44 protein-coding genes (1 of these 44 running past the window's edge) are annotated in these 57,671 nt (G+C 40.7%); 11 read left to right on the top strand and 33 right to left on the bottom strand.

Translation table 11 applies throughout. The annotated features are described in order from the left end of the window. Window positions 1-2,934: the 5' portion of an S-layer homology domain-containing protein gene (locus MKY44_RS30875; protein ID WP_341010365.1), read on the bottom strand. It extends 525 nt beyond the left edge of the window; only the first 2,934 of its 3,459 coding nucleotides appear in the window; the start codon lies at window positions 2,932-2,934; its stop codon lies beyond the left edge, outside the window. 1,967 nt (window positions 2,935-4,901) lie between these two features. Beyond that, window positions 4,902-5,159, bottom strand: a complete 258-nt coding sequence (locus tag MKY44_RS30870; RefSeq protein ID WP_341010363.1) for a hypothetical protein — start codon at window positions 5,157-5,159, stop codon at window positions 4,902-4,904. 749 nt (window positions 5,160-5,908) lie between these two features. On the opposite strand from MKY44_RS30870, the gene MKY44_RS30865 reads away from it, so the two are divergent. The 4 genes from MKY44_RS30865 to MKY44_RS30850 all read left to right on the top strand — a co-directional run bounded on the left by MKY44_RS30865 (window position 5,909) and on the right by MKY44_RS30850 (window position 9,028). Beyond that, complete coding sequence (locus MKY44_RS30865; protein WP_249913387.1) at window positions 5,909-6,385, top strand: hypothetical protein; 477 nt, start codon at window positions 5,909-5,911, stop codon at window positions 6,383-6,385. 16 nt (window positions 6,386-6,401) lie between these two features. After that, window positions 6,402-6,758: a hypothetical protein gene (locus tag MKY44_RS30860; RefSeq protein WP_341010362.1), complete on the top strand. Its 357-nt coding sequence runs from the start codon at window positions 6,402-6,404 to the stop codon at window positions 6,756-6,758. A gap of 97 nt (window positions 6,759-6,855) precedes the next feature. Next, window positions 6,856-7,899: a COG1470 family protein gene (locus MKY44_RS30855; protein WP_341010361.1), complete on the top strand. Its 1,044-nt coding sequence runs from the start codon at window positions 6,856-6,858 to the stop codon at window positions 7,897-7,899. Beyond that, a complete protein-coding gene (locus MKY44_RS30850; protein ID WP_341010359.1) occupies window positions 7,865-9,028 on the top strand; it encodes a WxL domain-containing protein in 1,164 nt (387 codons plus the stop codon). Before MKY44_RS30855 ends, MKY44_RS30850 begins: the two co-directional genes overlap by 35 nt. Before the next feature lie 299 nt (window positions 9,029-9,327). Here MKY44_RS30850 and MKY44_RS30845 read toward each other — a convergent pair whose 3' ends face one another. From MKY44_RS30845 to MKY44_RS30830, 4 genes are all read right to left on the bottom strand, one after another. Further along, window positions 9,328-9,996, bottom strand: coding sequence for a CPBP family intramembrane glutamic endopeptidase (locus tag MKY44_RS30845; RefSeq protein ID WP_341010357.1), 669 nt, complete (start codon window positions 9,994-9,996; stop codon window positions 9,328-9,330). Beyond that, entirely contained in the window at window positions 9,989-10,552 is a 564-nt protein-coding gene (locus tag MKY44_RS30840) for a hypothetical protein (RefSeq protein WP_341010356.1), read from the bottom strand. Before MKY44_RS30840 ends, MKY44_RS30845 begins: the two co-directional genes overlap by 8 nt. 206 nt (window positions 10,553-10,758) lie before the next feature. Next, the gene (locus MKY44_RS30835) at window positions 10,759-11,844 is read right to left on the bottom strand and encodes a hypothetical protein (RefSeq protein WP_341010354.1); all 1,086 of its coding nucleotides are present in this window, start codon (window positions 11,842-11,844) and stop codon (window positions 10,759-10,761) included. 77 nt (window positions 11,845-11,921) lie between these two features. Continuing rightward, window positions 11,922-12,755 carry a hypothetical protein gene (locus MKY44_RS30830; RefSeq protein WP_341010353.1) on the bottom strand — a complete coding sequence of 278 codons (834 nt, stop codon included), beginning with the start codon at window positions 12,753-12,755 and terminating at the stop codon, window positions 11,922-11,924. Window positions 12,756-13,164: 409 nt separating this feature from the next. On the opposite strand from MKY44_RS30830, the gene MKY44_RS30825 reads away from it, so the two are divergent. Continuing rightward, window positions 13,165-14,043 carry a LysM peptidoglycan-binding domain-containing protein gene (locus MKY44_RS30825; RefSeq protein WP_341010352.1) on the top strand — a complete coding sequence of 293 codons (879 nt, stop codon included), beginning with the start codon at window positions 13,165-13,167 and terminating at the stop codon, window positions 14,041-14,043. A gap of 502 nt (window positions 14,044-14,545) precedes the next feature. Here the strand turns inward: MKY44_RS30825 and MKY44_RS30820 are convergent. The 8 genes from MKY44_RS30820 to MKY44_RS30790 all read right to left on the bottom strand — a co-directional run bounded on the left by MKY44_RS30820 (window position 14,546) and on the right by MKY44_RS30790 (window position 27,168). Continuing rightward, window positions 14,546-15,064 (bottom strand): DUF3916 domain-containing protein, encoded by a 519-nt coding sequence (locus MKY44_RS30820; RefSeq protein WP_341010350.1) that lies wholly within the window; start codon window positions 15,062-15,064, stop codon window positions 14,546-14,548. Between the two features lie 159 nt (window positions 15,065-15,223). Then, on the bottom strand, window positions 15,224-18,361 hold the full coding sequence (locus MKY44_RS30815) for a hypothetical protein (protein WP_341010349.1): 3,138 nt from the start codon (window positions 18,359-18,361) through the stop codon (window positions 15,224-15,226). 407 nt (window positions 18,362-18,768) lie between these two features. Next, window positions 18,769-18,927 (bottom strand): peptidoglycan DD-metalloendopeptidase family protein, encoded by a 159-nt coding sequence (locus MKY44_RS31595; protein ID WP_445670707.1) that lies wholly within the window; start codon window positions 18,925-18,927, stop codon window positions 18,769-18,771. 2,256 nt (window positions 18,928-21,183) lie between these two features. Then, window positions 21,184-21,567, bottom strand: a complete 384-nt coding sequence (locus tag MKY44_RS30810) for a hypothetical protein (RefSeq protein WP_341010348.1) — start codon at window positions 21,565-21,567, stop codon at window positions 21,184-21,186. 492 nt (window positions 21,568-22,059) lie between these two features. Next, entirely contained in the window at window positions 22,060-22,704 is a 645-nt protein-coding gene (locus MKY44_RS30805) for a zeta toxin family protein (protein ID WP_341010346.1), read from the bottom strand. Next, complete coding sequence (locus tag MKY44_RS30800; protein WP_249913373.1) at window positions 22,697-22,894, bottom strand: hypothetical protein; 198 nt, start codon at window positions 22,892-22,894, stop codon at window positions 22,697-22,699. The genes MKY44_RS30805 and MKY44_RS30800 overlap by 8 nt, the downstream gene beginning before the upstream one ends. A 3,262-nt stretch (window positions 22,895-26,156) precedes the next feature. Continuing rightward, a complete protein-coding gene (locus MKY44_RS30795) occupies window positions 26,157-26,402 on the bottom strand; it encodes a hypothetical protein (RefSeq protein WP_341010534.1) in 246 nt (81 codons plus the stop codon). 1 nt (window position 26,403) lies between these two features. Beyond that, window positions 26,404-27,168, bottom strand: a complete 765-nt coding sequence (locus MKY44_RS30790) for a ParA family protein (protein ID WP_341010344.1) — start codon at window positions 27,166-27,168, stop codon at window positions 26,404-26,406. Between the two features lie 873 nt (window positions 27,169-28,041). Here MKY44_RS30790 and MKY44_RS30785 point away from each other — a divergent pair. Beyond that, window positions 28,042-28,260 carry a hypothetical protein gene (locus MKY44_RS30785; RefSeq protein ID WP_341010342.1) on the top strand — a complete coding sequence of 73 codons (219 nt, stop codon included), beginning with the start codon at window positions 28,042-28,044 and terminating at the stop codon, window positions 28,258-28,260. 8 nt (window positions 28,261-28,268) lie between these two features. Here the strand turns inward: MKY44_RS30785 and MKY44_RS30780 are convergent, their stop codons facing one another. From MKY44_RS30780 to MKY44_RS30755, 6 genes are all read right to left on the bottom strand, one after another. Beyond that, entirely contained in the window at window positions 28,269-28,874 is a 606-nt protein-coding gene (locus MKY44_RS30780) for a hypothetical protein (protein ID WP_341010340.1), read from the bottom strand. Between the two features lie 377 nt (window positions 28,875-29,251). Then, window positions 29,252-29,578: a type II toxin-antitoxin system HicB family antitoxin gene (locus tag MKY44_RS30775; protein ID WP_341010339.1), complete on the bottom strand. Its 327-nt coding sequence runs from the start codon at window positions 29,576-29,578 to the stop codon at window positions 29,252-29,254. 85 nt (window positions 29,579-29,663) lie between these two features. After that, the gene (locus MKY44_RS30770; RefSeq protein WP_341010337.1) at window positions 29,664-29,888 is read right to left on the bottom strand and encodes a type II toxin-antitoxin system HicA family toxin; all 225 of its coding nucleotides are present in this window, start codon (window positions 29,886-29,888) and stop codon (window positions 29,664-29,666) included. A 1,275-nt stretch (window positions 29,889-31,163) separates the two neighbouring features. Next, on the bottom strand, window positions 31,164-35,492 hold the full coding sequence (locus MKY44_RS30765) for an S-layer homology domain-containing protein (protein WP_341010336.1): 4,329 nt from the start codon (window positions 35,490-35,492) through the stop codon (window positions 31,164-31,166). 413 nt (window positions 35,493-35,905) lie between these two features. Continuing rightward, complete coding sequence (locus MKY44_RS30760) at window positions 35,906-36,202, bottom strand: hypothetical protein (protein WP_249913367.1); 297 nt, start codon at window positions 36,200-36,202, stop codon at window positions 35,906-35,908. 661 nt (window positions 36,203-36,863) lie between these two features. Next, entirely contained in the window at window positions 36,864-37,841 is a 978-nt protein-coding gene (locus MKY44_RS30755) for a DnaA N-terminal domain-containing protein (RefSeq protein ID WP_341010334.1), read from the bottom strand. Between the two features lie 570 nt (window positions 37,842-38,411). Here MKY44_RS30755 and MKY44_RS30750 point away from each other — a divergent pair. From MKY44_RS30750 to MKY44_RS30730, 5 genes are all read left to right on the top strand, one after another. Then, window positions 38,412-38,882 carry a DUF5662 family protein gene (locus MKY44_RS30750; RefSeq protein ID WP_341010332.1) on the top strand — a complete coding sequence of 157 codons (471 nt, stop codon included), beginning with the start codon at window positions 38,412-38,414 and terminating at the stop codon, window positions 38,880-38,882. Between the two features lie 516 nt (window positions 38,883-39,398). Continuing rightward, window positions 39,399-39,824, top strand: a complete 426-nt coding sequence (locus MKY44_RS30745) for a hypothetical protein (RefSeq protein ID WP_341010331.1) — start codon at window positions 39,399-39,401, stop codon at window positions 39,822-39,824. After that, window positions 39,824-40,501 carry a hypothetical protein gene (locus tag MKY44_RS30740; RefSeq protein ID WP_341010329.1) on the top strand — a complete coding sequence of 226 codons (678 nt, stop codon included), beginning with the start codon at window positions 39,824-39,826 and terminating at the stop codon, window positions 40,499-40,501. Before MKY44_RS30745 ends, MKY44_RS30740 begins: the two co-directional genes overlap by 1 nt. Before the next feature lie 92 nt (window positions 40,502-40,593). Then, window positions 40,594-41,832: a ParM/StbA family protein gene (locus MKY44_RS30735; RefSeq protein WP_249913362.1), complete on the top strand. Its 1,239-nt coding sequence runs from the start codon at window positions 40,594-40,596 to the stop codon at window positions 41,830-41,832. Between the two features lie 117 nt (window positions 41,833-41,949). Next, entirely contained in the window at window positions 41,950-42,267 is a 318-nt protein-coding gene (locus MKY44_RS30730) for a hypothetical protein (protein ID WP_249913361.1), read from the top strand. Window positions 42,268-42,423: 156 nt separating this feature from the next. Here MKY44_RS30730 and MKY44_RS30725 read toward each other — a convergent pair whose 3' ends face one another. The 13 genes from MKY44_RS30725 to MKY44_RS31590 form a co-directional block, all read right to left on the bottom strand. Beyond that, a complete protein-coding gene (locus MKY44_RS30725; protein WP_341010328.1) occupies window positions 42,424-45,843 on the bottom strand; it encodes a DUF5704 domain-containing protein in 3,420 nt (1,139 codons plus the stop codon). Beyond that, entirely contained in the window at window positions 45,843-47,072 is a 1,230-nt protein-coding gene (locus tag MKY44_RS30720) for an S-layer homology domain-containing protein (protein WP_341010327.1), read from the bottom strand. The genes MKY44_RS30725 and MKY44_RS30720 overlap by 1 nt, the downstream gene beginning before the upstream one ends. Window positions 47,073-47,372: 300 nt before the next feature. Continuing rightward, entirely contained in the window at window positions 47,373-48,347 is a 975-nt protein-coding gene (locus MKY44_RS30715) for a hypothetical protein (RefSeq protein WP_249913358.1), read from the bottom strand. Then, window positions 48,334-48,885 (bottom strand): hypothetical protein, encoded by a 552-nt coding sequence (locus MKY44_RS30710; RefSeq protein WP_249913357.1) that lies wholly within the window; start codon window positions 48,883-48,885, stop codon window positions 48,334-48,336. Before MKY44_RS30710 ends, MKY44_RS30715 begins: the two co-directional genes overlap by 14 nt. 20 nt (window positions 48,886-48,905) lie before the next feature. Then, complete coding sequence (locus MKY44_RS30705; RefSeq protein ID WP_249913356.1) at window positions 48,906-49,289, bottom strand: hypothetical protein; 384 nt, start codon at window positions 49,287-49,289, stop codon at window positions 48,906-48,908. Window positions 49,290-49,368: 79 nt separating this feature from the next. Beyond that, entirely contained in the window at window positions 49,369-49,833 is a 465-nt protein-coding gene (locus MKY44_RS30700; RefSeq protein WP_249913355.1) for an ABC transporter permease, read from the bottom strand. Between the two features lie 27 nt (window positions 49,834-49,860). Beyond that, window positions 49,861-51,951: a hypothetical protein gene (locus MKY44_RS30695; RefSeq protein ID WP_341010326.1), complete on the bottom strand. Its 2,091-nt coding sequence runs from the start codon at window positions 51,949-51,951 to the stop codon at window positions 49,861-49,863. Then, window positions 51,948-53,837: an ATPase, T2SS/T4P/T4SS family gene (locus MKY44_RS30690; protein ID WP_249913353.1), complete on the bottom strand. Its 1,890-nt coding sequence runs from the start codon at window positions 53,835-53,837 to the stop codon at window positions 51,948-51,950. The genes MKY44_RS30695 and MKY44_RS30690 overlap by 4 nt, the downstream gene beginning before the upstream one ends. Continuing rightward, complete coding sequence (locus MKY44_RS30685; RefSeq protein ID WP_249913352.1) at window positions 53,837-54,700, bottom strand: hypothetical protein; 864 nt, start codon at window positions 54,698-54,700, stop codon at window positions 53,837-53,839. Before MKY44_RS30685 ends, MKY44_RS30690 begins: the two co-directional genes overlap by 1 nt. A 1-nt stretch (window position 54,701) precedes the next feature. Continuing rightward, complete coding sequence (locus MKY44_RS30680; RefSeq protein ID WP_249913351.1) at window positions 54,702-55,373, bottom strand: hypothetical protein; 672 nt, start codon at window positions 55,371-55,373, stop codon at window positions 54,702-54,704. Between the two features lie 22 nt (window positions 55,374-55,395). Next, window positions 55,396-56,307 (bottom strand): SAF domain-containing protein, encoded by a 912-nt coding sequence (locus tag MKY44_RS30675; protein ID WP_249913350.1) that lies wholly within the window; start codon window positions 56,305-56,307, stop codon window positions 55,396-55,398. Window positions 56,308-56,841: 534 nt separating this feature from the next. Further along, complete coding sequence (locus MKY44_RS30670) at window positions 56,842-57,240, bottom strand: PBECR3 domain-containing polyvalent protein (protein WP_341010322.1); 399 nt, start codon at window positions 57,238-57,240, stop codon at window positions 56,842-56,844. A 235-nt stretch (window positions 57,241-57,475) separates the two neighbouring features. Continuing rightward, window positions 57,476-57,586, bottom strand: a complete 111-nt coding sequence (locus tag MKY44_RS31590; RefSeq protein ID WP_445670706.1) for a putative holin-like toxin — start codon at window positions 57,584-57,586, stop codon at window positions 57,476-57,478. Window positions 57,587-57,671 lie beyond the last annotated feature (85 nt).

Below are 57,671 nucleotides of genomic sequence, written 5' to 3'. Positions count from 1 at the left end.
GATATCCGAGAAGTTCGTGTTGTTCTCCACTTCGGTTGCATTGTCATCTGTAGATTCTTCGCCTTCGTTTGTTGGATCTGTAACCGTTCCAGGAACGGAATGTTGATCCGATTCTGCGGGAGTGGTGGTACCTCCTCCTGTCGAGCCACCAGCGCTTCCACTACCTTTACCTGGGCTAGTGACTCCTCCACCATTACGCGTTACAAGTACCAGAACAACAGGAGAAGCTTCACTTGTTCTCGTTCCATCAAAAGCTTTTACGGTATACTGATATCTTTCCCCTAAAACGGCTGTTCTGTCTGTATACTCAGTTGATGCAACAGAGCTAATATCTACCCCATTACGTTGTACTTTATACATTAAAGCACCAGTTGATGCAGGCCAAGTAATCTTCACGTTGCCTTCCACACTACTCAGTACCACAGGCTGCCCAGGAGCTTCTAGAGAGATAGGTTTAGTTACAATCTGAAGCGTTGCCTGCTCTCCTTCTTCAATAACAGTACCTGCTGATCTAACAGCTCTGACATATACGGTATAAGGTCTATCCGAGTTTAGGTTATTTGCTGTTACTGTCAAATCCGAACCATTGTAAACTTGATCGTTATCTACCATAACCCAATAAGCGGTTGCGTCTTCAACAGCATCCCAACTAATAGTTGCAGAGTTGTGTGTCGTTTCTGCTTTCAAACCTGTAGGCGCCGGCATCTTATTAGAGACTTTTGTTTTGACTGTTTGGCGCTGTTTGCCACTCTCACCCGCTGAATTGAAAGCAACCAGTGTAACAACATAGCTTGTGTTCGGTGATAAATTGGTGTATGTATAAGATACATTAGTGCCACTATACACTAATTGATCATTTACCAATACCTTGTAACCAGTCGCCCCATCTACAACATCCCAGCTTGAGGTTAAACTAGTTTCATCTGTAGTTACCTTAAAGTTGGTTGGACTCTCGGGTTTAGCAATTAGTGAAGTATTTACGGTGTATGGATCGTAATAAGTTCCTGTACCTCCACTGAATGAAACTCCATCTACTAATTGGATAGCAGGGTGAATGGCATAATTACTATCCAGGGTAGTGATACTAAGCTCTTTATTTTCATAGCGAGTTCCCAAACTATAGGATGCGTCTTGAGCGTCCATTAACCAAGGTATGCTACTAAAATTCAACCCATCTGGGAAGTTACTAATCATCTCATAGTTGATCATTCCTACATATGCATCCACTGTATAGGCTTTAGGTTTTCTTGTTGTCATTAAATATGTTTGCCAAGTTGACATCCTAATTACGGATTTCTCTTCGTCAGTGAACGTATTATAAAATTCCCAATCAAGGTATCTGGCCACACTCCCTACGGTAGTCAGGATAAATTTAGCATTATTATTTCTACTAAACGCTCTTGATCCATCTGACACTTTCCGATAGATGGTATTGTCTGCCGCAACGACCCATACAGCATTACTAAATTTAACATAAGCCCCTAGAGGTACCGTCTCTTGGCCAAATTTTAAATCTTTTCCTCCTGGCAACCCGACTTCGCCAGAAACAGGGTCTGCTTCTCCAGTACTGTTATAATAGACAACTTCCAACTCTTGTGAACCATAATGCACGTTACTTACAGTTACTGAATTGGCATATACACGCAAACCATCATAGCTAAATCCATAATCTTTCGTGTCAATTATTTCTACTCCATTTAATTTAACTCTAGCCCCTTCATAAAACAGGGGGGACTTATAATGTAGATAACCCGTACTATCTGAAGATGTGTTCGTAGCATAAGGGTCTTGAGGGGATATAGGGGAGAAATTAATATTCCCTAAGTCGACACCGTTCAGATCATAAATGCCAAATTGATAGTTTTCAGAACCGTTTTGGAACACTTTATACGAATATAAGGTAGTACCATCTTTACTCAGCTTACCTTTATCGAGATAATACAATTCTTTAGAGTCCAAATTATACATCGCTGAGGAACCGTCCAAGTCCCGTGACTTATACACTATTATGTTCTTATCTTTAACGAATTTAGCTTCCGAACGTACATTCAGTTTTGGATGAGATTCCTCTGTACCCGTCTCTTGGTTTAGCACATGGATAGTTCCATTATCGCTTTCGGAATACACCAAATATTTTTCATCTGGGGATACAGCAAGAACCAATGGCTGTGATGTCGTAGAACCCGTGTTAAGTTCAGAGACAACTTTAGTTGTTGTAGTCCCATCCCATTTATAAACCGCTCCTTGCTCACTTGAGTTGTTCAAAGTGTAATAAACCACACTACTATCCGGGCTAAAAATAACGTAATCACTATATGCTATACTCGTCCCAGTAGCTGTAAAATTATATCCATCGATCGAAGAAGTAAGAGCGACTTCAGTCTTAGTGTCAATATCATACACATACAGCATGTCCCCTGAAGAATATGCTAACCTCCTTCCATTAGGACTAAACGCTAGTGTAACCCCGCCGTAATTTGTACTATTCACTTTAGTAATTTCATTTGTGCTAAGGTCCATCAACTGAACATTAACATTGTCCATTGTGGTAACGTTAGCAGTGCCTGACTCTAACCAAGCTAGATACCTACCATCAGATGAGATGGTACCTTTGTTCTTATAATAAGCACTATTTGCTACTTCCTCGTAAGCACCTGTTTTGCTATATAAATTGAAGCCGTATGTACCATCAGATGTACTTGTTGTGGTTAAGGCCTTACTACCATCATCCGTTACATCCAAGACGTAATGTGCTTTTGTATCCAATTGAGTGTATGGAATTAAGTCTCCCCCACTAACCGCTTCTGCTTTTCCTCCTCCCCAAAGTGGCACACTGCCTAACATCAAACTTGCTGATAACGCGACTGCTAAAAGCTTTCTAAATTTTCTCTTCATTTTTTGTTGTCTCTCCCCTAAATCTAATTTCAAATACAATCCAACTTCTCCTTACTTATGTACTTGAGTTGTAGGCTCATGTCAGAGGAGACGATCTCCCCTCACATAAGCTTACAACTCTCCGGATTTTTTAACCAAACCGTGTTAACGGATGGCCGTATCAGTCTAGGGGACGACTATGTCGGTATTCAAGTATATATAAGTAGAACCTTGTCTTAGATTTGTCAGTAAGGATACCGTTCGGTAGAGTTTAAGTGGGGCTTTGCTCATAGCGGTCATTTCATCCAGATGCCCAATGTATTATGTTACCGTAAAACTTCTCTAGTCTGAGAACGTTATTAGGTCCATATAATCACCAAAAAAATAATCACATCAAAACCAATTTTAATTCAATTCCTCTGAGTGATCAATATATTATAATACTTTTCAATTTAGCATCTTATTTACTTATAAGAATTTATTAAAATAGCTGATGATTTTTGCATTCGAATACTTGATGAGAAACTCGATTTCTCATGTTCCAAAGACCTAGGAAGATATGAATAAGCCAGACTGACCAGTCCCTGGCTATTGGTTTGGCTCAATTCGCTTTACAATCATTTTAGATTTATAAAAGGCCTACACGCCTGATCCTAATTCAAATCCATATATGGCTATTCACTCATCTTGACCTTTGTTTGTTGTTAAACTTCAAATGGATACATTAGCATAAGGCCGAAGTAATTCCAGGGGGCTAAGAGAAATATTGGTTGGGATATATATTATCTCATTCGCATGCCAGTACGCATAATTAGATCGAGATCATGAAAAATAGTAATTTAATAAACAAACTAGGGCGCTCCTTTAAGGAACCCCCTGTTTGTTAGCAGCTTTTATACTACAATCATATATTTCTTATCGTGGAATTATGTGTATGTAAACTATTTTCTTTGCAATATTATCATCGTTTAAATCAGCATAAAAAAAGACCTGTGATTGTCATGGAGACGGATACAGGTCTTTTACTTCGTTGTAGAAAAGATGCTCCTTATTGGGACACTTCCACCATCCGTAGCGGTGTGGAATTTGAATTCGGGTCAAATTGATTAACACGTACTTACGCTATTAAACCTTATAAAAATGAATCAAGTTGGTGAATGTTTCTGAACATTCTTGAAATGGCCTGTTGATGAAATTCTTTTTTGTCGAACCTTCATGTTATTTTTTTAGTAAATTGAATACTTTCTTGGGCCAATCGAGATCCGGAATCACTGCTTTTGGTTTTCATAGTCATGACCTCTATTCCCAGTATCCCCAAGGCTTTTTTCTGCATACATGCTTGTCATTCTTTGCTGAGATCATCATTAAATCAAAATAACTGAGCAACGTGTGAACGATGTTGCAGACATAACCTAAGCGGGAGGGGTCAATTTTGGGCTTGAGGGAAGGAAGATTCGAAGTGATAAAAGGAGAGCGATAGCAGCACCGCTCAGGGCAGCTCAATACGAGCGGATCTTTTTGCTAGACTATCGATGCGAATTACCCATGAAAATGATTGCCGAAGTTTTCACTGTCAATGCCTATGATAAGAACCCAAGTCGTCAATACTCTCCTAGCGTATTTACGGCGTAATTCATCGTACAAAACAAACCCATTTATGATTGGTCACCTGGATATGCCAGCGTATGTCTTGATTGGAAAACAGGAAAAACGCTTATCCATCCGATTAAGTTCAGCCATATAAAGAACAGGTAAAGTTGCCAATCATACTAAACGGGTGAGTTAGAAGAATCTAGAATACAATCGTCATTTACGACCACATTCAGATCTTCTCACAGTACATACTGACTTATCCTGGTCTGAATGTTCAACAAAACAGCGGCATGGAAGGATATTGCATCCTTCATGCCGCTTTTTCTTTATTCCTCTCTAAGCTCAAAAACGGCTAAGACTAGTTTGCTGGGAGTTGGTATTTAAGCTAATCATTACTGGATTGATCCCGGCTGGACGTTCATCCGGTATAAGACTCACTTATTTTCTAGAGCCTTTCTATTTTTGATGTGAGTAATAACTTCTTTTGTGGTGCGGAAAAAGAAGGCTGGCCAAATGAGAGTCGCTATGGTATATCCAATAGCGCGAAACAACCAAGGGAAATCTTGATGAGATTGTGATGACTGATTCTTTGTTTTCAGCCGGTATAGGATATAGTCCACAAAACTGATAAATACGCCGACCGCGATGTAGGCTCCAACGATAGACAATGTGATATTAAGGGTGTTTGACATGTTTTAATTCACCTCTATTATTTTGCTTGAAGCCATATTTGCTCGATCGGTTCCTTCGAAGTTTAAGTACTGGGAGTCTAAGGTAACCGCGGGATTCGGATTAATGTATATGCAGTCCTGAGATAATTTACGAAGTTGATAACTCATTTTAGAAAGTCACTCCTTAAGGTTTGTTGTCTTCATCTTGTTGAGATATATCATAGGCTCGTACAGCAATTCATTTGCACTATAGATCGTATGAATCATGTCGTGCCAGGCAACTTACTTTTTAATGTAGGTGGGTTCGTATGTAGTAAGTTCCTCTCTTGTATCGATACTTGTGTTCGTAACTCCTGTTTTATGATTCCCATGAGAATTACATTAAAATTTCGTGTTATTTGTTCGTATATGGGTTGAGATGCAAATCAGATACTTCCCTCTTTCTATATGTGGATTCGTATGATCTTTTAGGGAATCCTCAATGCTAAACTTACTGTTTTCATTCAATATTCTCTATTATTTATGTTTATTCCATCAACGGCATCTTGTCATCTGGTTCTTTTGTCTTATTACCTGAATAGGACACTTTATTTGATGTTTATTATCGATTATATCTCCTTAATCTAGAAAAAAAATAATGAAAAGTCTACACAGTCAGATGTTTTGGTGTTAAACAATATGCATTTGTGATAATATTATTCTAGTAATTTTTTCTTACCGAAGAACATTACTACAATTTTCTAACAAATGAAAGGTACGTGAGACACATTATGAGTGATGATAATAAAATACAATCATTTTCGATGTATGCAGTGTTGGAAAAACCCCTAGTGGATTTTTTTGAACAGGGAGACGGGATCAATGTACTTCCCGTTTACGAGGAGAGACATTTTCCGGACGCCGAGGTAGTTGATGCTTCATTAGTCAATTTAGTTAAGCTACTTGCCACGGCATTCGGACGCAGTAGGCTACCGCAAGCATATAAAATCATCGACCGGATTCAAGATACGAATTCGAGAAAAAAGACGCTACGATTTCGTTCGCGACATCCTCTTTTCACTGACGGGTCCCCCAAACACCAGAATCTTTGTTTGGTTAGCGGTATGGTGTATCTAGGGATTCCCATCCTGCCTTACTTCGATGGTGTACGTGTATTGACCGTCGATGATAATCCTGCTTTGGTCATATATGATGATCTGAATGACTACCCCGCCCTTATTCATCGGAAGAACTCAGATGTAATATAAGAAGGAGTGATGCATTATGGGAAGTTTACCAGAAAAGCGTGGAGGTCTTGTAGGCTTCGCTGCACAGCAGCAGCTCATCTCGGAAATCCCAATGATCATAAAAGGCATGCAGAAGCAAACCGTTCTCTTTCAACAAATGACTAAAAATCAAGTGGCCCTTTCCAGCCATCAATTGGATGCGATCAATAAGCAAAACCATCTTACAGAACGTCTCTTACATAAAGTTGACGAATTATCCAAAGACACAAAAGTCACAAACTTATTGCTTTCAGAGCTCATTGCCATTCATAGAACCGTGATTTCCGACGATACAGATAGCCAGAGAGATTTCATTCTCCGTGATGCGCAGCGGCGTGTAGCAAAAGGTAAATAAGAATACGAGGCGCTTATGAGGAGTAAAACACATGTTATCAGCTCAGTAGCTGCACTTCATCTGGTTCTCATCCAGTATGCCTTAGGAGATATGCCAAATGAATAAAGTTAAAATAGTAATGTTGATGTTTTTAGTTTCTCTTACCATGTATTCAACAAGAACGTACGCTGATACTAGCATAAGCTCCTTCACAGCTTCGATTGAAAACTCTGAAAGTTCTACCGGGTTCATGAAGTCAGTTAAGCCAGGAGATGAAGTAAAAGTAAAGGTAAAAGTGAATAATGTTAGTAAGAAAGAAAAAGAGTTTACAATATACCCCACGGATGTACTTTCAGATCTAAGAGGTGGTTGGACATATCCACTTAAAGAGACTGTTCCATCTCTATTTGGAAAATGGATAAAAGAAACTCCTGAAAAAGTAAAGTTAAAACCTAACGAAAGTAAAGAATTTGTATTTACTGTAAACGTCCCAAAAGATACAAAACCTGGTCAATACATAGCTGCGATAGTGTCTCAGGAATTCACTCCTGCTGAAGAAGCGACCGCAACCTCAGGCATGAGCACACAAACCAATTCCAACACTCAATTACCCTTGCAAGTTGTATTGAATGTGGATATCGAGAAATCCACTCGTAAAATGGACATAGGAAAGTTATCTCATACATTCAATAATGATGGATTGCTAACCGTTTTTGTACCTCACATAAATAAAGGTACTATTCTTGAGAAGCCTCAAGGAATTCTAATATTGAAAGCCAAGGACGGTACTGTACTTGTTAAAGAGACTTACACTATGGATTCTGTGTATGTGAATACAACGGGTCTTTACGATCTAAATGTGCCCAATATTCTAACACCTGGAAAGTATGATTTAGAGTATGAAGTTAAGTATGATGAAGCAACTTTAAGAGGTACATATCATTTCCAAGTAACCACTGCAGATCTAATGAACGCGATGGACAAAGCTGATAACGTAGGTAACCCCTATGATTTAGGATTTTGGGCATTCATTAAAGAGTTCTGGATTTGGATCATCGTAGTTATATCGATCATTATACTTTTAATGATTGTCATAATAATATTGCTTTTAAGAAGGAGAAAAAAGGATGAGAAAGAAGAACGTGTTAAAGAAGTTACCTAGCATCTTGTTATCAGCAGCATTAGCACTGTCTGTTATAGGATCAGGTCAAGCAACAGCAGCAACGAACTTAATTCAAAATGGAGGATTCGAGGGTCCTGCAGCTGGAGGTTCTGGTGCGAATTGGTCCTTTGGGACAATAGGTAATACCCCTCAGTCCCTACAAGCAGCGGTCACCGGTGAAGATCCATACGAAGGAAGTCAGGCTCAAATCTTAGCAGAAAACGGTGCCAGTCTTGCCGGAGATAACCTTAGAGTAATTAGTGATAGTTATCCAATCGTACAAGGTCAAGGATTAACTCTTAAGTTTAAAAGTAAAATCGTAAATATAGCAGATGCAAGTCTTAACTATGCAATCGTATTTTACGACAATGCCGATACGTTAGTAGGGGAAGTAACCAGCAGTCCTGTAACATCAGCAACAGTAGGATACTCAGACTTCATTCTGAGAGCAACTCCACCAGCCAGTGCTACTAATTTCAAAATTCGATTTGATTCAATCATTTCTCAAGACGGTGGCTCTTATAAATTATATATAGATAACGTAGAAGTTAATTCAACGTCCAATACTGTACCGGTTTCAGGAGATACTCAAGTAGGAGTTATTGGAGGAGAGCTCGAGTTTTACATATCGTCAGGTTCATTTAATGATGTGGAATTGGACTACAATAAAACAATGATTAGCCAGACTTCAAGTAACGCTTCCGTGACAGACAATACTGGGGAAGCTAAAGGATGGAAGTTAAAAGTATCTTCAACGGATTTCATGAGTGAACAACTCGTAGATCCATCTGGTACTAATGCTACAATTGTTCTAAAGTTACCTGCCTCTGCGGTAACGTTGCAAACAACACAACTTACACATGTATCTGGTCAGGCAGTAGACCCAACTTATGGACCTAACACAGGAAGTATTACGCTGAGTAGTGCAAGTAAAACTATACTTAGTGCTGATCCGGGATTTGGATCGGGATCATATAATTATCGAGTAGAAAATCATCTGACCGTACCTAAAACTCTAGAGGTAGTAAGCAAAGAAGGTGACGGTAACATCCAAGTGGGTCAGATGGTTGGTACTCGATCAGGAGTATACAAAGCTACAGTTAACTATGTGATTGGGACTGGGCTTTAAAAAGGAATAGCTCAGGAATTCAGAGCTTTGTTAATAAGAACAAAAAAGCCCCGGCAAGCAATTCTGCTTGTCTGGGCTCTTAATTTTTTTGGATTATATATGCTGGCTTGCTTCGGACTGCGAAATGAGGTCACATAGCTCGATTCATTCAATTTAAAAACAAAGTTCAACAAACCCACTTTCTTTTATCACCGAAGATCTACACCTTCGATACATTCATGTAATTTATTGATGAGGGCTCTAGATAACTAAAGAAAATGTCTACAGGGATCATCGTAAAACGAATTTATTTTTCCCCTTCAAGTGATGATACTAACGATGTTCCATAAGATATGTACCGCGATTGCAGCGTAAATACTCCTTTGACTTAGCCTTGCGTACAAGAAACCCGCGGCCATTATCCCGTAAGACGTCCACCCTAAGATACCTGATGGGCTATGTATGGCCACAAAAAGAAAACTCGATGTAAAAAAGCTAACATAACTAGCGCCAAGTATGTTTGGAAGCAGTTCACGGAATACAAGTTCTTCGGTTACAGGCGCCAAAATCGCAATCATGAAGAACATCAGGACTGGGAACCGGCCAACCATGGTGTCCAAAGATACCTGGTTTGGCTGTGACGCCAGAGTAAGTTCGAATAATCCATATATGTAGGTCACCAGAATTAAAGCAATTATACAGCCAAGGAAGACGCCTAAAACGGGAAGAATTTTAACTCGGGTGGCGTAACCATATTCGCGCTGTCGTTTCTGTATAATGCGGATCGCGAAGATGAGTATGAAAATACCGATTAAGATAGACACGATGTTTATGAGTGCGGTATATGCAGGGTATATCGTTCCTAATAAAACGGCGATCGGAAACAGCTGTGGACTGAGAAGGAAAGCGATCGCTTGGTATAATTCACGACCAAACACTTTTTTTATGGATGGCCATCTGAAGAATGGGTAAGAGTTAGCTCTATTCATGGTGCTGCTCCTCGTTAGTTTCTGCAGATTCAGTATTTTCAAAAACCATACGTTCAATGTGCGCCGGAGATTTCAGAATACCGACATTTGGACCTTCTTCAGTAAGAGAAACAATGGCGATCAGCAGATTCGGATCATCCCACAAGATTTCTGGGATACGGGCTATCGTCTCCTCACTTACATCGGAGGCTAAGACCGGCTGGGCAGAAGAATCATAAAGCTGTACTGCAAGAATTGAGATTGGGACTTGGCTTCGTTGTAGCCCGCCTTTTAGAATTGCTTCTTTTTGTTCGTTAGTACAGCAAGTATCCAGCATAAGCAACTCGCCAATCGGTTCAACGCTCAGTATATTGTTTTGATTCAGTGTGTGTTTTTCGACTTTTTCTCTGTTGCTTTCGAACATTTCTCGTTTTTTATTTTCATTGATATGAATGTGGCCTTCTAAGAAAAAAGCAGAATTCATGATTGTAAATCCGGCAAGTTGGCCACTCAATTCATCGTAAAATTCGAATGGAAACATGCGAACAATATGTTCGGTTTGAATGTTTTTAGGCACGTTATATTTCTCCCTTTTTTCGTTTGCGACTTTAATTTTAGACTTGGGATATGATGTCTCGACCTTCGCCTCTGATTGGAGGGTTTAATGCAGGCGCGGGACAAAGTTCTTCGGCAAACTAGCTGGCCTCGATGATTCCTGTTAGGTTGTAGCAGTTCCGACTCCTGGGCGGGTTATACGTCACATCCTGTTCCCGTTTGAGTAACTTAGGATTTGGAGCGGTGTGTTTTTCGCTGGTCATTCTTCGCTTTTACATACTCGTAAGCTCGTTTGGAAGTGAATAGTAACCAAGGCATGTCGTTTCGGTATTCATCGTGTTTCTCACGAGGCGGAACAGCGTCTTGAAGCATGAGATAAATGGCATAAGCGAGATCTTTTTCGCTTAGCGATTCGGCAAGTTCTCGAGTAGAATCCGTGTCCAGAGCTATGTTGTGGTTTCGAATCACGTAAAATGCGATACCATTGGCAACGCTCATTTCATATCGAGACGCATCTCCCCCAAAGTCATGTGTTTTTCGTTCGATACTTTTCGCCCTAGCTTTATCGAATACTTCCATGTCCAAGAATAAGCGGATATCTGCTTGCTTTTGTTCATCTAATTCTCTATCGATCATATCGATTCGATATTGTCTGGCAATTTCTCGCTCGGCTTGCTTTTTGTAATCCATTTCCAAAATTTTTGTTAGGAAGGATTCGAGAGTTTGCACAGCAACGGGATCATTTTCATAGTCTGCGCAAGGTTTTCCCGTAAGCATACGCTTCGTAAACGTCAAGTAATGATCGTTAAATATCACTTCAAAATAAGCGGAACGCATATCTTTACCGTTCTTGTCCTTCGGTACTGGCTCTTTAAATACGGACAGATCGTCGAAGAGGTATCGGTTATCGTCGTTGATTAAATATTCAGGGACAAGAATAAGTGCATGGACACCTCCATTTTTAGATAATTCGGTATACTGTGCTGGGAAATGGAGTACTTGATGCTTCATCCAATCGGGTGCGATAGGTTCGACGTCGATGGCAATTACGCGGTTTTCTCTGGCACGAAGCCGGTAAGCCCGATTGACACATTCCAAATTCTCATCTGCATCGAGTTCAGGGAGCGTAACTAGTGGCCACTCTTTGTTTTCGCCAAGTTTGGCGTTATAAACTTCGTAAGTTTCAAGCAAAATCTTTGCGTTTACTGGGCGCTTCTCATCGTCGGATACTGTCCAGTTAGGATCAGCTGACAACTTTGTAATCAATGGGTTTTGGCTAAAGAGTAGCGGATGAACCATTGGATATGTATTCATATGAGTCTCCTTTCGTAGACCATAAAAAAACCGAAGAGCGAATGCCCCCGGTGACTGCTCCTTTGTTACGTCTTTCCTTATGTAAATCGGCTAAGTGTGCTGGTGCTGCTTATGCCAGTTTTTTCGGTGAACTCGGAATTTCGGTTTGGGCCAAATGGAGAGTCAATGTTTATTGTTTCCGTCTTTTCATTAGATTCTTTTCCGTTAAGCATCTTCGGACTTGTCTTGGTTGTTTTCGTTACTACAGGAACGTCAGTGGCGTCAGTTTGCATCATGTCCTTCGTTTGTAGGGATACGTATTTGCCGTTTATGTTGCTATTGTTTATACCATTAAAAGGTGAATTTCTTATCTCTAAAGCCATTTTTCCCAGATCAAGAATGTCCGCAGTTGCAGGAAGATCAAATGATTTACCGAAGCCTGATAACTTGTCTTCAGCCCTACTAGCTTCATATAATTCGAAGGGCCCTTCTGGAAAAATAATGACGTCAAGTCCAGATCCGAGGTATGGGAATCCTTTTGATTGAAATGCTGAAATCTGGATCATAATTTCTTGACCGATTGCCGGGTTTTTTTGAGGATCTTCGATCATGACAGAGACACCGTTTTGTAGGTGTTTATATGTCGGCGGAAATGGGGATTTCGATTCAAGTGTCATATTGTTCTGGTACATATTTTGTTCGTAGAATTTTGCAAGTGGAGTGTCTTCTCCTTGTATAAAACTGGGATTCTTGATCGTGATCCTGCGGAAAGGTTTAGTTTCCTTCATTCCTTTTTCCACGCGGCGTTGATTTACCTTGTCGAGCGCCTTTCCATCAACAGGTTTATCGAGCTTTGCAAACATTACGGTACCTCGAACGATAATGATGTCACCTACTGCAACGCCGAATTGTTCTCTCGTTAATTTTGACATATCAATGTGTCCTTTTTAGGTTTTATATTTTTCATTATAGCTACATTTTTAGTATGTATCATAAAAATTATACGTTAAAAACACTATACACACAACATTTTAAGAATAAATTGATAAACTTTTATTAGCTTATCCTTATATTCTTACTCGTTTGTATATAGGAGAATTGAAGCTATGTCCTGCTTTTGTAAAATAGGTTATTTTTCCATTAAATGAGTAATCAACATGTGAAGAATCAGCAATGATATTAAAGTAAGTTAAATTCTTACTCATATCGGTAGAAGTAACGTTTATATTTTTTGTAAATCACTCTATGTTCAGCGATTTACAATTACAATATGAAGTATTTATCTTGTGAGAATCAAGAGGATTCGTTATAATATTATAAGGAAAAGGGAGTGAACAATTAATGTCATTTTTCAAGATTAATCGAAAAAAGGACCCACCGGTATTACAGCAGGATGCAGACATTTTCGGAGAGTCTGCGTCCGATCCGGATTCGAACATTGTTGAAGTTGAACATGTTAAACAACTTAAAACGATGCTCAAAGGTGAATTTCCACAAAAGGAAGTTACTAGAGCCAAAATCCGGCAGACGAACATCGCATCGATCGTCACAATTGCAAGTGTCACCCTATTTTTTGTTTTATTTTTCACTCTGGATTTACCAGGTAAAATTTTGAGCGCGAAGGTTTCACAGCCAGTGACTGTAGTACCTTCAGTTTCTAGTAATGATCAGCTGGATACAGAGAACTCACCTAGTTCTCCGCATATCGTAGTTCTACCAGGTTCAGACGTAGACGTTACGAAAGATGATCTTCTGAGTTATCTGGGGGATATGCCAGACGATGATGTACAAACGATACTAGAAACCATTCAAGCCCAGAAGAATGATAAAATTAATAGTTCAGATGCTGGAGATCCCTCTTCAGAGAATGAGGTTACATCTGGAACAGTTGCTTCTTCCGTTTCAGTTCCACCTAGCGTCGACCCGGATACCTCCATAGGTACGGCTCCGGTCGCTGCAGATATCGAAGCGAAGCGTCTGTTATCTGTCCAGATTGATGGTTCTAAGCGGCTTCGATTGGTCCAGGACTTGAACGCTTCGGATTACCTGTATTATGTCGCGGAAGATGGAGATACGCTCCTCACTTTGAGTAACGCGTTTGGCGTTTCATTAGGACAGCTCCTTGAACTAAATGCTCTTCACGATGCAGATGTAATACGAGCTGGTCAGATTCTAATATTTCCAGGAGAAACGAAACAGCCGGAGCTTAACGGTGAATAAAAATAAACCCCATCCAGTTATTTTTGGAAGGGGTTTATTTTTGTTCAGAGCCTTTACTGTTACTGCCAATGATGTTGGTTCTGTTATATCTAGAAATTTGGTTGTGAACTGCTCTCTTGTATCTTCAATTCCCCTGTGGAATCACGTAAGAGGTTCACAGCGATGGTTCAATCCACTGTGTGCTATCTGAGTTTCTTATATATTTTTGAAAGTTATACCCTTTCCTCCGGTTCATATTTCATATGTATTTCTCCTTTTTCCGTATCCTATAACTGTTAAGTAACACAAAACAAATTACACACATATAAAACACATATTATTAATACAAAATATTAAAACATTCGATTATTGCATATCATATTTATTTCTAAACAAATTAAATACATATAAGAATCACAATTGATATTCCATAAAATAGAGTATTAAAAAAGCCCGTAGCTTTTTACGAGCCCAATTAGTTAATGGGTAGCGGATACTACGGGTTTAAGCGTTTGATCTGGGTTCAACTCCATACTCCAGCAAACCATATTTCTCCTTCCAACTGATGATTCTCTTTACGGATAAACTCACGGAATCCGGTTGTCTGCCAGTGATGCGGAATGTTCAGTGCCCACTCCCTTCTGAGTTTCCCTGGATCTGGTTGTTCGACTCGTCGAAGGTTCGGATTGATCGGATGAATAAATCGGTCAAAATCCGCTGCTTCTGTACCAATGATGATTTGAGAACTCCAGAGGTCGCCGATGTCTAAGACTACCATTACCTGAGATAACTCGTAATTTCTTGGACGATGATGCATTAAATGTTCAGCACGATCAATCATTGTTTGAAGGATACGCCTTTTTTCTTTTCTGGGTGTTTGATCAGAAAGAAGAAAAGCTTGTGAGGCAGGCATTTCGAGATGCCAGCAATCATTCTGAAATGAACTGATTTCGGGAAATTGTTCGGTATATGCTTCGATTCGTCGGATGATACGATCAGCATTTCGTCGGGCGCCCCGGGCTTTTTTGTTTTTAGAATTCATGACGAGGAGTCGTCCCTTCTTTTTAACATTAAAAGTTTTGATTATACAGCCTATCTAAGTTTACTTCAAAAGACTAGTCAACTACTTATTCTAACTAGTTGATAACTGTTTTACAAAAAAACGTCCCTTATGGGATGTCTCAGGTTTAATTTATTCTTCTTATTGGTTTGACCACAATTGGAATGTCTTCTCTACCATGTCCACATAAGCATTCAGGTCAATTGCCTGAATTATGGCAACCGCCCAATCATTGGATAGATCTACGATAGAATTATTAAATATGGCGACTTGCTGATTGTCCGGCATACTTTTGATTTTTTGGGTTTTAGCTTCGTCTTTGTAATACATTGATGCCTGGTTACGATTATGTCCTTTAAGGTCGAACCCATTTTCGAATAGAATTTGTAACGCATCCTCATCATGATCCCATATCGTAGAATACGAACGATCTCCTTTTTGATATTCCTTGTATCGTTTATCCCACGAGGCACTATTGATACGGGTGCGAGTAGCTAACCTCAACTCCTGAGAAGCTTCTCTTCCGAGATCCTTAATCATGAATACCCGGTTATGTAACGGCAACTTCAGTAGATTTATTTCACCGGTTTCTTTTTGAAAGGATTTCGCGTATACATAGCGGTGAGTTTCGCTCGAACTTGAAATGATCCACTGGAAGAATTTTAGCACTACATGTGGTGTACCCTTACTCACATGCTCATTGATGAAGTCACGAAGAATATTATCCATGTATGACCGTTTGAATGAGTCATTAACTGGATTTGGGAATTCTATATTGGCCAAGTATTTCGCTAGTACATAATCAATAATAGCGGGATGATCTAAGTTTTGTGTGAGTTGCGGGCCTTCCCAGGAATTGATCGTCCCACCTTTGGCAGATGTAATTATCCCATTATGACTTTCCAAGCGGTTATTTGAATCTTTGGATACGAGTCGATCGAGTCGCTTGGTATCAATTTTAATATACATGTCTTTTGAAACTTCTTTCAGAATGCGATCGCTCTCTTCAGCCGAGATGTCCATCGTATATAACCCATCTGTATTCGTAGAAGGTACGCGAGCACCGGCTAATGTCTGTGCCTGTCCAATACGCCAGGCGAAAAGCTGCCCAATGATCCGCATCGAAATTACTGCATTGTTAGCACGGATATTATTTTCGAATTTTGCATCACCCATGCCGGAAGCTGCGTTAATCAACAGTTTGCGTGAATTTTGCTCTATATCAGCGTCGTTACGATCTTCTTCCGGAAGTGATTGATCTTTCGATTCTTCTTTTTTCGCAGCTCGATCCAAGTACATGTCGTAATACGGATCTATTGGCGCACCATCTTCCTTATATCCGTGGTAGCTTGGATTAACAAAAACGGATAAGCGAGAAAGGAGCAGCGGATAAAAGGATTCATAGTCATGATGATGACTGGCCCCGGCGCTGACATAAGTGTATTTGGATTGTATGCTCCAACTCCCGGTTGAGCTTTTATTGAATAATTCAGTGTCCATTTTGTCCCGCCATATCACATCCCCTTTGAATGAACCGAATTTTGTAAACTCTTGAAGTTTGATTGTACGATCTTCGCTAATCTTACCTTGCAGCCGCTTTGGAATCTGCAGATGATTGGGGATCTTAATCTTGAATTCACCATTGAGAGCTTCAGCAATCGATGTATATAAACTTTCCACGTAGTTCTGAATAATATGCTCCCTGTTGCATTCTTCATGGTCTTCTTCGCAACGCTTCACGTTGATTTCAGATCCGTGTACGCCACCAATAGAAAAGTTAGCAAAACAGGTAGAACGATAGACGCAACCCATTTCATCTACGCGGAAGTAGAACAAATTGGTATTATACCGAGACATCAGCTCGTTGATGTATTGTTTACCCACACTCTCCTTTCCTTTTGGATAATATTCCTGGTAAGATTTCGAACTGTTGAAGTTTCGTCCGCGAATTGAATCATAGAATTGATATATCTGCATGAAGTCCTGGTATGCAGGATCGCTTGGATCACTGGTAACGTTTTGTTCAAAAAAGTTCTTTGTGTCTTCCAGAATGTCCGTTGGGGTAATACCAAGTTTCGCTGCTTCGCTATCCGAAGGATACATGAAGGAAACCTTCTCGAAGTCTTTAATCGGCTTATACGGAGCAATGGCATATTCAACGAATGAGGCACTTGTCGAGTCACGAGTAAGTCGGTTTCTGCGTACGTTTAAGTAGTTTTCCGTATCAACTTGTGCTTCTCGATTTTCAAGTGGACGTCCTTCTCTCGGACCATAAATGGTTTGCGGATAGTCAATGAGAAGCCGGCCTCGTACATTGAACGATTTTTGATAGATTTTCTGTTCAAAGAGAATTTGGAGATTCAAGACATCAAAGATGTTGCAGCTCAGTCGATCAGCGAACTCCTCAAGTGTATCTACCTGCTGATAATTATCGATTTTATGGGATTCCTTGATTTGAAGTCCAAGTGTTCCAAGCATACGTTTAAAATCGATGTCTTGAGATTTTTCGTTTAAGCGAGCTACGTCGATATAGCGACCGCTTAGTAACCACCCTTTTCGTATCAACCAGCCAAGTGTGGTGTAATCGCCGATCTGTTGTGGATCCGTGCTTTTATCGTAAGCCAGCCGTTTTGGCATATCACTGCGCCATGTATCATCAAACAGCTCGTTGTGGTAAGCACGAAGAGTGGTTGCCATAAGTGGTGTTTCTGGATCGATAAGCACTGGTCTATTGATAAATCGTGGAGTAAAGTAACCTTGATGTACCCTAGAGAGCAAATTGGCCAGAATCGTTAAGTGATAGTTTTTCGAGTTGTATCCAAACCGGTATCCGTGGCGATGTTCTTCATAGTCTGGGTCCGTTTGTTTGACGGGATAAAAGGCGGGATCGAACTTAATCCCATTTGCTTCTTGATCACGATTGTTTATGTTTGCGTTCAAATATGTGTATGCGTTGGTTAGGCCCAAACGTTTGGCAAAGCTCTGCATTCCAAGTTGTCCGCCATTTTGATTTGTATTTGGATTGAACTCGCGAATGAATCCGGTGTTGCCAATATTTTCGAAAACAATTTCGGTTCTATTTGAACGAAGATACGGGTTTTGTTTATAGATATACTTACTGATGTAGTCTTCGCTCTTCTGCCCTTGGATGATCAGACTATCATCCAGGTAAGAAAGAATGATGGCGTTCGCTGCAGGTAGCCACCAAGTGATGATGAATACGTTGTTCAAAGATGATACATCGTAGAACATATCATCTGGTTTATATGTATAATTCACGATGTCCCTCCTTTTGTTGTTTCTTGTACTTACCTTCCTTTATCGGCACTCGCTCGTCCGTATGTTATTTCTCCAGACGGTAGCGTGTGTAGCTTGTCACCCTCAGTGATGGCCCACGAAAGGAAAATCCAATTTATCTTACATAGTGTTTAATCTCCATCAAATTTCAAATAAAATGTGAAAATGATAATTCAGGGTTTTAGTTCCTAAGCTGATATGTATGTTTCATGCCTTTATCAGCACAATTTCGTCCTATTTGTGTGTTCCATCGTCTTGTTATCAGTAAACAAAAAAGAAGCAGCTTAAATGAGTTGCTTCTTTTTTGTGTTGGAATATGTAGAGTCTGTATCTTCTGAATTACGTCCATCCCCTAACTACATTTATTTTACTAATACCCTGATCATCTCTTAAACCTGTTCAATCTTTCTAGTATGGTTACCAGCGCTGTTACCGCTTAACCCACACCCAGCTCCCGTGGATACTTGATCACCTATATGGGAATTAATTGAAGACAGATTCGCATAGTTAGTCATATAGCCGCTCTCATGATCCACATGTACATACATACTATTCTTGCAGCTTTGGGGAAATTGTAAGGAAGTAATTATCTCTTTCTCATGTGCACAACGATGAAATTTGGAAAGGGAGCATGTCTCCCGCAGCTAAATTTGTTAATATCTCTTTGGTCGGCAAAGCATGTCGTTGACGACCAATATTATAGATTGCTGTACGTACAATGTTTCGCTCGCGTTTTGCTAATGAAACGTAATCGTTTGATTAGCATTGCCGAAGGCAATTGTCGTTAAACTGTCCTCGATTTTCACGAAGCGAAAGAGAGAAACTACGGGTTTTGAACGAAAGTGAAGTGATGCTTTTCAAACCTTAGAAGCGTCCAAATAGAAAGCTTCGAATGAGCACCTCGTAGGGGCAAGGAGTCGAGATGCAACGCATCGAAACGACGCAGTGGGAAACACGGTCGGCTATGCCGACTGACGTGGAGCGAAGTGGAATGTCATACGTGTTTCTTATGCTCTTAACCCTAACACATTCCGATTCAACGTGAACATAGTTTGTGATGACGAAAAATCCAGGCGTGGCAAGCGTTCGAAACGTTCGATGCGAGATACGAAGCAAATACGCCACATATTCCGTTACGAAAAAACAGCGTTAATATGCGATTCTTAAAAATTGTCGTTAATCGCACGGTGAGTCAAAGCGTATGACAACATTGCTACAACGTTCAGACATTTTCCGGGCGTCTGTCAGCCCGGATTTACGCCCCGGTCGCTTGCGACTGACGTTTTACCGGGGCAGGGTTGTAGGAGCAGTATTCACGCCGGTTTATTTGCACGCTGCTGATCGGAGTTGTCAGAAAATTGTGGTAGGGTACGTTGTTCAAACCGGTCTTGCGCAGCGGCAGCGCAGCGTTGATTCGACTGCTTTTGGTTTACCAGGCATTAAATCCGTTGAGAAGATCGGGTGCAAATAATAGAGGGTTATTTCGTCAGAAATTGGTTTTGTACGTACAAAGTACGTGCTGAGAAAAGTTGGTACCGCACGATCTTCGAGAGGGATTCTTCGGTATGAATTGTGGGGTAGGAACGACATCGTTTTAGGAGTGACGAGGGGCCAGCGCAATTCATGCCGGCTTGTTGATCAGACTAGTCCATCTCTTCACTACTTAATATTTTTGGATATCTTTCCGCGAAAGAGGGTAACGAATTATGGACCGTTGCAATCGATTTATATTCTATGTTAAGACCAAAAGTCGGCTTTTTTATGATGTTCTTGTCGAACTTATATGGTTATCCAGATTTTTTTGTAAGATTATAGTGTATTTATTCATTTTTATGGGTTTTAATTGTTTTCCTATCATCATCATATTAATTAAGTTTATTTAAACATACATAGTATGTTAATTATAAATCATTTTATATTTAAATATTTCATAATATTTTCTCGCCCGTTTATTACACTTAATTTTACACACAAATATTTAATAAAAATACGCATATAAAAAACATATATCATAATATATGTTTTTATTGAACAAATAATATGTTTAATATATCGCTTTATTTTTATCGTACAATATGTTTTGTTTTTACCGCATTATATGTCGAAAATATATGCAACAAATCCGACATTTATCATTAGTATTTCAGTAGGGTTTCAAATCTGCTCACGAATTAAATTAAATATCTCATACAAATTACATACATAGTATGATGATATTAAGAAAATCGATTACGTATTTCAGTCCGCTATTGATTGCGCATCTCCTTATTTATGCTGGTTCAATCAATCTAATTTTCATATGTTGTCAAAAAAGAAAACCCTCGCCACGGTCGCGAGGGTTTTCTTTTTAAATTATGTGATGCCTATTAAAAAACAATAACACGGTAATGCTCTTTCAACTGATCACTCCAAGCAACTCAAAGCTTCATACATATAACCAATGTATTTAAGTCCATTAACTGTTCATTGGAACACTTCTATCGATCATCTATCGAATGACATCCATACGGTTTTAGCGCCGTTCTCTGTGAATTCGAACCCCCACTCTACCCTAATACCTGAATAAGCATTCTCCGTCAATCAGCTTAAAATGTGACTATCGTACAAATCATGAATCTTGAAACGTACGCTAGTTCCTCCATTTAGTTTTTTTCTATCTTGATTGTACTTTCATAGATACCAAACACACCCTTTTGTGTATTTGGTATCTATGAATCGATGTGCCGATTTACCGTTACAGTAAAAACCAACCATACAATGGTTAGGTTTTTACCTTAATGTGATTAATTATATTCAGCGACGAATCAGATGGAGAATCCTTTATGTAACATCTTTTGTTGAATCGTAGTTAAAACTCTTGTATTAAGCGAATTGGGACAATGATGAACTAGAGTCCGGTTACTCAACACACGCAGTTGATCGTTACGGTTCAACATAACGTATGTTAAAGATTCGACTTCCAGCTTCCCCTTAATTACATGTCCGGATAGAAACCTCTCACTGTTTTTCGCGCCTATCTTGGACATATGGTCAATTAGAATGAGACCCGTAAACTCCTCAGACATATGATGTTCTATACCACCAATTTGGGAATCATAGTGATTGGTAATAATCAGTTTATCATAATCACTACCTGAGAGATCAGCAATCAGAAAATCATAAGTTGGGGTAATTGTTGTTATGTGCATATTTACACTCTCCTTAATTTTTATTTCTCATTCGGTTTATCGGCGGCGTAAGACGCGCTTATTTAAAAGAAAAAGAGCCCCGGCAGGGCCCCTAATATTTAAGGAGGTTAAATACTAAACATTAAGTATTTAACATTGCGAGACATAAATAGGCTAAACCATTACTGCTGCCGATTGTTCATCGAGGTCACTCAGTCAGTCATACCCAAAGCAATAGCAACTTTCATCACTGTTTCGATGGAAGCGCCTGAAGACAAAAGCTCCACCCTTCCTACCTGGGCATAAACGCCAATCCCCTTCACTGTTTCAAACTCAACTTTCTAACGCTTCCATTCAATTCGTTAATTTCTCTACTCATAGATGAACTAAGGCTAGTTAACGTTACGGGTTTAACTCCCCGCAGCAAGCTGCGGGGAGTTTCATTATCTTCATTCTAAATCTGCTCATTCTCTCTCAATATCTTTTACATCCTAATCAAATAATCAGCAAGCATTACCTCTCTAGCTCATCCTCTTGTTCAGGCATCTGGTCCGAAAGAGACTCAGTACGTTTCAGTTTATCAGAAGGTGTGATACGAGGTCCAAAGGTACGCTGTGCCCACTCGGGAAGCCTATCCACGAGATAGTTAACCTTCCCTTTCTGAACCTTCAACAACTCCGTGAACTCTGAAGTATTATCAAACACGTAAGCCCGATCAGCTAACTTTGATGCAATAGGTAAGTTGTTCAGTGACCGGTCATAACGGCGTCTAATATCTTCTTCTGATATGTTATGCCCACCTTGAGCAACACGCATTTCAACACGGCTTATATGATACTCAACATCCTTTAGACCAATATAATATAAGTCTATTTCAAATCCCGCTGTTTTAGCCTTTTCCATTAAACGAATAGCATTTTTGCCCGCTAAGGTCGTTTCAATTGAAAAGCTGCTTCTGGTATGTATACATTCCTGAACCCTTTTAATTGTTTCTCTTCCTGCCGATTGAGATACGGATTCAGGATTTTCAGGATTAATTCTTTTAGCAATCGCATCAGGGTCTATTACCTCACCGACCTGACCAACTAATTGTTTTGTCAGTGTGCTTTTACCTGCTCCATTTGTACCAGCAAAAACAGTCATTACAGGTTTATCCATGATAAGCTACTTCTTTCCTTCCTTCTGGTGTGAAAATAATTTTTGTTTTTTTACCATCTGGGTATTCCTTCACCATTACTCCGTTTTCTTCATAAACAGAAGCAACACCATTCTTTCTAGCCTCTTCACGAGCTGATTGTGTAGCTCTCTTCAAAATATCCTTTAAATCATCTGGATTGATTCCACTCATAATTAAGTTCCACCTTCCAATAGTTATGTGTTGAAATTATACATTCATATTAACATGGTTGTGTATTGATAACCAATTATTTTCCCAAACTCTTAATACATAACTTTTGTTATGTGTTGAAAAAATAGCCATGATAATTAGCTGGTTTTAAGAATATGAGTCTTTAGATATTGACCTCTTTTATAATATAAGAAGGTATAACCACATCTATAAAAAAATTTAAATATTTTGCGAAGGAATTCTAAATCAGTATGTTCAATAAAGAGTTGTTACGGATACAATTCTCTATACTCAAGTTTTCCTCGAAAAACTCCAACACATTTTTTCTTACAAATTTCTCTATATGCTCATCATATATATCTTTTCTAGTACGACCAATCCTCTGATCGTAGAAGCTACCTTCATCATCATCATTAAAAAATCTTCTATTAATCCAGTATTTACAGAACGCTAGTTAATATACTCAGGAAAATACTCTTCATTTAGAAATCAGAGACGTTATCCTCTAATTCTTCCTGATACTCTGTTGATATAAGTTAAAGGTGATCCTCTGTAGGCACATACGTTTACATTTACATTTACGTAAACGTATGTGTGATTTGTTATGGGATATGTTTTTATACTAGAAACAAAAACGAGTCGATCCTGTTGAGGCTAAACTATCCCAGAGATATCAAACGTTTCAGTCCAAATAGTAACTACTCAGAGCAGAAAAATGTTTACGTTTATGTATACGTAAACGTTTGTAAAAGATATCAAATGGACAATACCAATGCTCACGAGAAATAAACTTGAAACAGCCCAATGTCATTACGGTAACCACATTTTTTAAAGACATCTGAATGAGTGGCTAGATACTAGCTACATACAACCCCAGGAGTGTCGTCCTCCGGGGTTTATTTTCAATAAAACACTTACGTTTACGTAAACATATACGTAAACTCAAAGTACCAATAAAGCTTCATCATGAGTAAAATAATCTCGGAAATACTCGTTTTTAGAACTTCAAAGGCTTCTTCCTCTCATTCTACCTGAGATTCTGCTGATATAAGTACAATGCGATTCTCTGAAGACCCTATAGTCACATACATTCACGTAAACGTATGTACTAAGGGATATATTTTATACTAGAAACAAAAGCGATTTGGTACTACTGAGCCTACACTATTTAAGCTAGGCTGAGCATTTCAATTCAATTAATAACTACTTAGAACTGAAAAAACGTTTACGTTTATGTATACGTAAACATTTTAATAGATATCAAATGAGCGACCACAAGGTCATTACCGTCAGTCTGTAACTCTTTCAAATAAAGGGTATAGACATCTGAATGAGTAAATAGATACTGGCTAAATACACCCCCGGCATATTGGCCTCTAGGAATGATTTTCAATAAACACATACGTTTACGTAAACATATACGTAAACTTAAAGAATCAATAAAGCTTCATTATGAGTAATATACTCACGAAAATACTCGTAATTTAGAACTTCATGGGCTTTTTCCTCTCATTCTACCTAAGATTCTGCTGATATTGGTACAATGAGATCCTCTGAAGACCCTGTACTTACATACGTTTACGTTTACATTTACGTAAACGTATGTAAAATTGATAAGCGCGATATTTTTATACTTGAAACAAAAGCGATTTGATACTACTGAGCCTACACTATTCGAGCTAGGCTGAGCATTTCAATTCAAATAAATAAACGTTTACGTTTATGTATACGTAAACATTTTAGCATATATCAAATGAGCGAGCACAAGGTCATTACCGTCAATCTGTAACTCTTTCAAATAAAGGGTATAGACATCTGAATGAATAAATAGATACTGGCTAAATACACCCCCAGCATATTGGCCTCTAGTCGTGATTTTCCATAAACACGTACGTTTACGTAAACATATACGTTAACTCAAAGAATCAATAAAGCTTCATTATGAGTAATATACTCACGAAAATACTCGTAATTTAGAACTTCATGGGCTTTTTCCTCTCATTCTACCTGAAATTCTGCTGATATAAGTTCAAGATGATCCTCTGAAGACCCTACATACGTTTACGTATACATAAACGTAATCAGGATTGATAAGGGATATATTCCTTACTAGTAACAAAGGCGATTTGATACTACTGAGCCTACACTATCCAAGCCAGGCTGAGCATTTCAACTCAAATAATAACTACTTATAACAGAATAACGTTTACGTTTATGTATACGTAAACGTTTTTAATAGATATCAAATGAGCGAGCACAAGGTCATCACCGTCAGTCTATAACTCTTTGAAATAGAGGGAATGGGCGGGATATATGGTCAACTAAGAAGCTATGTTTCGGAATTGTTAAATGAGTAGACTGAGAAATTTGGAATAACATACAGCCACAGTTAATAAGCCACACATGCTTTGGTAAGAGCTAAACCACCAATTTTATATAGGCATCTGAATGAGTGGTTAGATATTAGTTACATACAACCCCAAGGGTATTATCATCTGGGAGTTATTTTCAAAACACACGTACGTTTACGTAAACATATACGTAAACTCAAACGGTCAATACAGCTTCTTTATCAATATCATACTCAAGGAAATACTCATAATTTAGAACTTCAAGTTTTTTTTCGCTCATTCTTCCTGTGATTTTGCTGATATATGTTCAAGGCGACCCTCTGAAAACTCTATAGGAAAACGCACATACGTTTACATTTACGTAAACGTATGTAAGATTGATAAGGGATATATTTTTATACTTGAAACAAAGTCGAGTTGATCCTATGGAGTCTAACCACAAGATAGGGTGAGCATTTCAATTCAAATAATAACTACTCAAAACAAAAAAACGTTTACGTTTATGTAAACGTAAACGTTCATGAAAAGTAATATCAGATAGGGGATTCCAATGCTCTCAAGATAACGATAATAAAATCTCATTAGAATTTTACTCACGAGACATTTTCATGAAAAAGTGCACAGTCATAACGGCCACGCTATTAACTCTTTTAATAGAGGGGAGAGGGGAGAAGTAAGGCTAACTATGCTACGTTGAGGAATTGTTAAATAAGTGGGCTAAAAAAGTTAATGTTGTAACATACAAAAGTATTCAAAAATCTACAATTACTTTGGCGAGCGCTACACCTCTGAATGAGTGTGAAATGAGTGTTTAGATGATGGCAAAAAAAAACCCAGCGAGTTTCATCTGGGGGTGGAGCAAATTCACATACGTATACATATACGTATACGTAATCGTAAATATGCTGTTATTATCTGAAGTATTGTCTCAAAGCTTCATTAATAATTCTAGTTTTTTCACCTCTGCCATTTTCGGCACTCTGATTATCTAGTTTCTGTTTTAAATCATTCTCTATCCAAACAGTATCCCTTGTATGCAACTCTTCAAATTTCTTTTTTTTAGTAATTGTTTTTGGCTTTTCATGAGAAGTATCAATAAGTTCTTGATGAACACTGATACTACCAGAACTTCTAATCTTATTTTTCAATTCATCCATCCTAGACACGTTGAATCAGCTCCTTAACAAATTCTCTGTATAACTTCAAGCCTTGGTTTAATTCAGGATTATCTATGAAGCCATTAATAGATAATCGTCCTATAGCAGCTGTACGGGTCATTATAGTTTCAAAGCATAAATCTCCGTATTCTTCCTCGATAAGCTCAATAAGAGCTTTGTTATCGGTTCTTCTTGAATCTATGAGTGAACGTAGTATGCCGGCAATCTTCATATCCTTGTTGACCAGTTCTTGAACATGAATGGCTGTTTCTAAAAAACGACCAATTGCTGAATAGCAAAATTTGCTTGCTTCGAACATTGCAACAACTGCATCAGATGCAGCCAAAGCATTAATAGTCTGATCACCTAAAGCAGGGGGAGTATCAATGATAATATAATCATAATCACTCTTCACCGTCTCAAGTGTTTCCTTCAGGACAAGTGATCTATTACCACGATATGATTCATACAACCATGACGGGAAACGAGCTAAATGATCTTCTGCTGTAAGAAGATCTAAATTTTCGCTTACCTTATGTACATAGTTACGAGCATCTTTTTCCTTTAGAGCTTCGAAAACTGTTCTTTCATGAAAATTATATATATCTTGTTGCGTCAATAATTCAGTAAGATTTCCCTGAGAATCAAGATCAACAGCAAGAACTTTTTTGTCATATTCTTGGCTAAGAATATGAGCCACAATTCCAGAGGTAGTAGTTTTACTTGAACCACCTTTTTGTATTCCAAATGAGATAACTTTAACCATAAAAGTATACCCTCCCAATCATCGAATATAATGAGTATACCACTCACTTACGTATACGTAAACATAAACGTATACATTTAATATAATTAAATGACTATAACAAAATGTTGATTGCAGAACGGTCCAGCTGCCACAATATTGAAAAGTGGTCACTTTACGATCAACAATAATGCCAGAAGTTTAATAAGTGCTGGTTATGTGTATATGAAAGACGAAAAGACCATGGAACCTTTACAGATCAAGATATAATTGCGTTTAAGCACTCATTGATATCCTAACTCGTGGAGCTTAGTATAATACGATAGCACCGTAGAATCTACAGTATCAAGCATTCGAAGGCTAATAATAGAATATAGCGAACCAGTAGTATTAGTCGCTACGCCAGAGATGTACAAGGGAGTAGATCCTGTTTATAAAACTGCTGAAGCATCTCTATACTAACGTCCGCAATACTGGTTGGTCATTCAGGTAACTAATTCTTCATGGAATTGTATCAAAGAACATGTCCCTTTCACAAAAAAAGCTCTGATGTTCTACATCAGAGCCTTCTTATTAAGCTGTAGGCAGCAAAAGGATCGGTAAATACGGTGATTATGGTCACCCCGGCAGGGAACACCGTTGCCAATGTAGCGAGCTTACGCTCCAGTTCTCCTTTAATCTTACCTGTATAGCTATGAGCCAAATGTTCCTAGTGCCGACAATATTGACAAGTTAATTTTTACTGTGCTAAATTTAATTAATCATTAAGTGGATACCTGAATTAGGCATTAAGAAACGGGCGATCTGAGAGTATACTCTGTAGTATTTCTGAATAAACTTAGTAACAAGAAGGGGCGTGAGTTTATGCACCCACTCCTTGAGAGGAAAAAAGCCATGATGAAACGGGAATTTGTTGAAGTTCCATTGGACGTAAAGTTCAAAGGAGAGTTTTGCATTACTAATGTTCCTCATGTCAAAGAGGATATAGCCATAACAGGATTAGACTACACTGTTCGGTCTAGCGTGCAGGCTAATCTAGGCTCCATTTATGAATATATGAGACAGAACGGCATCAAAAAGTTTGATTATAACGATTACCATTCTCCTCTTTAAAAAGCAGCCTATTTTTGAAATGGGCTGCTTTTACGTTTTTCATGACGACGATATGTCATTATTTCACCAAGATTGAATCCAAACTCTTTTTTTGGTGGTCCCTCTTTTGGGACGACAATAGTAATGACAAGAACGGCATCTGTAAATACTAACGACATTAAAATAACCTTGGCATCATAGGTTGAAAGAAACTGGTACGAAAGGTTACCTCTTCCTTTCCACTGGGCATCTTTTACTTCTGCCGAATCAATAACAGCCTGTGCCAGTCTAATTAATTCTTCTGACGTCGGAATATCATCTGGATGCTGATTATGAAGTCTATAATTAAGACGCTTAATTGCATGAGGAGGGAAGCGAAGGTAATCTTCTTCGATTAACTGTTTTGCAGTTACATCCTCAACAACTTTATTTTTGAAATCCAGAACTGCTCTTTTCTGTTCTGGTGTCAAAATAACCTTTAATCCATTTGTATCCTTGTGTAGCCACTCTTTTTGAGTACGTGTAACAGATATTGCTACGATTTTGCTAAGTTGTCCTTCCTCAAGCTTGATAATATCCTGGAAATGTACTTGTCCTCTTTTAAGCGGAATGATTGCTGGATTTTTCTGATTCATATGAAATGCCCCTTTTTTAATTTTATTTTCTCTATTTATTTACCGCCTTAGAGCTTGTAAACTAAGATTCTTATTGTCTTAAAATCATTACTTGGCTCTAACCAAGCCTTATGTTGATACATATTCAGAAAAAGGGCAGCCTTGTAGGCAGCCCTTTTAATATTTGAAAGCATGAAAATTCAGCATCACTTCTTGAGGAATGTTATCGAAATAGGCTTTCTCAATATCTATAATCAACCCTTGTAAGAGTGTAAGCCCCTTATTTGGGCTACCCTGAGGTGTTACCTTGATTGTTCAAAATAAATGTAGCTCCACAACCTTGAAATTCTAAAAAAAGGTATTCGCTAATTTCTAATTTAGCGAATACCTTTTATGGTTTATCTACTCAACTTGTACAGGCAGTATTGATTCAAGGAAACATTCTCCGCTGCTGCCCGTTCGACCAATTGCCGATGTAGGCTACGAGGTACCCGAAGATTAAATTTACCGCTGTACTCATCCTCACCGATCGGCTCAGGGATAACGTCACCATATTCCAGCTTTACTGTCAGATATCCCTCCATAGCTTCCAGTAGACTTTCATACGCTTCGGCAAAGGTATCTCCGTTACTCTGACAACCATCCAGTTCCGCAATAGATGCGAAGAAATAATCACCGCTCTCGTCCTTTACCGGTCTGATTTGTATCGTATACGGGAGGGCCATGTAGTAAGCTAAATCCTTCTTTTGACTATGATTTGCCATTAGTAATTAGGCTAGGATATGATGGGGTTTAAGGAGAGGGGAGCTGTCACTCCCCAATCCGGTCCAGTACGTCTTTGACGTATGCCGCCTTTAGTGGTTGTTCCTTTTTGATAGTAATCAAGTCTCCTGCTTGGTTTCGGAAATGAAAGTGCGAGCCGTTGCTTCTCACTAATCCATAACCGTGATGCCGGAGTACCTTGGCAATTTCATCATATTGGATTCCACTCGGGCGGTATTTCATTTTTTGGACCAATTTTTCTATCCTAGCCATGTCTCACCTCCAAATTTATAGTACTGTATATAGTACTATTTCACAAGATGTTGCTGATACTTAAATATTGATTTAATACATAAAGCTTCAATTAAAATCTGTTGCGTAACGTGCATTAATGGCGCTGAATAGGGGGGATGTTCTTGTTTTCGCACCGTTAAAGTCAAATAGGAAGGGGCTGCTTCTCCGAGGTGTGTGACGGCTTTCGTCCATATAGGTATCAAGAAACGTGCGCAGATAACTTGTAACCAAAGTGATCTTGTTGCCTTAGAGGCAATTGGTGTGCCAACGGCGATTTCGAGGGATGATCTAGAGTGTCGAGCGATAAGAGCGTTAAGGACGGTTCACTCCTCGGTATGGTGACTTCCGATCGTTTCAGGTGTCCAGGCTGACTTTGCTATACGATCAGATGAGCGTCGTAGCGAGTAACCATAAATAGTCGCTTCCTGCTAGTTGGGGCCCGTAGCGGCACACATAATTGTGTTTGAACACTGATGTTTTAAGAAAAGATCTTTATTACAAATTATTTATCGGTCGCTGTAAGCGACGTCTTTTAAATTTCTTCAGAAAATGCGTGCTCGCCGGCTATTTTATCGCCAAGAGCCCTCAGCATTCTAATAGGTGCATCTTACGGACTACCAACGTATTTACTACTGTGCATAGAGTCGAGCGACGTGAGCGTGTAGAGCAGCCTGAGCGGTAACGATAGCTTGAATTTCGTTTTATGTATTGGTAGAGATCGGCGATTCGTTTTCATCGCTTTAGGAGAGTAAAAAATAAACCAGTCATGCAGGTTCGCATACTGGTTTATAGCACGTTAAGTCAAAAGGGGAAGGGCTACAGCAAAATTTTCCTTTCATATATATACAGTGGATCAGGAAAAGGTTTTTCTGGTGAATTATCTTCCAGTCAATCGGCTAACAGACGGAGCTCAATTTCTTTGTAGCCGTTCATCATGAGGAAGACTTTCGCACTCAAATAGGCTGTACTACTCAAGTTGTCGATATTTCATCAAAATTGACACAGAATATGTTTTATAAATGACATAAAATATATGCGAACCACTTAAACCTCACACAAAATGATTTGATTTTATCATATAATTTGATTAATTCCATATGGTATGTGAAATTTTTATATAATATATGATTTATTTCACTACAACATAATATGTTGTGTATTCGATTTACTTTTATCACATTTAATACGACAAAAATTACACATTCCAATAATAAAAAAACACCGAGAGAATATCCCTCGGTGTTTTGGTCAGATCTATTTGTTCAAAAGGTTTAGCATTCTGTCGATCATCACTGCTGCTTCTGCACGAGTGATTTCACGTTTCGGATAGAAGAGGTTGTTTTGACCTTCGACTATCTTATGGGTTTTCAACAGATACACAGAAGTCTTTGCCCACTCTATGATATCTCTATCATCCATGAAGATCTTCTCATTAACGTCTGTGTCTAAGTTGTTTTTCTCCAAGACGTTAGCGATCATCACTGCTGCTTGCTCTCTTGGAATGAATACATCCGGACGATACGTTCCGTCTGTAAATCCTTTAGTTATTCCAGAATCCAACGCTGTCAAGAGTTCTTCAGCGTACCAAGCGTTTTGTTTAAAATCTTTGAACTCTTGTACATAAGAATTAGAATTTGTATAACCTAATGCACGTTTGGCCATAATTGCAAACTCTGCACGAGTGATCTTTTTATTTGGACCAAATGTGCCGTCCGCATAACCTTTCAATACACCAGAAGCAGTCAAGTTCTTGATTGCTTCTTCAGCAAAGTTTCCTGAAATATCAGAGAAGTTTGTTTCTGGTGCTGTTGGAACGGTTACCGTTCCATCGTCCGTGCCTGGAACCACTACAGTTCCTGGTACAGAATCTTTGTCATCTACGGTTGGCTGAGTTGTAGTTCCACCACTCGATGAACCTCCAGTGTTTCCACCACCTGTAACAGGAGGGGAAGGAGGCGTTGTAGGTGTAGTTCCACCAGTCCCTGGATTTGTTGGATCTACAATTGTTCCAGGAACAGTAACACCACTACCATCAGCGGGTGTAATTACACTAACTTCCTCTTTAGCAACTACCTCTTCAGTACCATCGGCTTTAAGGATAACCGCGATGATATCATAGTGATAGTTTTTACCAGGGTCAACACCCGTTTCACTGAATTGCAACATCCCATTTACAGGGGTTTCAATACCTTCGTCTCTAGTCTCACCCGTTGCGCTATTGTAATAAGTTACGTGATACGTACCGTCTCCTACAGGAGTTGCTTTTGTTTGTGGGTTCCGTTCAACATACATTACGGCTCCTTCAACAATTTTATAATTGAAAGTGATTGTACCTTCCATTGGTTTAGATGGTGCAATGACAATGCTTTGTGGAGCTGCAGGCGTTGTAATATCAATCACATTAGAATCCAATGTTCCCCACTGGTTACCCGCAACCACCTTATAAGTGTGTTGCTCTTGTGGTCCCACGTTAGGATCAGTGATTGTATTCAGCGGCCCATGATACACCAGGTTTTCACCATCTTGATACACATCATAATACGTAGCCCCAGCCACAGTCGTCCAACTTAGACCTACTCTGCTATGTTCAACACGGTTTGCTTTGATAACCAAGTTACCCTCAGGTGCTTGGCCCTCAATTGGCTCTGTTGGAATCGTTACAACTTTGACTGCTTCTTTACCTAACACGCCGCCTTTATAAGCAGCTACTTTATAAGTGTAGGTAGCGCCAGGCATAATATCTTCCAAATCTTCATCCCACCATGTGCCCATAGGAACTCCGATAGACATACCATTCCGGGTAATCAAATATTCATCTGCACCTTCTACCGCATCCCAATCAAGGCGGATGTAATTCCACTCCAGATTAGTAATACGAAGATTCACAGGATAAGGCAGTTGATTAACTAGTGTAGTGGCACTTACGGTTGCTTCTTCACTTTTTGCTGTGCCATTACTAGCTACAACTGTGTAATCATAAGTTGTGCCGCTCTCCAATTCCACGTCTGTAAATACAGTTAATGGACCTTGGTAGACAATGGATTGCCCTTGTTTGACGATATACTCAGTGGCGCCTGCAACAGCGTTCCAAGTCAACTTAACATAAGTTGCTTTTGGATTCGCAACCAGATTAGCCGGTTTGTCCAACACTACCGGTATTTTCTTCGTTACGATAAACAGGGTAGCAGGTTCACCCTCAATTTTACCTGTTGAGGACTTAGCTTCTGCGTAAATATAAACGGTGTAGGGACGATCATCACCCAAGCCCTTTGCAGTGAAGAATGTATCTGTTCCTTCGTATACAAAGTTATTATTAATCTTAACCCAGTAACTTGTTGCGCCATCTACTGCATCCCAAGAGATGGATGCCTCGTTATGCGTAGTTTCTGCTTTAGGATTCTTAGCAGCAGGCAGTTTCTTTGGATCTTTTGTTTTAATAGTGAAAAGCTGTGTTCCACTCTCACCAAAAGCATTAATAGCCGTGATTTCAACGCGATATTCAGTTTTTTCTGGAAGGTTGGAATACGTATAAGTCAGGTTAGGACCTCTGTAAACCTCAATTCCATTGATGACTAATTTATACTCTGTAGCACCTGTAGCGGCATCCCAAGTTGTTGTAACTGAGTGCTCGTCCGACACTACTTTGAAGTTCATAGGATTGGATGGGGCTTTAGGAACAGTTACTTTTTCAGTTACTGTCACTAAAACGAAAGGCGAAGACTCACTCGTTTTAACACCGTCAAAAGCTCTGACTGTGTACAGATAAGCCTCACCCTCTACAGCGTTTTTATCCGTGTAAGAAGGGCTGCTAACCGAGCCAACTTCTACTCCATTACGGAATACCTTATAAACCAAGGCGCCGCTTGTTGCATTCCAACTGATCTTAACATTACCCGCTTCTGTGCTATTCACTGTTGGAGTCCCTGGAGCTTCAAACTTAATCTCAGCTTCGGGAGTGGTTGAGGAAGAAATCGCTCTCTCACCATCAACTCCATTTCTAGAGGCAAACACTTCTACAACGTAAGTTGTATTAGGGAGCATATCATGGAAAATTTGTGAAGTACTTTCCGGGCCACCACTATACGCTACTTCTCCGTTGATGACTAAAGTGTACTTGTCTGCTCCCACTACCGGATTCCATGAAGTAACTAATGAATTTTTATTAATTACGTTCGTACCAAAATTGATCGGTGCAGGTAGCTTCGACTGCTCTTCTTTAGTTCTTACATTTAAACGTACCTTATCGCTCTGTGTTCCAATACTGCTATTTGCCCACACTGCAACCGAATAAGAAGTACCAGCAACTCCTGAAGTGTAAGTAAACTTAGGTGATATTCCATTATAGGCCAGAGTACCATTGACAGTTACAGTGTAACTTTTTGCACCTTCAACAGCGTCCCAACTGAGGGCTATACTACTGTCAGTTGTAGTTGCAATAACATTTGAAGGCTTGCTTATAATAGGTCGAGCCGCTTTTGTATACACAGTTAAACTAGGGTTTAGTGTAGGAATCCCCACAGTGTTTTTATGTCCCAAGCCTAGGTTACCTACAGCATTGTACCCCCAGACATAGGCGTTTCCATCCTCATCCACAACTAAGCTAGTTTCTTCCCCCGCAGATACATATACAATATTCTCGGGAATCCTATCCGCCTCTACCAAGAGATTTGTGGCTTGTGTGGTCTCAAGGTTTGTTGTAGATCCTAGTTGTTTATATTGAAAATGATTTTTACCATAAGACAGAACATTTCCGGTTTCTCTAAGGACTAAAAAATGGTCCTTACCCATAGAGACCTGCTTAATATCTGTAGGAGTATTCGTCAGTTCCCTGTAAGTTGGCAGACTATCTGCATTCCTCCAAACAACTAACTTGTCTTGCTCGTTCAGTGCAACAGTGAATTCCCACCCTGACCAGAAATCTTTAAATTTCCCTTGGCCCAGAGAAGTGAATGTTGGAGTATTAGAATTTATGTATCCCAATTCTCCAGACTCTAGCAGAATTAACGTCTTATTAGAAGCAAACTGAGCTTTTTTAACTCTCTCCGGCAACTCTATTTTGGTAGGTGTAGATGTATTGTATTTTGCAGGGTAAACATTGTAGGATAGTGCTCCCCAAAGATACAAGTCCCCGTTCTTTCTCGCTAGGTTACTTCGAGCATATGTTTGTATCTGATCAACATCAGAAAGATCTGTAACTTTTTCTGGGTACTGAACATCATTGTAGCTACTGCCTACTTGAAGTTTGTCAGCACCCCAATAGTAGATCTCTCCAGATGTATCTTGCACATAAGTTGTTTTAGAATCTGAGGTCATTTGAACTATGGGGCGCTTGAGTTTTCCTTCTCCTTCAGGATTTTCGGAAGCTTTATCGTACCCAGCGATAGATCTACCCCAGGAAGCGTAACCACCGGTAGACGTCACCAAGTAACCTCCATCAGAATTTAGCTGGATAAGGTTATCCAATACTCTAGTAGACCCGGTCTCAGCACTTGCTTTACCTCCACCAAACAGCGGCAAACCTCCAACTAACATACTTGCTGATAAAACTACAGACAATACCTTACTAAACTTACCTTTAGGCATATGTAAATCTCCTCGCCATTTTTATTTCTACACCAAACTTATAAAGCTAAACGCATATGGTATTGTCACAAAACTCCTTTCGATCGTAATTTCATTAGGACCATAGGCCCAACAGAATGACAAAAAAAAATAAACTATGTGCATGGAATTAACACATCAATTCATTGACTGACCAACATATTATAATACTTTTCAGGTAAGTAGCCAAGACATTTGTTGAATTTAGTTAATACGACATGCCTACTTTAAGTTCATCGATCAAGCTAAAGTCCTATGGTCTTGAGACCTAATTTCTTTACATCTAGTTCTTGATATTAAAAAGAACCGCTCACAGAAAAATCAGTGAACGGTTCTCGATAGGGTGGGAGAGAGGATCAGCTAGTCCGTGTTATCTCGACTGGCTTTTTTTGAATTTACAATGGGTCTTCGTCCAGAGTCAGTTTGAAGGATTCGATCTCATGAATATCAATGTGATTCATGATTAGAAAAGCATTTATGTTTTCACCTGGAATAGCGACAATAATTTCTTCGTCTGGAACACCTTTGAGTGACGTATCCGCTGCACGGATATCGGATGCTGTCGCATAATCGGTATACTCGTCAAACAACTGATAGATGTTGAACTGACCTTCCGTTTCAGTTTTTGTAACAATGTACGTATTTTCATTTTTATAGCCTTTGTGAATCAGAGGATAAGAAATAGGTTCCATTTGGTATATGTTCTCCTTTCGGCGTCAGCCGAGTGTATTCGCCGAATGAATGGGCGTGTTTTAGCAGGGGAGGTTTGTAACCTTCAGGTGTAGTAACTGAAATTACTTGAATATATTGTAATCGTAAAAAAGAAAAGCCAGAAAGGCAAGTGTATTGTTTAGCGAGGACCTTTACCTAAGGTTGAATGGAATATCAAAGAAACTCCAAAACGTTTAAAAGTCGTGAAGTTTGCTTTAAAGAATGTTCTGTCTGATTTTTATTGCATGTCTGATCGTTTGAGGGAGAATACCGTGTACTACTCGATACAAGAGCGCAGCATTAGAAGGAGTTCTTTTAAAGTATTTCTTAAAGAAGTACTTCTTTGTGTTAAAAATTTTAACTAGGGGGGTTGAAATTTTTAACCAAATGAATTCGGTTTTTGTTTAGTTAAAAATTTTAACCAAACGATTTCTGTGGATAACTAGTGTTAAAAATTTTAACCAAACGGAATTCCTTACGTTAAATTTTTTAACCAAAGCTTATGTTAAAATTTTTAACCAAGTAAAAACTATCCACAGATTTGTTATGTTAAATTTTTTAACATAACAAAAATATAGAAGAATACGAGGAAGATAAATGTAGAAAATAAAAAAAAGCGGGAATATTGCTCCCGCTTTCTTGTTATAACATGATTTGATCTGCTGTTTTGATGATGATGGGACGTTTCATTCCGGAGTATAGCGTGATGGCATGTTCTATTAAATCCATGTAACTTCTGTTCAGCCAGTCTCTCGCAAGCTCGTGACTGGTGACGATGATGATCTTACCTTCTCGAATAAGTAGATAGGTTTCTCCGAACCATGTTTGATAAGACGGTAAAGTAATCTTTGTCTTAATGAACGAGCAAACTTCTTCCCACAGACGAGTTTCTTCGACGGTCCGAGTTTCTTTTGCCTCTTCACTTTTTCTCTCTATGTATTCTTTGATACCAGATCCAATTACAGCGGGATGGGGTTTGCGTTCGAAACCTTGATTCTCGATCATTGCAACCGGAGATACTTCTGGAACGCTTTCTGCAAGTTCTATGTCGTATGACTCACTCAAACTTAAAATATAAGCATTGTGACTTTCCCGAATAGAATCGGGTAACTGCGCAACCAAATCTTCACTGAGCAGTGGTATACTTGCTCTTACTTTGACTCGCGTGGCATCATTCATGCCGGATTTCTTTTTACTTTCTGCCCAAAACCGCATTACAAAGGCGTGTGATTCCAAGATGTCCAGGTACTTCGTAAGTGTCTGACGGCTGATGCCCATCATTTCAGCCATGTTATCGATTGATCGAAACGGCATGTCGTTGTTGATACACATACGATGATAATTGATGTATACCATTGTAGCTTGAAACCCGAGTATGGGTTGCCAATAATCTAAGATATAATTCTCGATAATTGTTTTATTACCGGATCTTGCGATTAAAGATTTTCCGAATCCTTCCAGATTGAATGCAGCAACTTCGCTTGCAGTGAAATAGATTTTTTTGTTTACTGTCACGAGATCCTCAATCGTTTGATCCTCGCGTTTTCTCGTACGAGACACCTTTTCTGCCGTAGCTACATAACGGAAATAGGTGACATTTTCATTGCTGTGTTGTTTCACGGAAATGCCCTCCCAAATTGACAAAGGGGCGATTTATCCGCTATACTTACCGTAACTATATTACTGAATGAATATGTTCTCCCTTCCTTTGGATTTAGTCGTCTTTAAGGTTGGTGAGCATAGCGATTATCATCGCCGGAGCCACTCCCTATTGCGAAGGGGAGTGGCTCTTTCCTTATTGTTCATCATATTACCACAGTTTCTAACATTTGCGAACTCAACTTATTAATACCAAGCTTTGGATAACTTTTACGCAAAGTAATCATTCACAATAGGTCAGAATCCCTATTTTATATTATCGGAATTAGATCTCATTTTTGTTAAATAATATTATACAACGACAATCTGTTTCTTGAATTACATATAAAAAGCCCATACGGACTCCGTATGGGCTTTTTATATATTTATAGATTAGAATAAGTTTGAATATTGATTAAATGATTATAAAACAATTGATCCAACAACGTTTTTAACGAAATTTATGTTGCGATTCAGTGTATATTTGTTATACTTGAGGATAGACATCAACCGATTAACGATGGATCAGACGGTGAAAGGATTATAAGGGAAATGACAAAAAATACGTATACGGAACAGGATTATTTAAGAGACACTCATGCGCATATTGCAAATGTACAGGGACATATGCAAACATTTGCCACTCTACTGAATTCGCGATCCGTCGATCATGACAAATCCAAACTTGAAGAACCGGAAAAAAGCATTCTGCACCAGAATACAGCAGAGTATAAACGATATAAGTTCGGTAGTACCGAGTACGAAGCGCATTTGAAAAAGGTAAAAATTGCGCTTGATCATCACTACACGATGAATTCGCATCACCCGCAACATTACGAAAACGGTGTTGCTGGGATGGACCTACTAGATATCGTTGAAATGTTTTGTGATTGGCTTGCGGCATGCCGGGAACACGGGGACGGTGATATTGTTCATTCTATATTGGAGAATAAGAAGCGCTTCGGTTATTCAGACGAATTAGTTCAGATATTGATCAATACGACAGCACATTTTGATACATAGATCAGAAGAGATCATAAAGAAGATATGTAGGATCACAGGCCCGAAGTAATACATGCAAAAAAATGATCGAGAATTTATTCTTCATGTAGCAAGGTGAAAAAGAGATACAAACGAATTATAAACACGCCGAGAATCAGGGCGTGTTTTTCTACATCCAAGTATTTTTTCACTGTATGAAGTATGTAATATAGTCACAAATTTTATGATTTAAAGTATATATATTGTATGACAACGCAAATATTGTGATATTTATACGCATATAATGATTAAATAATTACATATTTTATATAATATTTACTTAAAACAGCAAAATAATATGATTATTTATGAGAATTAAGCATATAATTTACGCATTACTTGCTCCGACGCAAGTATAATGATACAATTTTCAAGCAGTCAGTAAGAGTCTGTGAAAGTATATAGTTGATGTCGATTTTGAATTCTTACATATGAACAGGGGAGACGAAAAATGAACTCGTACTTCGGCTCTGCCTCTACTTGGAGCGATTGTTATTAATGGTTGATTCTATTTCAGTTGATTTGTTACAACAACAAAATATGAGTCGATTTGAAGTGAATAACGGATGTTATTTTTTGAATGGCCGAGAAGTTTCAGCAGATGAAGCAATTACTTCATTGGTACGCAGCGTACAAACTCTTGGAGATATGGTTCAGAGTCAGGTTGATGTAACTTGCGGGGACGCATACGCAAATAGACAATTGATTGAATGGCTCCTGAATAAAAGTGGTGTGACTTGCTATCAAATTAGCAAAAAATCCAAAATCTCAGAGGCTACTCTTTCCCGAATAACAAGTGGAGAGACGTCTATGCAGGCTATACGCTTCGAAACTGCCATCAAGTTGACTGATTACGCCAAAAAGATTTATGAAGAACGAATGGGTTCTGGTAAGGCGACTTTTGAGAAAGGAAGGGATTATTAATGAGCGAGAAACGCAAACGTATTACGTTCTGGGAATCAGAGTCTGAAGTAATTAGAGAATGGTGCAAGGCTCAAACCAATTTAGGAACGAGTTTTGACCTTATTATTGCAGATGCGATAAAGGCCTATGGAAAAGGTGATGTAATTAAAGCTCATCTGAATCAACGTATGTTGGACATGCAGTCAGAGGGTCAGTCACAGTACCAGCCTTCACAACATGTATCACCTCGGTCAGAAGCGACTTCGACATCTTCTGCTACGGTCCCATCTGAACCGAGAACTCAACAACCACCTCATGATAGTACTCCCACTGGAAATAGGTTCCGTGAGGAAACAACATCAGGATCAAGAGATCAAGGAGATTCTTCTGATCTAGGTGGAATCGGCGATATGATTCGGAGAGAAGCGACTTCAGGATCAAGAGATCAAGGAGATTCTTCAGATACAGGTGGAATTGGCGATATGATCCGGAGAGAAGCGACTTCAGGATCAAGAGATCAGGGGGATTCTTCTGATGTAGGAGGAATCGGTGATATGATTCGACGCGAAGCTACAGGTTCGTCGTCACAGCCTCAGACAAAAGAATCTTATAACCCCAATCGCGAAGAACAAGAGTCCTCCTCGTCCGATAATAATCTTAATATTTTCCTTGGAGACTCGGATAGTCGTTTGATTTGATAACTTTTACTGAGCTGCCAATCGGTAACATAGACTAGTGGCTCATCTTTTTATAAATGGTGAAAAACGTAATAAAGGGAGAAGATAAGACTATGGCGAAAGCTATTTTGCAAGCGAAAAAAGCAGGGCTTGATCTGGGTAACGGTTATGTTAAAGCCAATATTAATGGAGCTCTCCGGGTCTTCCCGAGTGTTACCGTTAAGCAGTTTAACCGGGATGCCTCTCCTGTTGGCACAGATGATATGGACCATTTTATGAATGATATTATCAATCAAATGGATTTGAGTTTTGTCAGTCCGCTTGTCAAGTCAACAGAGCGTCGTTTATTCGGTGAACGTGCGCTTAAATCAGGTATGAGTGTTGAGGAATTTGATGTATTCGCTAACGTGGGAAAATCAGAAGTTGACTTGTCCGGGGTTCTTGGACTGGGCACGATTGCAGCTGATAGTCTGTACAATCATTACACAACTACAGGTAATTTGCCGGAAGGTGGGGTATTGCACGTTCGAGTTGATCTTGCTACTGCATTGCCGATCGACGAACATAAACGCCGTGCGAAATTCTATCGGGATCTGTACCTGAACAATGGAGCATCACACATTGTCACTTTCCATAATTTTGAGAATCAAATTCGAGTTGAAATTATCTTTGATTATGTGATGGTTGTGAATGAAGGTGAATCCGCACAATACGGACTCATGCTTGCGAAAGACGAAGTACTAGAAATGATTCGTAAAGAAGCCGTTAAACGTTTCCCAGGTGGTGAGTTGGATGGGATCACGGGGAAAGAACTCGTTAATGCTGAAAATACACTTGGTATAGACATTGGAGAAGGAACGATTGACTGGGCCGTTTTCTCGAACGGTAGATTTAATCCAGATGCCAGCTCGACCCTCAAACAGGGTTACGGTGCAGTCCTCGAAGAAACGCTCTCTATCTTGCAAGACGAGGGGAATGCGTATCGTTCACGGAAAGAGGTAGCGGAGTTCCTTCACAAGAAGCCATCACGTTTTATGGAAAAGAAATGGGATAAGGTTAATAATATCAATCAAACTCAAGAAGATCGCTTTGCAGATTCAATTTCAGGTGAAGTGAGCAAAGTATTCAACAAAGTGTCCGGATTCATTGAAGTCATTTTTGTTTTCGGTGGCGGAGCAACCCCGCTCGAATGGACTCTATTCCCGAAACTGCAAGCCCGTGTTGCTGAGTTCGGGAAGGACAACCTATTGCCGATCGTGTATCTGGATAGTGCGTTCTCCAGATTCTTAAACGTTCAGGGTTTGTACCAGGTATCGCTTCGCCTACGTCCGAACCGTAAAGACGCTTCGTAGGTTCCTGGGCAAAATAAGATACAATCCATTCAAAAGAAAGGAGTACGCGGATTGATCGCGGGCTCCTTTTCTATTTTGGTTCTAAGAACAAATTTCTGATAAAAAGGGGGACTTAATATGCCACCGAATCTACCACCGTCACAGCACGATCGACCTCAGCGTCAATTCCGCAGCACACGCGTGCGCTATGATGAACAAAAGATCGTGCATGAACGTGAGAGCGCGGGGCAGACGATGTCCAAGCAACCCAAAGAAAAAGCTGCGGCAGTTAAAAATGATACCACCAACGGTATACTCATGTTGTTTTTAATTCTTACCTTGTCACTTGTTAGTTTTGCACTGATTAGACAATACCACGTATCTGAGCCTGATCTAGTACCCGCACAGCAGACGGTGTCGCCGGGCTTGCCGGTGGCCATACCGGGTGAAGATTAATCCTCTACATACCGTTAGTGATGTACATATCTTCTCGTTACAGTTTGATAGTTTTGAAAGGTTGAAGAATTTTTAGTATGGAGCTCCGATGTACCGTATGCGCAAATAAAAAAAGCCAAACTCCTTAAGGAGTTAGGCTTTTTTGGTGGTATCCAATTAGTGTGTAACTTCGGCTTGGAAGTCATCTTTGTACGACTTATCGGCATTGTAGAATACAATGTCACCATCTTTCAAAGTGAATGTCCGACCCCAGGAGTCCTGCACGCTGCGGTTGTAACCTTCCATCGTCCACTGATTCATCAGTGGGGCGTTGATGTACTGCAGGTGAGGCTGGCTGAGGTTGCCGTTTTTAATGCTTTCGATGTTAAAGTTCAGTACGATGTATCCGTCTTTCAGGAAGATCGGATCACGCTTGGTCAGGGCTCCGTTCGTACGACTATATTCGGCCAAGTTCGTTCCGGATTTGACGACGTATGGCTCACCTGGTAAGGAATACTGCCCGTACCATTTTTGAATGGCGGCGTTTGCCCTCGCGTTATCCACTGAACCTGGTAAGTTTGCTTTCGGTCCGATGAACGTCCGGATCTGTTCCGGAAGAAGCATCAGGTTGAATCCGCCAACCGGCGTTTTCTCCTTGGTGAAGCGGCGGATGTAGTCCGCGATGAACAGATCGCGGCTCACGCCGTTCATTTCGGCGAAAGTATAATAGTTGTCGTACTTATACCGAGCTGTGTCGGTTAGTTCTTCTTCTGGTACGTTCCGTAGCCTGTCGTTCAAGATAACAAATCGTTTTTCGGTATCTTCAGGCGAACCGACTTTGATAAACGTCCGATGATCATCATTGTAGTAGAGATCGACGGGCGTTTTTGTTTTTCCATCGCGAGTGACGAACGTGAAGCTTGGTGTGATGCGGATACCATCCTGCTTGCTGAACATATTACCTTTTGTCTTAAGATCAAATTTGACGTGATAACCGGTCTTAACGCTCACGTTTTTTGTTCCTTCTAGCGGGTTTTTCCCCGGTAGAATGGGTAGCGTGAACGGCTGTCTGTTACCGCGCGCAGCCCCATCGATACCGAGTAGGCCGGTCCAGTAGCTATTACCAGTAGGCGTAAGGCTACCTGCTTGCGTACGGAAGACCATTTCCCAGTTATAGTCTGCGATGTCCGTGATGTGGAAATCATACAGACGACCGATGACTTCAACGTTGACGGTATCTGACGCTACATGGTTGATCAGATCAAAGTTAGCGTCCTGCTGCGTTGGCCTCACGTCTGGTGCATTTTCCGCGATATTACGGTAATGGACGATGTAGTCGCCTTCATCAACCCATACGGGCAGGAAGAACTCGGTTGTGAGTTGCGGTACGGGAATATTGATCCAGGTGTTTTTCGGATAAAACGTCGACTTGTCTCCGGAGTAGACATCGAACGGGAAGTAGACTTCTTTGCTCTTGAAATACTTCGCGTAATCGCGATTTCCGTATCCCGGATAGTTTAGATGCTGTCCGTTCGTCGGTATCGTCACGGTAAATGGACGATCGAGGATGAAGGCCATCCGACTGTAGTTCGGTGTCGTCTTCTGGTTATGAGCCTGATCGTCAGATGCCGATGAGTAGTTCACAACGGGCGTATGCACCGTTACAGGGTTGATCCCACCTATTGGGTAGGTATCGCCCGGAGCGGCGTTATAATTGGCGCTGAGTGGCTTATACGTTATGGTCCCGCTACTTGCCTGGCTCTGCTTATTAATCTTAGAGTTCGGAATCATGTTTCCCGGGCTGTAAAGGACATCTCGACTGATCGTCGTTGGGTCCGGTACTCTTGTTGGGTCTTGCGTTTTTTTGTCTACGACGCTGCCGTTCATGAGTGTTTGGCCATTAAATACAACAGTGTCGTTATTAACTTTGACCTGAGCAATTTTGCTTTCGGTTAAAGCTTGTAACTCTGTGCTTTCCCCAGGCGGTATAGATGGCATTGTTGTTCCACCAGGTACGGTTTTATGTGGAGCAGAATAATTGCCGGGACCCGGGTCTGGAACGTATTTACCTTCTCGGGTAAGCGAGACGATAGGAGGGACGTAGCCAGCTGGATGAATCGTGATCTTTTCCCCGTTAAATGCGTAGTTTTTTAATTCGGCACTGTCAATTGAGTAGACACCTAGTTTATCTACAACCCAATAGGATAATGTACGTTCAACATGGATTGGATAGTCTTTGCTGTCTGGTGCTGATTGAGGATCGGGCAATCTACCATTTCCATTTGGATTGGGTTTTCCGGGGTCCCATGTTAGTGTATAATCCCGCGAGACGGTTAAGTCATACTTGCACACTCCGACTTTTTCTTGGAATTTATATTGATGTAGATAGTTATTCGCTAGAACGTTACCATACAAGCTCTCTGAAGTTGGTATGCCTAGTAGAACGTCAAACATTTCACGGTCACGCTGATCTGCTTTGATTACGGCGCTTGCGTTTGGATTCATTTTTTCTCCTTCAATAACGCGGCCGTCTGTGATCGTGCAACTACTCCCCGGTGGATCGGGATTCGTCACACCATTATCGGTGAAGATTTCATAATGATCCGGATATTGATATGAGAATGACGAGTATGTGTAATTGTAAGCGGCGTAGTAATAAACCATGGCTTGTGCTTTTTTGTTGTTGACGTTGTATTCAACCATATCTGCAGTATTATTTTGCCTAATATAATATTTATATCCAGCCCGATAATGATTCTGGTTAAATGTAATTGTTGCAAAATCGAGACTTCGGGTTGGCCCGTCTATTGCACCTTTTTCTAGTCCAGCTAAGATCTGTATAATTTCAGTTGAAGTATCAGATCTCCCTGTTATACTTAGATTCCCTGTTTCTACATCTTGTTGCCTATCATCGGTTACTCGTTCTGTTGATGGAGTGGTAGGGTTTTGTCCGTGAATGATATTGGATCGGTCATCGATAAACGAAGTTTCAAATGAAAGCCTTGCACCGTCGATGTCACCATAAAAGGCCTTTGTTCGGGCGTATTTAACAGTCATTTGAATTTTTTTTCCCGGAAATTTCCGGTAATCTACGCCATTAATATCTTCCGTAGTAACTTCCTCGTCGGAGATTGTACCTAATGTTCTCCAAGTGTCACCTTCACCTGAAGCGTACCAATTCCTGTATTCCCCAGTCTCACCACGACTCCAGGCAAAATAGGAACCGGCAGATCCGTTTTCTTTGGATGTGACCTCGTGTTTTTTTCCGTTAAATGAAATTGTTTGATTGAAGGTCTGAGCATTGACGTCAATGCTCCTGACTTCCTGATCTCCTCTATAGAATACAATTTTCTGTATTTTATTATTTGCTCCAGCGTCTTCAGAAATGGTAGTGGTGGCCGTTGGGTTTTTTGAGAAAACCCAAGCTTCTCTTTGAGGGTGTTTTTTTACACCAGTCGCACTAGCATAAGGTACTTCTTTTTTTACCGAAGCAGCTTCAGACTTTCCCGCTAATGGAAAAAAAACACCCAGCATACTGCTCGATAGGAGCAGTATGCTGAGCCCGACAAACAATAGGCGTCGTCGGTTTTTTTTCATTATTGGTTTCCTTGGAGACGTAACGGAATGCTTTCACTAAACAGAGATCCACCTGCTGGTGTTTGAAGTCTAATTACCAAGTCGGTTTGTTGTATAGTTCCAGTTTTCGGAATCATGACGGCAGGTATATCAGTCCGCGTATTGCGATAAACGCGCGAAGTTGTATTTAGCACCCCTTTCTCGGTATATGCATCGAAATCAGGACTTTCAAATCCATCGACCCGGAATTTCAGATAATCATAAGTGTTATATTTCTTAGGATCTTTGTTAAATACCGTTTTACCTTTGAAATACAGGACGTAACTGTTCTTCTGATCTTTGACCATCAAGTTATTGACATCAGGTCGGTTATTGAACCATTTGAGCGTATTGATTGGCGCAATCAACCCAAGATTTGGATCGTTAGGGTCAGCAAGATCAATCGCGATAAGAGCCTCCAGCTTACCTTGATACAGTCCATCTTTCGATGTGATTGTCATTTTACTCTCATCCCACATATCCTCGATCGACGCCTTGCCAGCACGTTTCCAATCGGATTCCGGAGTAACCCACATCTCTGGCATCACCGTGAAGATATTGGTACCATGCCAAGCGATCTCAGCGTTACCAACAGCATATTTATCGGTGTCCAGGTAAGTGCCCGTGTTTTTAGTAAGGATACGCTCGATCAGAACAACAGCCTGAGCACGTGTGGTCAGTCCTTTTGGAGCAAGCTGTCCTTTACCAACACCTTGGATCAGACCCGCTTTCGTTGCTAAGTACATCCATTTGTCATCCTCTTTTGTCGTTTCACCAATCGAACGAGCTGCCATACGCGCCATTTCATCACGCGTCATAACTTTGTTCCATCCAGCGTCGTTGTTTGAAAAATCGGCACTCGCATACAATCCAGCTTTGGTCGCCGAATTCACGTATGGAACGTACCATTTGCCAGAAGCGTTTTGTACATCAAGTTCCATAGCAGCAACGACCATTTTGGCGAATTCAGCGCGCGTGACGCTAACATCGGGTTTAAATGTTCCGTTTGTGTAACCATCGATGTAGCCTTTCGATACAGCCTGTTGAACAGCACTGTAAGCCCAGTGACTCGATTTAACGTCAGTGAATTGCAAGGATGCTGCTGAAGCTACTGTAGCGGCTTGAACGTGTTGTACGGTGCTACCCAGCACGCCTACAGTAAGCACTGCTGCCAGCGCAATGCCGGCAATTTTAGTGAATTGTTTTCTCATGGGAATCTCTCCTTTTATTCGGTTCTCTTGGTTTGGTAGAATACCTACTTTGATTCTTTAATCGGTTGCATCTGACTAGATGCAACTTGTTTTTTCTGGATTGGGTAGGATACCTACTTTGAACCTTTAATCGGTTGCATCTGCAGATGCAACTTGTTTTTCTTGAGTGGGTAGAATGCCTACTTAATCCCTTAATCGGTTGCATCTGCAGATGCAACTTGTTTGTCCTGGAACTTTACAGTAGGAGAAAAACACACTCTATTTATTTATCGTCATCATAGGCTAAAGCGCTTTGCTTCTCTATTTCGTAAGAGGGAAATATCCATACCTTGCTGCATCTTTTTCATTCTCAAATCGCTCTTCTACGCGTCCTGGCAGCTTCGATGCGTCACGATCGTAATATTTGATCCCGGTTCTCGGGTCGGTCGTGGCATACAGTGTTTTTTTCTTTTGTAGCCGGCCGCCACCGAAGGCGTAGTTGTTATACTCCTGATCACCGACTGGGATGCCTTGTACGAAGGCAACGATCCCAATATCATCAATCCCATTATCCCATTCTTCTTGGGAAATCTGCGGCAGCGTGAAGATGTAATCGACCCCGTAGCGTGTTGCGTATTGATTATGCCGGTTAATTACGTAGGCTAGATCATTTTGAATACCACTGATAATGCTCTGCCTGCGTACGCTCTCGAATGTTTGTGGATCTTTCAGTAACGTAATTTGGGTTTGGCTTGCGACTTCATGTCGCTTTCCTTGAACCCAGCGATCCGTGCCTTTGTTATAACTTTTCACGAAGTCATCGAGGGAAAACTGTACGATGTTCCCTTGTGCATCTGAATAGGAGTACGGTTTCTTCGGCGACCAAACAGGGCGGAGCTGAGTCTGACCTTTGGTATCTACAAATGATTCGGTGGAATACACGTAATATCCATCATAGTCGACCACCAGGATTGCTGGAATGTATCCTGCAAGATTTCCGACGGCAACGGCATCACCATTAACTCCAAAGTTTAAAGCAAGTGTACGGTAAAAGGTTTCGACTGCTCGTTCTTTGTTGGCCCGGAAGAACTTCTTCGAGCCATACCCGGGCTCATAATCCTGATCGACGGTATCATTCATTACATTCGCTGCATCCTGGACTGCTGTTTTCATCACGACGTCGTATCGATTAGTGAGTTGAATAGCTCGTTCAAGGTCATTCAACCGCATCGATGTGATTTGAAATAAAGGAAAAAAGATCATAACGAAAATAATCGCGAAGCTAATAATCTTCATTTAGAACCATTCCTTTATAGTTCATTAAAACAGTCGCGGATTGCCCTGTGTTATCGTTCATGAGAAAGTCCCAGAGCTGGGTAGCGGCTGTCCGATTGATATTGGTTAGATTGATACCGATATAGTCGCCAACCTGCATGGTGTAACGCCGAGACGTATCGTCGTTTGGCAACGTGTTATTAGGAAACATGACGGGCATGATTTGATCGTTGTAATAGGCGGTGTAATAGGTCGTGAAATCGCCTTTGAAAGTTGCCGGATCGGCTGGATCGCTGTAATTCGGACTGATGAGCTTATGCAAGTGTTCTAGCTTTATATCGTATTGGTTGCCGGTTGCGGCAAGTTGACTGCTAAAATCGGTCCACATTTGTGGTGTGATATAGCCTTTAGTTCGTGCGCTGTCAATAAATTGAGTAGAAGCACTTTGCACGATCGTATTGGCAATCTTGTCCTGGCTACGGGCCTGTTCATAGAGTGGATACATAAAGAGTAGTAGAACGGCCAGTAGGGCGGCAAATATGCCGGTTACGTATTTCATAGGGTCGACTCCTTTGATCCTTACAGGCTGGTAAATGAAACCTTAAGTAGATAGCCTGACTCGTCGCGGCTGTAAATGGCTTTGTATTTCTGACTCAAATTGATAGCGGCAGGATTGAACGAGGTGTACGTATCGAGTCTGCTGTACATGACTCCGTTAACTTCGATATCGATGTCTCGTTCTTCAGTGCGAATCAGATTGACGATCGCGGCGCCCATATAGATTTCTTGGCCAGGCGTGTCCAGTTTAGCTTTGACCTGTCTGTCGTTATCCGCATTCAGTTTATAGGCAATTTCGGTACCGTCGTTAATCGCGGCAACAACATTCACCGCGTTGGTGGACGCTCCAAGAAACAGAAAAAATATGGCGGCAAGTAACATAAAACTGCGCGCATTCTTGTCCATTTGTAGTCTCCTTACAATATGGCTTTAAGAGAGAATCGCTCCCCCGGATGATTTCGGGGAAGCGACGGGGGAGGTTTTCTTATTTAGTTTGTTTGAATATAATACCGCGGACCATATTGTTTTCGTCGCGTACGATAGAGGATTTGAATTTACCTGACGGGTTGATGAAGTTGTTATTTGATTCATCGAGAGCAGGCCCTAAGTCTGTATTTTTAACTGTGCCGGTGATTACACCATCCGTTTGGTTGAACGTGCTACCATAATAAGTCGCTCCGGCTTTACCCGTTAGGACGTAGACGCCAAACTGATCTTCATTGTTAAATTGTCTCACAGCATTCATGACTTGGCTTCCGGAAAGGGTTGTGTTCTCGTAGATCGTGAAACGTGTCTGCGAAAGTTGCGTTTGAATCGTTGAAAATTGTGTTTGACCTTCTTTTGCTGCATCCTGCGACGAAATGAAAATGACAACGACTGTTGTGATCAGAGCGAGTGTTAAGAAAATACCGGCTGCTAGTTTTAGTCCATCTGTTGCATTACTTCCCATAGTGAATAGTCTCCTTTAAATTCGGTTTTAGAGTTGGCTGATTTGCTTGATCAAGTCTTTCATTTGAGTAAATGACGAGTAGAGGAAAGGCAATATTATGTAAGCAACAAGCATGAACCCAGCGGGTGCGAACCCGATATCTTTACCCCAATTAGCTTTACTTTCAATTAAGCGGTTCATGGTTTCATTTTTTTGCTCTCGGTAGTACTCTTGCTCCATTTCTAAATCGTCGAAAGCTTCTTGAATTGAAATACGTTCTACGCTGTTTTCCAGACGTTCTACAAGTCGTACGAACTCAGGGTAAGGGGCGTCTTCTTTAAGCCTTTGAATTGCAAAGGTGGCGCCGCTGTCGTAATCACTTAAACACCGCTGTAAGGCAGGTTTGAAGATCGTACTGAATCGTTCTAACCATTCCAGGATCGTTTGAACGTCGATCCGGTCCAGTTGGCTCAAAATTGAGATCAACATCCGGAACTGTTCAACTTCGTTTTGCATATCGACTCTGCGGATTTTCCGTTGGAACAGCATCATCCAAATTGGAGCATAGTAAGTAATAATTCCGAGTGCGAGCGCAATTATAAGCTCGTACCATTTAAAATACTCATTATCCAGTTGCTCTATTTTTGCTATGATTCGATCCACATCCTGGTTGATTTGCACGGCGCTCGTGGTCCCGCTGATCATGACTTCAACTTCTTGTCTGACGCGTTCTTTGAGCGCATCATCTCCTCCTTTCAAGCTTTCCATGACGCGTCGATCGAATTCGGTCTGTGCAATCGATTGGTCCTTGTCTTCTTGAGACATTTGGCCGATCATGAGTCCACCATTGTTATACGTTGGTGCATACAAAACTTGGCGTGTCTGGTTGATGTGTAGTCCAACCGATACGGCAATCGCGAATAGCACAGTGCTGACACCGAGCAGAAGACGTCGGAGCGTCAACCATTCGATCCGTAGGGGCGAATTCGAATCCTTAATGAGCATCACGGTGTTGTAGTATTTTCTCGTGTGCCGAGCTGGGACAAATCGATCCACCATAAATTTGATGTATTTTTTTTCATATACCTTCTTCTCCCAGCGTTTGCGCGAAGGTTTAGGGATATATTTTGATTCTTCAGTTTCGGCCAACTTGCGAATGAGTAGGTAGGCTACAACGGATACCGCGTACATCATGAGCTGCATAATGTATCCGATTCGTCCACTATAAAAAGCACTCATACCAGGGAAATAAGTCTCAGCCCAACTTTGAATCGGAAAGGAAAGCAAGATCGGTGTCAAAGCAATGATCGTTAAGCTATTGAGTTGATAGCTGAGCCGATTCTGCCGCAGGATGTCAAAATTGATTTCCTGTACGAATTTTTTTATAGCTCCAAGATATAGAGAACCTCTTCCAGTGTTTTTATCCCCGTATTCCCGAATGATGTGGGTGATGCCCGTAAAGACTTTCAGATACCGGTTTGGTGCGACTTCATAATAGGCATTGAGCGCCTTTTCCGGATTTCTTGCTGTGAGTACGCGGTGAATACGTTCCCCATGAAGTTTCATATCATGAGCTGCAATCTGAGACGCTTGGTAAATCGATTCATCAATCATTTTAGTCGATTGGTATTGATGGCGATTATCTTCTAAAAAGTCACGAAAATCGCGTTGTAGCTGCCGTTCGATCCGATGAACGAACATATCAATTAGCATACCGTTCAAAACGATACAACCAATGATACCGAGCATGATCATTAGTAAACTTTTTCCTAACAGGGCGAAAGCCAAGATGAGGAAGAAGGTAATCAGCAGGGTCATGTACGTGATACGCATCGTTTCTTTTCGAAGTGTGAATTCATTGTACGGATTCACGACGGCTAGTCGTTGGCGGATACGTCGTACCTGGGTACCGAAGATTGGAATCCGCGTCGAGCGTACATACGACTTTTGATAGAATTGGACAAGCTTTGGGTTTTCCTTGCGCGTACCGCTTCGCTTTTGAGCCATCCATTGTCCAGCATTCATTCGGCCGATCTGATTTTTATTTTTACGTTTCTTCAGTGCAAAGATGAGCATAATGACGCCGAAAGCAACGACGTACCCAACAATAGAGAGCCAGAGAATCGTTGTTAAGTTCATGAGGCTGCTGGCCCCCAATACTTGTCGAGGAAAGCTCGAAACGCTTTAGCGTCTTCGGTCGTCATGTTTTTCGCCATCATTTCCACTTTTCTCGTTGACGGACGATTGACGGGAATATAGACACCGTCTTTATATTCAATGATGTTTTTTGCTTCCCACGGACTACTGGTCATTTTTTTGTAGTAGCTGAGGTTTGCAAGAGCAAGCGTTTTAAGATCCATGTTTTCTTGTTCTATCTTTTTCTCTAGTTCTGTAAATCGGTTACCGTCCTGATCGAGAACTACACATTCCGTGATTCGTTCGATGTAACGAGTACCGTTTTGCTCTTTCTCCAGATGGACATCAAAGCTGATGACATTAGCAACTTGTTCTTCAGCGATTCGTTCGTTTTGGAATGTACCCGTTTTAAGCAGTGAGTTTCTCAGTGACCAGATCAGATCTCGCATCGTTTTGGCGTGATGACTGAAAATCGTGAATTTACTTGCGACCTGAGCCATCTGAACGAGCCATGCCGCAACTGGATCTGTAGCGACCTCACCTAGGATATTAACCGTTCCGTCTGTTTTTTTCTGAACGTCCAGACCTTCTTGACCTGTGATCTTTTCAGTCTCTCGGAAAGCAAGCGTATTCCGCTCAGGATACAGACGGCGAAGGTGAAGCTCGAAGGCGAGTTCTTGAATCCGCAGGTTGTACATTCCGTAGATCGATTTGATAATCGCCATCAGCAGAGTTGTTTTACCTGAACCTTGTTCTCCAGTTACAGCAGTAACCTGGGCACCTTTCATCAAGAAGTCGAGCATTTTCATCACCATATCGGCGTTTTTCACGCGGTCAGCAGACAACAGGCGGTCGAGAACTAGATTCGGAAGGTCAAACTTCCGTATAAAGAACGCCCAGCTTTCGGCAAACGGTGGACGAACGACGACGACGCGTGAGCCATCTTGCATCTCGTTAACGATGAATGACTTAGCTTCGGAGAGTTGTCCGGGATTACCGTACTTGTATACGTTTTGGCAAACACGTCTGAGTTCAAGGTCAGAACCAAAACTCAGGAACGAGAGGTGGATGGACTTACCTCTATAGAATATCCAGACGCTATCGTATCCGAACGGGATCTCGCCGCGCATACCTTGCATCATGTCAATTTCGTGTTCAACCGTATTCATGTTAACCGGAAGTCCGGATACACCACCCGATACACCGTCGATCGTTTGATCTCGAATCTCGTCGATAGGTCCAAACCCTTTATACAGTTGATAAACACGCTGAACAATGATGTGGAATTTGTCTTCGAAAGAGAGTTTTGGGCTCTCTTTTTTATAAATGTCTCGCATTTCCTCACCCGTGATGACATAGGACTGGGTTTGTCCGTTTTCGATCACTCGTTTGAGTCTCGCAAGATCATAGGCTTCGATTAGCTTACTGAGTGCGTTAAAGCCATGCTCTTGTTTGTACAGATAGAGCAGGATTTCAAACTTGTCTTGATCGGTGAGCAAGTCCTCGTCGTTGAACGGTATAATCTGATTGATATTTTGTTCGGTAATTCCGTAATTTCGAGACAAGATATCGTTAATGAATTCCTTCACGTACAGCTTGTCAGGCAGGCTGCCGGAGTTGCAGTTTTTCAGCGCCGTTTTAAAATGCGCAACGTCTTCTTTTTGGCGATCGAATTCTTCAAGTGACAGTCCGAGATCCATTAAGTTGGTGTTGGCGTAGTCATTAATCGCTTCGGTCGCGAATTCCAATATCGAGTCGATGTTCAGATCCTCGGCGTCGACATCTTGGGCTTTAACTCCTGCATATGGATCCTTCCGTAAGATAACGAAAAAACCAATCCCGACGCCTGCTACGATAACGATGATAATGAGCAGATTAAGCCACGACATCAGGAAGCCCCTCTTTCTTCGGCGTCAATTCGTTTGGCTTTGGAATCGATGCCTATTTCATCTAGCAACTGTTTTGCTGCCCGTTGTACCTCGTATACGAATTCGTAATTGGGGTGTCGCCGGTCGGCTGCTTTGTTTGCTTTATAAAAACTTTTCGTATCGCCGTCGTTCACTGCGTCCTTGAACGTGGTGTTGTAAGGGACGATTAAGCCTTTAGAGCTTTTATATTTTCGTGTGACGTTGGCGGCTTTATATTTTGAGTGACGATCATGCTGAGTGAAGAGGAGCACGATCTTTTTGCCGACGAGTGTCCTCGGCCAGATTTTTTTATTGAAGTAAGTGTCGAGTGAACGCCAAGATTGTGGTAAGCAGATCACGACGACATCCGATGAAGCAATAAGTTTCCGACTGAGCTCGCTATCGTCTCCGGAAGGGAGGTCGAGCAGTACTAAGTTGTAATATCTGGTGGCCTGCTCAAAAATGCTTCGGATGAGATCAGATGCTGTTTCGAATTTCGCATGGTCAATTTGATCCGAGCTACTAAGCAAATCGAGTCTGCCTTGTTCGATGATTTGGGTATTGTTTTTAACGGCACCCGCTTCGAGTTTACCGCTCCTGGCAATACGGATCACGGCATCAAGACCCGTTCCGGATACATGACGAGTTCCGGATATATTTCCTAAGGTTCGGTTGAATGTGTTCAGCGAGCGAGAGAAACTATGTTCGAGCGATGATTCGCGATTTTTGGTTTGGGATATCAAACATCGAACATGATATTCGCTACCAATAGCGGCGGCTATAGCCGCTATACTGCTTGTCTGACCGCTCCCAGAGTAAGGACTCCAAAATGCGATTTGACCCATGTTATTTCCTCCTTTCTGCCTGCTTATAAAGCTGAGATGCTAGTTTTGCATTGGTGCCTTCGGTGATTTGAACCAGATCTGTAACCAGGTTTCGCATAGCAGATGTTAATCGCTTCATATGAAGTTTTCCCGAGTACTGGTTATCGATTTTTTGCATGCGGTCGCGGTCATCGGGGGTGTAGCCTAAACTTTCTTCCCAGGTGATCGGGTAAGCAGCCAACGTTTCGTCAATATAGGCTTCACCAGGCTGCCGGGCATCTTCAATCAGCAATTTATAAAACGGAAGGGCATCAGAGGCTTCAAGAGGCTCTGTAAACGCTTGAATCAGATGCTCCCCCCTAACAATTGATGTTATATCCATACTGGTGACAAAGAAAAACCGGTGCGTTGACCGGTAGGCGGGCAATCGTTCGGGATCATCGATGTCGTAAATGACATGATCATAAATACCGAGACGTTGTTTTTTCAATTCATCTTCACTACCGGTAAAGACATCGAATCCATCATACGTGACAATGCCCGGCTCATAGTCAATCCGGGGAAATAGATATTGATAATTTTGCTTCTTCGTGGCGTCCACGAGAAGAACGCGGCGGGTTATCGATAGCACTTTTGCCAGATAAAACAGCAGATCGCTTTTCTCGTAATCGCCGATAAAATACGTTTTTTTCATCGTATTACCTCACGATCTTCCCTTACTGGTTTGTAGTGCTACCGTCATCTACGATCGGTGGATCTTCCGTCAGCGGATTCGTTTGCGTATCCGGGTTGATCTTGGATGCGTTTTGTTTATTGTTGAGATACTTTTGAATTTGCTCGGGTGTTAACTCATTCAAGTTATTTTCAAGTTTTTGGCGTAGCTTACGTTCTAATGCTGTTGTGGCTTTCTGAACGATATTAGGATCGCTCTCGATAAGATCGAGAACAGCTTGGTTTGCAGGATATGTAACTTTTGCTGCTTCTTGAATGCCCGGTTCGACGTAGCTAATCGAGTAAATTGATGCATCATTAAGGTAGGCATCTACAATTGCTGAAGACATCTTAAGAATTTCCTGTTCATTCATCGTGTGCCACACGGTACCGTTGTTTAAATCTTCGACTTGTTTCTTAGCTAGAACGATAAAGTCCTCACCGCTCGGGAATTTGACCCGGACGTCCACATAATCGTTTTTCTCAAGCTTCGTCGGCAGTTCGATCATACGGAACTCTTGATTCCGCAAATCTTGTGGCGTGATACCGTTCTCATATAGCATCTCTTGAGTGAGTGGGGTGCCTGCCGTTAAGGCGATCTTGGTGAATTTCCCAATGGCGCTATCATCAATAATCGCATCAGCAGGAACTCTGGTTGCATCAACGGTAACGTTCTGGAGATCCTCGGCTCTGATTCTTGTTCCAGCTTGGATGTCACTAGTTAACCCGTAGACGAGAGCCTGGCTGGCAGAAAGTTGACTGATTTGATTTTCATACTGAGCGATTTCTACTGCGTGTTTTTCATTCAGGTTATACACGTAGTATCCACCGATTCCCGCAAAGGGGATGAATACGATAGCCGCCCCAATTAAGGCAGGGACAAGTTGTTTATTTTTGCGAAAGCGATTTTTCGCCATTTCTGATCTCCCTTCGATCGTTTTTATTTTTTTCACGATCTTATGATTCGTAAGTCGTAGGCCGATAAACATAAAGGGCCAACAACAAATTTAAGACTATATATTTATTCAATTTTAATAATAAATTACTTGAACTCCCCTCTGTATTCAATGATATTCAATCATTATCAGTTTATATCAATTCAAGAGTTTAGTAAATGCTCTTTAGCGTTTTTTGGTATTAGCGTTGTTAAACAAAAACAACACCCACGCCATGGCGTAGGTGTTGTTGATTCTAAAGACTCATTTCACAACTTTGGTCCTATTCGAATGTGATGGTTACCTTAGCACTTAAACTAAACTAAAAAATGCAAAAAAAAGGACCCCATAAAGGGGTCCTTCGTTTTAGGATCATATTGCAGGGCGGCGTATCCTGATCTCTGGTGACTTGCCTTTCGACAAGCGCGTGGGGAACCTTTCCCACCTCTAATGATCCTTAACTTATAGTATTATTCGAAAGGAGGGATGTCAACTTATTAACGTTATCAATTTACGTTAGTTAAAAGGGGCTAATCTTCCACTCTTAAGCCTTTTTTGGACTTTATGGACTCCATTGTCTAGCTCGAAAAAGGTAGATAAGAATATGTACCCTGAGGGGTCTAACTTGATCGCTAAAAGCAAATGAGGGCCAATGACCTTGACTAACTCTACGCTATTTCCCTCTTTAGGGTTCTGTCCAACGTAGTCCGGATTTGCAATCATGCTAGGGATTAAGTGACCATATTGTTCGATTATACCCGGATGATTTCGTTGAACATGCCTTATAGCACCGGGATACATTTGTACAAGATCCGTAGGGAAATCCACTCCGGTAAGGCTTTTGATTTTAACGACATCCAGTTTGCCAACAACCTGGATGTCTTGAGAATTTAGATTAAGAGAGTATGGTTGCATATCTATATTCCTTTCGATGTTCGAAGTCATTAAATTAGAAGTTAATTCATACGTTTTTTTAGAAATCTCCTTACGTAGTGGAGCCCAAGGTCTATGCTCGATATTACCGGCATAGACCGCGAGCTAATTTACGTTGCTTTGGAGTAGACTGTGTTCTGGGTATTGCGCGTGTTGGTGATACGGGTTATGCTTATTTTGTTACGTGGTTATGCGGTAGCAACTCTTGGTGGGGAGGCTATCGCTTTTTTGCGTTCAAATAGAAAATCAAGGATGCTATGAAGGCCAACAATGCAAAAATGAAAATACCGAAGTTGAGCATCATATCAATTGCCTCATATGTAGTCATCCAATCACCTGCCTTTCATTTGGTATTTGTGTAGTTACACTTTCAAAAATTTAATTGGCGGCGGTAGCCGCGAGGTTTTAGTTTT

Origin of the sequence: Paenibacillus sp. FSL R7-0026 (genome assembly GCF_038004485.1) — a bacterium.
In the GTDB taxonomy this organism is placed as follows: domain Bacteria; phylum Bacillota; class Bacilli; order Paenibacillales; family Paenibacillaceae; genus Paenibacillus; species Paenibacillus xylanexedens_A.
The sequence above is the reverse complement of the archived record's forward strand: the minus strand, read 5'-3'. Positions and strand labels throughout refer to the sequence as shown.

Excerpts from the sequence above, each read along its gene's own strand:
- MKY44_RS30870 (WP_341010363.1), bottom strand. The coding sequence starts at position 5,159 with ATGTCAAACACCCTTAATATCACATTGTCTATCGTTGGAGCCTACATC.
- MKY44_RS30865 (WP_249913387.1), top strand. The coding sequence starts at position 5,909 with ATGAGTGATGATAATAAAATACAATCATTTTCGATGTATGCAGTGTTG.
- MKY44_RS30860 (WP_341010362.1), top strand. The coding sequence starts at position 6,402 with ATGGGAAGTTTACCAGAAAAGCGTGGAGGTCTTGTAGGCTTCGCTGCA.
- MKY44_RS30855 (WP_341010361.1), top strand. The coding sequence starts at position 6,856 with ATGAATAAAGTTAAAATAGTAATGTTGATGTTTTTAGTTTCTCTTACC.
- MKY44_RS30850 (WP_341010359.1), top strand. The coding sequence starts at position 7,865 with ATGAGAAAGAAGAACGTGTTAAAGAAGTTACCTAGCATCTTGTTATCA.
- MKY44_RS30845 (WP_341010357.1), bottom strand. The coding sequence starts at position 9,996 with ATGAATAGAGCTAACTCTTACCCATTCTTCAGATGGCCATCCATAAAA.
- MKY44_RS30835 (WP_341010354.1), bottom strand. The coding sequence starts at position 11,844 with ATGAATACATATCCAATGGTTCATCCGCTACTCTTTAGCCAAAACCCA.
- MKY44_RS30830 (WP_341010353.1), bottom strand. The coding sequence starts at position 12,755 with ATGTCAAAATTAACGAGAGAACAATTCGGCGTTGCAGTAGGTGACATC.
- MKY44_RS30825 (WP_341010352.1), top strand. The coding sequence starts at position 13,165 with ATGTCATTTTTCAAGATTAATCGAAAAAAGGACCCACCGGTATTACAG.
- MKY44_RS30820 (WP_341010350.1), bottom strand. The coding sequence starts at position 15,064 with ATGAATTCTAAAAACAAAAAAGCCCGGGGCGCCCGACGAAATGCTGAT.
- MKY44_RS31595 (WP_445670707.1), bottom strand. The coding sequence starts at position 18,927 with ATGTATGTACATGTGGATCATGAGAGCGGCTATATGACTAACTATGCG.
- MKY44_RS30810 (WP_341010348.1), bottom strand. The coding sequence starts at position 21,567 with ATGCACATAACAACAATTACCCCAACTTATGATTTTCTGATTGCTGAT.
- MKY44_RS30805 (WP_341010346.1), bottom strand. The coding sequence starts at position 22,704 with ATGGATAAACCTGTAATGACTGTTTTTGCTGGTACAAATGGAGCAGGT.
- MKY44_RS30800 (WP_249913373.1), bottom strand. The coding sequence starts at position 22,894 with ATGAGTGGAATCAATCCAGATGATTTAAAGGATATTTTGAAGAGAGCT.
- MKY44_RS30795 (WP_341010534.1), bottom strand. The coding sequence starts at position 26,402 with ATGGATGAATTGAAAAATAAGATTAGAAGTTCTGGTAGTATCAGTGTT.
- MKY44_RS30790 (WP_341010344.1), bottom strand. The coding sequence starts at position 27,168 with ATGGTTAAAGTTATCTCATTTGGAATACAAAAAGGTGGTTCAAGTAAA.
- MKY44_RS30785 (WP_341010342.1), top strand. The coding sequence starts at position 28,042 with ATGATGAAACGGGAATTTGTTGAAGTTCCATTGGACGTAAAGTTCAAA.
- MKY44_RS30780 (WP_341010340.1), bottom strand. The coding sequence starts at position 28,874 with ATGAATCAGAAAAATCCAGCAATCATTCCGCTTAAAAGAGGACAAGTA.
- MKY44_RS30775 (WP_341010339.1), bottom strand. The coding sequence starts at position 29,578 with ATGGCCCTCCCGTATACGATACAAATCAGACCGGTAAAGGACGAGAGC.
- MKY44_RS30770 (WP_341010337.1), bottom strand. The coding sequence starts at position 29,888 with ATGGCTAGGATAGAAAAATTGGTCCAAAAAATGAAATACCGCCCGAGT.
- MKY44_RS30765 (WP_341010336.1), bottom strand. The coding sequence starts at position 35,492 with ATGCCTAAAGGTAAGTTTAGTAAGGTATTGTCTGTAGTTTTATCAGCA.
- MKY44_RS30760 (WP_249913367.1), bottom strand. The coding sequence starts at position 36,202 with ATGGAACCTATTTCTTATCCTCTGATTCACAAAGGCTATAAAAATGAA.
- MKY44_RS30750 (WP_341010332.1), top strand. The coding sequence starts at position 38,412 with ATGACAAAAAATACGTATACGGAACAGGATTATTTAAGAGACACTCAT.
- MKY44_RS30745 (WP_341010331.1), top strand. The coding sequence starts at position 39,399 with ATGGTTGATTCTATTTCAGTTGATTTGTTACAACAACAAAATATGAGT.
- MKY44_RS30740 (WP_341010329.1), top strand. The coding sequence starts at position 39,824 with ATGAGCGAGAAACGCAAACGTATTACGTTCTGGGAATCAGAGTCTGAA.
- MKY44_RS30735 (WP_249913362.1), top strand. The coding sequence starts at position 40,594 with ATGGCGAAAGCTATTTTGCAAGCGAAAAAAGCAGGGCTTGATCTGGGT.
- MKY44_RS30730 (WP_249913361.1), top strand. The coding sequence starts at position 41,950 with ATGCCACCGAATCTACCACCGTCACAGCACGATCGACCTCAGCGTCAA.
- MKY44_RS30725 (WP_341010328.1), bottom strand. The coding sequence starts at position 45,843 with ATGAAAAAAAACCGACGACGCCTATTGTTTGTCGGGCTCAGCATACTG.
- MKY44_RS30720 (WP_341010327.1), bottom strand. The coding sequence starts at position 47,072 with ATGAGAAAACAATTCACTAAAATTGCCGGCATTGCGCTGGCAGCAGTG.
- MKY44_RS30715 (WP_249913358.1), bottom strand. The coding sequence starts at position 48,347 with ATGAAGATTATTAGCTTCGCGATTATTTTCGTTATGATCTTTTTTCCT.
- MKY44_RS30710 (WP_249913357.1), bottom strand. The coding sequence starts at position 48,885 with ATGAAATACGTAACCGGCATATTTGCCGCCCTACTGGCCGTTCTACTA.
- MKY44_RS30705 (WP_249913356.1), bottom strand. The coding sequence starts at position 49,289 with ATGGACAAGAATGCGCGCAGTTTTATGTTACTTGCCGCCATATTTTTT.
- MKY44_RS30700 (WP_249913355.1), bottom strand. The coding sequence starts at position 49,833 with ATGGGAAGTAATGCAACAGATGGACTAAAACTAGCAGCCGGTATTTTC.
- MKY44_RS30695 (WP_341010326.1), bottom strand. The coding sequence starts at position 51,951 with ATGAACTTAACAACGATTCTCTGGCTCTCTATTGTTGGGTACGTCGTT.
- MKY44_RS30690 (WP_249913353.1), bottom strand. The coding sequence starts at position 53,837 with ATGTCGTGGCTTAATCTGCTCATTATCATCGTTATCGTAGCAGGCGTC.
- MKY44_RS30685 (WP_249913352.1), bottom strand. The coding sequence starts at position 54,700 with ATGGGTCAAATCGCATTTTGGAGTCCTTACTCTGGGAGCGGTCAGACA.
- MKY44_RS30680 (WP_249913351.1), bottom strand. The coding sequence starts at position 55,373 with ATGAAAAAAACGTATTTTATCGGCGATTACGAGAAAAGCGATCTGCTG.
- MKY44_RS30675 (WP_249913350.1), bottom strand. The coding sequence starts at position 56,307 with ATGGCGAAAAATCGCTTTCGCAAAAATAAACAACTTGTCCCTGCCTTA.
- MKY44_RS30670 (WP_341010322.1), bottom strand. The coding sequence starts at position 57,240 with ATGCAACCATACTCTCTTAATCTAAATTCTCAAGACATCCAGGTTGTT.
- MKY44_RS31590 (WP_445670706.1), bottom strand. The coding sequence starts at position 57,586 with ATGACTACATATGAGGCAATTGATATGATGCTCAACTTCGGTATTTTC.